General features: G+C 41.0%; 60 protein-coding genes, 2 pseudogenes and 1 riboswitch (1 of these 63 running past the window's edge). Of the genes and pseudogenes, 46 read left to right on the top strand and 16 right to left on the bottom strand.

From position 1 onward, the window contains the following. Positions 1-152 precede the first annotated feature (152 nt). The 10 genes from IEE86_RS14810 to liaR all read left to right on the top strand — a co-directional run bounded on the left by IEE86_RS14810 (position 153) and on the right by liaR (position 8827). Entirely contained in the window at positions 153-1103 is a 951-nt protein-coding gene (locus tag IEE86_RS14810) for an ABC transporter substrate-binding protein (RefSeq protein WP_191097892.1), read from the top strand. Further along, the gene (locus IEE86_RS14805; protein ID WP_191097891.1) at positions 1069-2127 is read left to right on the top strand and encodes a FecCD family ABC transporter permease; all 1059 of its coding nucleotides are present in this window, start codon (positions 1069-1071) and stop codon (positions 2125-2127) included. Before IEE86_RS14810 ends, IEE86_RS14805 begins: the two co-directional genes overlap by 35 nt. Next, complete coding sequence (locus tag IEE86_RS14800; protein ID WP_191097890.1) at positions 2124-3410, top strand: heme ABC transporter ATP-binding protein; 1287 nt, start codon at positions 2124-2126, stop codon at positions 3408-3410. The genes IEE86_RS14805 and IEE86_RS14800 overlap by 4 nt, the downstream gene beginning before the upstream one ends. Positions 3411-3545: 135 nt before the next feature. Next, complete coding sequence (locus tag IEE86_RS14795; RefSeq protein WP_191097889.1) at positions 3546-4115, top strand: cob(I)yrinic acid a,c-diamide adenosyltransferase; 570 nt, start codon at positions 3546-3548, stop codon at positions 4113-4115. A gap of 166 nt (positions 4116-4281) precedes the next feature. Next, positions 4282-4677: a hypothetical protein gene (locus IEE86_RS14790; protein ID WP_191097888.1), complete on the top strand. Its 396-nt coding sequence runs from the start codon at positions 4282-4284 to the stop codon at positions 4675-4677. A gap of 15 nt (positions 4678-4692) precedes the next feature. After that, on the top strand, positions 4693-5358 hold the full coding sequence (liaH, locus tag IEE86_RS14785) for a stress responsive protein LiaH (RefSeq protein WP_191097887.1): 666 nt from the start codon (positions 4693-4695) through the stop codon (positions 5356-5358). A 111-nt stretch (positions 5359-5469) separates the two neighbouring features. Further along, positions 5470-6339, top strand: a complete 870-nt coding sequence (gene liaG / locus IEE86_RS14780; RefSeq protein ID WP_191097886.1) for a LiaG family protein — start codon at positions 5470-5472, stop codon at positions 6337-6339. A gap of 30 nt (positions 6340-6369) precedes the next feature. Beyond that, entirely contained in the window at positions 6370-7134 is a 765-nt protein-coding gene (gene liaF / locus IEE86_RS14775; RefSeq protein ID WP_224741027.1) for a cell wall-active antibiotics response protein LiaF, read from the top strand. Further along, on the top strand, positions 7131-8195 hold the full coding sequence (gene liaS, locus IEE86_RS14770; RefSeq protein WP_191097884.1) for a two-component system sensor histidine kinase LiaS: 1065 nt from the start codon (positions 7131-7133) through the stop codon (positions 8193-8195). Before liaF ends, liaS begins: the two co-directional genes overlap by 4 nt. Continuing rightward, positions 8192-8827 (top strand): two-component system response regulator LiaR, encoded by a 636-nt coding sequence (gene liaR, locus IEE86_RS14765; RefSeq protein ID WP_073979036.1) that lies wholly within the window; start codon positions 8192-8194, stop codon positions 8825-8827. The genes liaS and liaR overlap by 4 nt, the downstream gene beginning before the upstream one ends. Before the next feature lie 42 nt (positions 8828-8869). Here the strand turns inward: liaR and IEE86_RS14760 are convergent, their stop codons facing one another. The 4 genes from IEE86_RS14760 to IEE86_RS14745 are packed head-to-tail and all read right to left on the bottom strand — an operon-like array spanning position 8870 to position 12900. Continuing rightward, the gene (locus IEE86_RS14760) at positions 8870-9238 is read right to left on the bottom strand and encodes a hypothetical protein (RefSeq protein ID WP_191097883.1); all 369 of its coding nucleotides are present in this window, start codon (positions 9236-9238) and stop codon (positions 8870-8872) included. A gap of 38 nt (positions 9239-9276) precedes the next feature. After that, the gene (locus tag IEE86_RS14755) at positions 9277-10398 is read right to left on the bottom strand and encodes a Ger(x)C family spore germination protein (RefSeq protein ID WP_191097882.1); all 1122 of its coding nucleotides are present in this window, start codon (positions 10396-10398) and stop codon (positions 9277-9279) included. Next, positions 10395-11489 (bottom strand): GerAB/ArcD/ProY family transporter, encoded by a 1095-nt coding sequence (locus IEE86_RS14750; protein WP_191097881.1) that lies wholly within the window; start codon positions 11487-11489, stop codon positions 10395-10397. Before IEE86_RS14750 ends, IEE86_RS14755 begins: the two co-directional genes overlap by 4 nt. Continuing rightward, on the bottom strand, positions 11476-12900 hold the full coding sequence (locus IEE86_RS14745; RefSeq protein WP_191097880.1) for a spore germination protein: 1425 nt from the start codon (positions 12898-12900) through the stop codon (positions 11476-11478). Before IEE86_RS14745 ends, IEE86_RS14750 begins: the two co-directional genes overlap by 14 nt. A 113-nt stretch (positions 12901-13013) precedes the next feature. On the opposite strand from IEE86_RS14745, the gene IEE86_RS14740 reads away from it, so the two are divergent. Then, complete coding sequence (locus IEE86_RS14740) at positions 13014-13181, top strand: YvzF family protein (protein ID WP_003213147.1); 168 nt, start codon at positions 13014-13016, stop codon at positions 13179-13181. A gap of 87 nt (positions 13182-13268) precedes the next feature. Then, entirely contained in the window at positions 13269-14663 is a 1395-nt protein-coding gene (fumC, locus tag IEE86_RS14735) for a class II fumarate hydratase (RefSeq protein WP_191097879.1), read from the top strand. Between the two features lie 84 nt (positions 14664-14747). Here the strand turns inward: fumC and IEE86_RS14730 are convergent, their stop codons facing one another. Beyond that, positions 14748-15626, bottom strand: coding sequence for a TetR/AcrR family transcriptional regulator (locus tag IEE86_RS14730; RefSeq protein WP_191097878.1), 879 nt, complete (start codon positions 15624-15626; stop codon positions 14748-14750). Positions 15627-15818: 192 nt separating this feature from the next. Here IEE86_RS14730 and spxO point away from each other — a divergent pair, with 192 nt between their 5' ends. Beyond that, on the top strand, positions 15819-15983 hold the full coding sequence (gene spxO, locus IEE86_RS14725) for an anti-adapter protein SpxO (protein ID WP_191097877.1): 165 nt from the start codon (positions 15819-15821) through the stop codon (positions 15981-15983). Positions 15984-16004: 21 nt separating this feature from the next. Here spxO and IEE86_RS14720 read toward each other — a convergent pair whose 3' ends face one another. Both IEE86_RS14720 and IEE86_RS14715 read right to left on the bottom strand, forming a co-directional pair. Next, positions 16005-17336, bottom strand: coding sequence for a HAMP domain-containing sensor histidine kinase (locus IEE86_RS14720; RefSeq protein WP_191097876.1), 1332 nt, complete (start codon positions 17334-17336; stop codon positions 16005-16007). Further along, positions 17333-18007 (bottom strand): response regulator transcription factor, encoded by a 675-nt coding sequence (locus IEE86_RS14715; RefSeq protein ID WP_191097875.1) that lies wholly within the window; start codon positions 18005-18007, stop codon positions 17333-17335. Before IEE86_RS14715 ends, IEE86_RS14720 begins: the two co-directional genes overlap by 4 nt. A gap of 325 nt (positions 18008-18332) precedes the next feature. Between IEE86_RS14715 and IEE86_RS14710 the strand changes: the two genes are divergently transcribed. Then, positions 18333-19703, top strand: a complete 1371-nt coding sequence (locus IEE86_RS14710; protein WP_191097874.1) for a S1C family serine protease — start codon at positions 18333-18335, stop codon at positions 19701-19703. A gap of 41 nt (positions 19704-19744) precedes the next feature. On the opposite strand, the gene IEE86_RS14705 is transcribed toward IEE86_RS14710, so the two are convergent. After that, entirely contained in the window at positions 19745-20587 is an 843-nt protein-coding gene (locus tag IEE86_RS14705) for an oxidoreductase (RefSeq protein ID WP_191097902.1), read from the bottom strand. Between the two features lie 113 nt (positions 20588-20700). Between IEE86_RS14705 and IEE86_RS14700 the strand changes: the two genes are divergently transcribed. The 3 genes from IEE86_RS14700 to IEE86_RS14690 all read left to right on the top strand — a co-directional run bounded on the left by IEE86_RS14700 (position 20701) and on the right by IEE86_RS14690 (position 22448). After that, a complete protein-coding gene (locus tag IEE86_RS14700; protein WP_191097901.1) occupies positions 20701-21147 on the top strand; it encodes a YusW family protein in 447 nt (148 codons plus the stop codon). 146 nt (positions 21148-21293) lie between these two features. Beyond that, positions 21294-22124, top strand: coding sequence for an ABC transporter ATP-binding protein (locus IEE86_RS14695; RefSeq protein ID WP_003213584.1), 831 nt, complete (start codon positions 21294-21296; stop codon positions 22122-22124). A 72-nt stretch (positions 22125-22196) separates the two neighbouring features. Then, entirely contained in the window at positions 22197-22448 is a 252-nt protein-coding gene (locus IEE86_RS14690; protein ID WP_191097873.1) for a YusU family protein, read from the top strand. A 33-nt stretch (positions 22449-22481) separates the two neighbouring features. Here the strand turns inward: IEE86_RS14690 and IEE86_RS14685 are convergent, their stop codons facing one another. From IEE86_RS14685 to IEE86_RS14675, 3 genes are read right to left on the bottom strand one after another with little or no spacing between them, the layout of a single operon-like run. Next, the gene (locus IEE86_RS14685; protein ID WP_191097872.1) at positions 22482-22829 is read right to left on the bottom strand and encodes a spore coat protein; all 348 of its coding nucleotides are present in this window, start codon (positions 22827-22829) and stop codon (positions 22482-22484) included. A 12-nt stretch (positions 22830-22841) separates the two neighbouring features. Further along, positions 22842-23093 carry a hypothetical protein gene (locus IEE86_RS14680; RefSeq protein ID WP_318010297.1) on the bottom strand — a complete coding sequence of 84 codons (252 nt, stop codon included), beginning with the start codon at positions 23091-23093 and terminating at the stop codon, positions 22842-22844. A gap of 26 nt (positions 23094-23119) precedes the next feature. After that, positions 23120-23257 (bottom strand): YuzL family protein, encoded by a 138-nt coding sequence (locus tag IEE86_RS14675; protein WP_003212904.1) that lies wholly within the window; start codon positions 23255-23257, stop codon positions 23120-23122. 199 nt (positions 23258-23456) lie between these two features. Here IEE86_RS14675 and IEE86_RS14670 point away from each other — a divergent pair, with 199 nt between their 5' ends. The 19 genes from IEE86_RS14670 to sufB all read left to right on the top strand — a co-directional run bounded on the left by IEE86_RS14670 (position 23457) and on the right by sufB (position 40388). Continuing rightward, the gene (locus tag IEE86_RS14670) at positions 23457-25844 is read left to right on the top strand and encodes a 3-hydroxyacyl-CoA dehydrogenase/enoyl-CoA hydratase family protein (RefSeq protein WP_191097870.1); all 2388 of its coding nucleotides are present in this window, start codon (positions 23457-23459) and stop codon (positions 25842-25844) included. 12 nt (positions 25845-25856) lie between these two features. Continuing rightward, complete coding sequence (locus IEE86_RS14665) at positions 25857-27032, top strand: acetyl-CoA C-acetyltransferase (protein WP_191097869.1); 1176 nt, start codon at positions 25857-25859, stop codon at positions 27030-27032. A gap of 14 nt (positions 27033-27046) precedes the next feature. Continuing rightward, positions 27047-28828, top strand: a complete 1782-nt coding sequence (locus IEE86_RS14660) for an acyl-CoA dehydrogenase family protein (protein WP_191097868.1) — start codon at positions 27047-27049, stop codon at positions 28826-28828. A gap of 108 nt (positions 28829-28936) precedes the next feature. After that, positions 28937-29296 carry an arsenate reductase family protein gene (locus IEE86_RS14655; protein WP_224741011.1) on the top strand — a complete coding sequence of 120 codons (360 nt, stop codon included), beginning with the start codon at positions 28937-28939 and terminating at the stop codon, positions 29294-29296. 66 nt (positions 29297-29362) lie between these two features. Beyond that, the gene (gene gcvH / locus IEE86_RS14650) at positions 29363-29746 is read left to right on the top strand and encodes a glycine cleavage system protein GcvH (protein WP_008347039.1); all 384 of its coding nucleotides are present in this window, start codon (positions 29363-29365) and stop codon (positions 29744-29746) included. A 44-nt stretch (positions 29747-29790) separates the two neighbouring features. Beyond that, the gene (locus tag IEE86_RS14645; RefSeq protein WP_034316955.1) at positions 29791-30027 is read left to right on the top strand and encodes a YusG family protein; all 237 of its coding nucleotides are present in this window, start codon (positions 29791-29793) and stop codon (positions 30025-30027) included. Between the two features lie 131 nt (positions 30028-30158). After that, the gene (locus IEE86_RS14640; RefSeq protein WP_191097900.1) at positions 30159-30503 is read left to right on the top strand and encodes a ribonuclease M5; all 345 of its coding nucleotides are present in this window, start codon (positions 30159-30161) and stop codon (positions 30501-30503) included. Positions 30504-30515: 12 nt separating this feature from the next. Next, a complete protein-coding gene (locus IEE86_RS14635) occupies positions 30516-30818 on the top strand; it encodes a thioredoxin family protein (protein ID WP_191097866.1) in 303 nt (100 codons plus the stop codon). Positions 30819-30938: 120 nt separating this feature from the next. Then, positions 30939-31280 carry an SCP2 sterol-binding domain-containing protein gene (locus IEE86_RS14630; protein WP_191097865.1) on the top strand — a complete coding sequence of 114 codons (342 nt, stop codon included), beginning with the start codon at positions 30939-30941 and terminating at the stop codon, positions 31278-31280. 102 nt (positions 31281-31382) lie between these two features. Further along, positions 31383-31491: riboswitch (SAM riboswitch) on the top strand. Positions 31492-31642: 151 nt separating this feature from the next. Beyond that, entirely contained in the window at positions 31643-32668 is a 1026-nt protein-coding gene (locus IEE86_RS14625) for a methionine ABC transporter ATP-binding protein (RefSeq protein ID WP_191097899.1), read from the top strand. Beyond that, positions 32661-33329 (top strand): methionine ABC transporter permease, encoded by a 669-nt coding sequence (locus tag IEE86_RS14620; protein WP_191097864.1) that lies wholly within the window; start codon positions 32661-32663, stop codon positions 33327-33329. Before IEE86_RS14625 ends, IEE86_RS14620 begins: the two co-directional genes overlap by 8 nt. Before the next feature lie 14 nt (positions 33330-33343). Next, the gene (gene metQ / locus IEE86_RS14615; protein ID WP_048237387.1) at positions 33344-34165 is read left to right on the top strand and encodes a methionine ABC transporter substrate-binding lipoprotein MetQ; all 822 of its coding nucleotides are present in this window, start codon (positions 33344-33346) and stop codon (positions 34163-34165) included. Positions 34166-34268: 103 nt separating this feature from the next. Then, positions 34269-34637, top strand: coding sequence for a carboxymuconolactone decarboxylase family protein (locus IEE86_RS14610; RefSeq protein WP_191097863.1), 369 nt, complete (start codon positions 34269-34271; stop codon positions 34635-34637). Between the two features lie 215 nt (positions 34638-34852). Continuing rightward, entirely contained in the window at positions 34853-34990 is a 138-nt protein-coding gene (locus IEE86_RS14605; RefSeq protein WP_162835676.1) for a YuzK family famiily protein, read from the top strand. Between the two features lie 209 nt (positions 34991-35199). Further along, positions 35200-35985, top strand: coding sequence for a Fe-S cluster assembly ATPase SufC (gene sufC, locus IEE86_RS14600; RefSeq protein ID WP_034280842.1), 786 nt, complete (start codon positions 35200-35202; stop codon positions 35983-35985). 18 nt (positions 35986-36003) lie between these two features. Next, positions 36004-37317: a Fe-S cluster assembly protein SufD gene (gene sufD / locus IEE86_RS14595; protein WP_191097862.1), complete on the top strand. Its 1314-nt coding sequence runs from the start codon at positions 36004-36006 to the stop codon at positions 37315-37317. After that, positions 37317-38537: a cysteine desulfurase gene (locus IEE86_RS14590; RefSeq protein ID WP_191097861.1), complete on the top strand. Its 1221-nt coding sequence runs from the start codon at positions 37317-37319 to the stop codon at positions 38535-38537. Before sufD ends, IEE86_RS14590 begins: the two co-directional genes overlap by 1 nt. After that, on the top strand, positions 38527-38973 hold the full coding sequence (sufU, locus tag IEE86_RS14585) for a Fe-S cluster assembly sulfur transfer protein SufU (RefSeq protein ID WP_003212941.1): 447 nt from the start codon (positions 38527-38529) through the stop codon (positions 38971-38973). Before IEE86_RS14590 ends, sufU begins: the two co-directional genes overlap by 11 nt. Positions 38974-38990: 17 nt before the next feature. After that, a complete protein-coding gene (sufB, locus tag IEE86_RS14580; RefSeq protein ID WP_191097860.1) occupies positions 38991-40388 on the top strand; it encodes a Fe-S cluster assembly protein SufB in 1398 nt (465 codons plus the stop codon). 78 nt (positions 40389-40466) lie between these two features. On the opposite strand, the pseudogene IEE86_RS19395 reads toward sufB, so the two are convergent. Further along, positions 40467-40733 (bottom strand): annotated as a pseudogene (locus IEE86_RS19395) (tyrosine-type recombinase/integrase); the annotation flags it as partial. Between the two features lie 18 nt (positions 40734-40751). Between IEE86_RS19395 and IEE86_RS14570 the strand changes: the two are divergent. After that, positions 40752-41145, top strand: a pseudogene (locus IEE86_RS14570) (peptidoglycan-binding domain-containing protein); the annotation flags it as partial. Positions 41146-41255: 110 nt separating this feature from the next. Beyond that, on the top strand, positions 41256-41432 hold the full coding sequence (locus tag IEE86_RS14565) for a hypothetical protein (protein WP_191097858.1): 177 nt from the start codon (positions 41256-41258) through the stop codon (positions 41430-41432). Between the two features lie 38 nt (positions 41433-41470). On the opposite strand, the gene IEE86_RS14560 is transcribed toward IEE86_RS14565, so the two are convergent. Beyond that, positions 41471-42205: a hypothetical protein gene (locus IEE86_RS14560; RefSeq protein ID WP_191097857.1), complete on the bottom strand. Its 735-nt coding sequence runs from the start codon at positions 42203-42205 to the stop codon at positions 41471-41473. A 188-nt stretch (positions 42206-42393) separates the two neighbouring features. On the opposite strand from IEE86_RS14560, the gene IEE86_RS14555 reads away from it, so the two are divergent. Continuing rightward, positions 42394-43497, top strand: coding sequence for a Rap family tetratricopeptide repeat protein (locus tag IEE86_RS14555; protein ID WP_191097856.1), 1104 nt, complete (start codon positions 42394-42396; stop codon positions 43495-43497). A 369-nt stretch (positions 43498-43866) separates the two neighbouring features. On the opposite strand, the gene IEE86_RS14550 is transcribed toward IEE86_RS14555, so the two are convergent. Next, positions 43867-44133 carry a hypothetical protein gene (locus IEE86_RS14550; protein WP_191097855.1) on the bottom strand — a complete coding sequence of 89 codons (267 nt, stop codon included), beginning with the start codon at positions 44131-44133 and terminating at the stop codon, positions 43867-43869. Between the two features lie 671 nt (positions 44134-44804). On the opposite strand from IEE86_RS14550, the gene IEE86_RS14545 reads away from it, so the two are divergent. Genes IEE86_RS14545 through IEE86_RS14530 form a run of 4 tightly spaced genes read left to right on the top strand, consistent with a single transcriptional unit; the run spans position 44805 to position 51365 of the window. Beyond that, a complete protein-coding gene (locus IEE86_RS14545; protein WP_191097854.1) occupies positions 44805-45383 on the top strand; it encodes a restriction endonuclease subunit S in 579 nt (192 codons plus the stop codon). Between the two features lie 4 nt (positions 45384-45387). Then, the gene (locus IEE86_RS14540) at positions 45388-48459 is read left to right on the top strand and encodes a type I restriction endonuclease subunit R (RefSeq protein ID WP_224741009.1); all 3072 of its coding nucleotides are present in this window, start codon (positions 45388-45390) and stop codon (positions 48457-48459) included. Between the two features lie 44 nt (positions 48460-48503). Next, positions 48504-49730, top strand: coding sequence for a restriction endonuclease subunit S (locus tag IEE86_RS14535; protein WP_191097853.1), 1227 nt, complete (start codon positions 48504-48506; stop codon positions 49728-49730). An 18-nt stretch (positions 49731-49748) separates the two neighbouring features. Further along, complete coding sequence (locus tag IEE86_RS14530) at positions 49749-51365, top strand: type I restriction-modification system subunit M (protein ID WP_191097852.1); 1617 nt, start codon at positions 49749-49751, stop codon at positions 51363-51365. 348 nt (positions 51366-51713) lie between these two features. On the opposite strand, the gene IEE86_RS14525 is transcribed toward IEE86_RS14530, so the two are convergent. Then, complete coding sequence (locus tag IEE86_RS14525; protein WP_191097851.1) at positions 51714-52364, bottom strand: FMN-dependent NADH-azoreductase; 651 nt, start codon at positions 52362-52364, stop codon at positions 51714-51716. Between the two features lie 83 nt (positions 52365-52447). Here IEE86_RS14525 and IEE86_RS14520 point away from each other — a divergent pair, with 83 nt between their 5' ends. Next, entirely contained in the window at positions 52448-53380 is a 933-nt protein-coding gene (locus IEE86_RS14520) for a helix-turn-helix transcriptional regulator (RefSeq protein WP_191097850.1), read from the top strand. A gap of 81 nt (positions 53381-53461) precedes the next feature. On the opposite strand, the gene IEE86_RS14515 is transcribed toward IEE86_RS14520, so the two are convergent. Beyond that, a complete protein-coding gene (locus tag IEE86_RS14515; protein WP_191097849.1) occupies positions 53462-54667 on the bottom strand; it encodes a DUF418 domain-containing protein in 1206 nt (401 codons plus the stop codon). 252 nt (positions 54668-54919) lie between these two features. Here IEE86_RS14515 and IEE86_RS14510 point away from each other — a divergent pair, with 252 nt between their 5' ends. Then, on the top strand, positions 54920-55615 hold the full coding sequence (locus tag IEE86_RS14510) for a response regulator transcription factor (protein WP_191097848.1): 696 nt from the start codon (positions 54920-54922) through the stop codon (positions 55613-55615). Continuing rightward, a protein-coding gene (locus IEE86_RS14505; RefSeq protein WP_191097847.1) for a HAMP domain-containing sensor histidine kinase crosses the window boundary here: on the top strand, positions 55602-56509 show its 5' portion. The gene runs 400 nt beyond the window's last position; only the first 908 of its 1308 coding nucleotides appear in the window; it begins with the start codon at positions 55602-55604; its stop codon lies off the right edge, out of view. Before IEE86_RS14510 ends, IEE86_RS14505 begins: the two co-directional genes overlap by 14 nt.

The following is a 56509-nucleotide window of genomic DNA, read 5'->3' as shown; positions in this document are numbered from 1 at the left end:
GTCAAAGGCTGTTTTTCTTTTATAAGGGCAGAAAAGACATATTGGGAATCACATATACAACCTATCTGCACTGTAGTATAATATTCCCGAAATTAGAAAAGAATTGACGAAAGAGATGACATCAAGCAGTACATAAAGCAGGGGGTTTATTGATGAAGAAGTTAACGGGTATTTGGCTATCATTGTTACTTGTGATCGGTGTTTTAGCAGGGTGTGCAGGTACGGAAACGGACCAAAAAACAAACAGTTCAAAGCCTAAAGAGACAGTGGCTGCGGCATTTCCTGTATCAATCAAAGATGCAGCTGGTAAAACAGTTGAAATCAAAGAACAGCCTAAACGAATTGTTTCGTTAATTCCAAGTAATACAGAGGTTGCCTATGCTCTTGGCCTTGGAGATAAAATCGTTGGAAGATCAGACTTTGACAACTATCCAAAGGAAGTAGAAAAGGTAGAGAAGATTGGCGGTCTTGACTTCAATGTCGAGAAGGTTATTTCCTTAAAGCCTGATCTTGTCTTAGCACATGCATCACAAATGAGCTCAAAAGATGGATTTAAACAGCTTGAAGATGCAGGGATTCAAGTGCTGACTGTCAATGATGCAGCCTCCTTCAAAGATGTGTATAAGTCTATCAATATGATTGGTGAAGCAGCCGGCGTAAAAGAAGCATCAACGAAGCTTGTAGACGAGATGAAATCAAAACTGAATGACATCAAAAAACAAGCAGAAGCCATCTCCAAAGACAAACAAAAAACAGTTTTTGTCGAAGTATCAGGTGCGCCTGAAATTTATACAACAGGTAAACAAACGTTTATGGACGAAATGCTGTCTGTCATTCATGCAAAAAATGCCGCTGGCGATCAAACGGGCTGGGTGCAAATGACGGAAGAATCAATGATTAAACGAAATCCTGATGCCATCGTTACGATTGATGGCGCCAGCTTAGCTGATCTGAAAAAAAGAGACGGCTGGAAAGCGATCAAAGCAGTCAAAGAAAAACAAGTCTTTCAATTGAATACGGATCTGGCATCACGACCGGGACCGCGATTGGTTGAAGGAGTGGAGGCTCTTGCGAAAAGCATCTATCCTGACACGTTCAAATAAAATCATCATCGCATATACATTAAGTGCTTTACTTCTTGTGGTGAGTATTGGAATGGGGATCTCATTTGGTAGTTTAGGGATTCCCATTCCTTCTATCCTTCGGATCTTTGTTCATGAAGTATTTGGAATCCAGGCCGGAACCATTGATACAATTGACCGCAATATTATGATGAATATCCGGCTGCCGAGAGTGATATTAGCGGCGTTAGTCGGAGCAGCTCTGGCGTTATCTGGTGCAGCCTTTCAAGGTTTATTAAAAAATCCCCTCGCTGATCCTTATACACTTGGGGTATCTCAAGGGGCATCTGTGGGGGCTGTAGCAACATTATTTTTCAGCTTGCAGTTTCCTTTGCTTGGCAGTTTTACACTGCCTTTTTTGAGTATGACAACAGCGCTTGTCACACTATGTCTCGTCCTCTTTTTTGCCCGTCTGGTTCACAGAGGAATGAGCATTTCTTCTTTAATTTTGACGGGGGTCATCTTCAGCTCTTTTTTAGGAGCGCTCATTTCATTAATGATTGCGTTAACAGGTGATGATTTAAAAGAGATTATTCATTGGCTTCTAGGCAGTGTGTCTATGAGAGGCTGGCGATATATTGCTCTTTTCCTTCCTTTTTTCCTCATTGGTACATTTGCACTGATCCTGATGGGAAGAGATTTAAATGTGATGACATATGGCGAAGAAAAGGCAAAGCTGTTAGGGGTTCATGTGAAACGGAGCAAATATGTGGTGCTGCTTGCAGGTTCTATTCTGACTGGCAGTGCAGTGGCTGTATCAGGAACGATCGGATTTGTAGGACTTGTGATCCCGCATTTTATCCGTCTTTTAGCCATCACGGATCACCGGCATCTGCTGCCTTTGTCTATGCTAAACGGCGCTTCCTTTCTCGTTTTAGCAGATGTGCTCTCCCGTACGATCATTGAACCGACTGAATTGCCTATTGGCATCATTACGGCGTTAATTGGTGCACCTGTCTTTGGCATCATCCTCATCCGCAGATATAGAGGAGGGACGCATCTATGATTCAAGTGAAGGAAGTTAGAGGGGGATATGGTGAAAAAGAGGTCATTCACGGCGTGAGTTTTGAAGTGGAGCGAGGAGAATTCCTCGGCATCCTTGGTCCGAATGGGAGCGGTAAGACGACGCTGCTTAAAATGATCGCAGGTATATTAGCACCTGAGAGCGGCCAAGTAAAACTGAGCGGCCATCCAGTTCAATCCTACCAGCCAAAGGCACTTGCGCAAAAACTGGCGGTTCTTCCCCAGAAGACCGATCAGGCCTTCTCATTTACAGTGGAAGAAACTGTTCAGTTTGGGCGTTATCCTTATCAGAAAGGGTGGCTACAATCTGTTACGAAAGAAGATATAGAGATTGTCAGCAAGGTGATGGATCAAACAGATATTGCTCAATTTAAGGATCAATCCATCCATGAGTTAAGCGGGGGCGAACAGCAACGGGTTTACTTAGCTCAAGCGCTGGCTCAGCGCCCTGACTATTTATTGCTGGATGAACCAACAAGCTTTCTTGATTTAGCCTATCAAAAAGAGTTACTCGATTTGATTAAACAAGAGACCGCTTCCTCTAACTTAACGGTTATCGGTGTGTTTCATGATGTAAATATCGCCAGTCTGTATTGTGATCGGCTGCTGCTGCTTCATGAAGGAAGGGCTGAAATGTTAGGACAACCACATCGCGTCTTGACGACCGAACGGATCAACCGTGTGTATGAAACGAATGTGACACCGCTTCAGCATCCACTAAGAGCCAATCCTCAGCTGATGATTGAGCCTGCGGCAAATTCTAAAGCACGAAGTGTAAATTTAGCGGATGGATGGAGAACGCATGGCTCAAATGGGATGACGTTTTCCATCAAACAGCCGCTTCGCATTCTGTCTTCACATAAGAAAAGCGGTGGTTTCTTTTGGAAAAGCTCGCTTGGAACGGGAACTGAGATGCTTCGTGAACAGCTAGAACCATCTGAAGATATGTTATTTTTCGACCAAGCGAATGGATTAAAGCAATACGCCGCAGAAGACAATGAAGACGATCTGATTCTTTACGGCATGCGTCATCAAAAAGAGCTGACCATTTGGCTTGTGCTAAAAAGGTCTTTATCAGACGGAGCGTTTGTTCAGCTCATGGGACAGCTTGTGCACATCATGAAACAAGAGACAAGCATCTCCATTCATCATCTTTGTATCGCTTGTGCCAACATGCAAGAAACTGAAGATGATGACCTTTTACATGAAAGATTAGGAGAGAAGGTGCATCGTCTTCTTCATACATTGAATGCCATTCAAAAGTGAACCAATGGGTTCGCTTTTTTGTTTATGATGCGAATCAATAGAACATTAAAATGACAGTCTGTTAGTAAAACAAATACATCCTATTGACTTCAGGGTATACTAAAAGGACAAAGCGAAAAACAGGGGTGAAAACAGGTGAAACTTTATACAAAAACCGGGGATCAAGGCCAAACAGGCTTAATTGGCGGGCGAGCTGATAAAGATGACATCAGAGTAGAAGCTTACGGTACGTTAGATGAGGCAAATAGCTTTATTGGACTTGCGCATGCAAACTTACGGCAGCATGGCGAATTGTTTCAAGATATTCTGTCTGAGCTGATGGTCATTCAGCATGAACTGTTTGACTGCGGCGGTGATTTGGCAACGGTGAAACCACCGAAAGAAGGCAAGTTAACAGAAGAATCTGTCACAATCCTTGAAAAGCGAATGGACGTGTATGTAGAAGAAGCCGCACCGCTGACTAAATTTATTTTACCTGGCGGCCAGGAAGGCGCTGCTTTCTTACATGTGGCACGGACAGTCGTCAGAAGAGCCGAGCGGCATATTGTGACACTTGCAAAGCAGGAGGAGATTCCAGCAGTGACGCTCACATATGTGAACCGTCTCTCTGACTATTTATTTGCTGCCGCCCGTATTGTGAATCATCGGCTCGGTGAAGCAGATGTTGAATATGAACGAAGTGCGCATGTGTTTCGGTCTAAATAAGGGAAAGCACTCTTCGAATGAGAGGAGTGCTTTTTTGTTGGGTGCTAACGCTTAGTCTGAGCAAAGTTACGACTCTGGTCGCAATCAAAGATCAATCTACGACACGTTTTGCCGGTCTTCTTTTTTGACTATAGTTAAAGCAAGGAGCAAGAAAGGAGGCATGAAGATGAAAATAACAAGTAAAACCATCATCGGTTCGATTCTGATGTTTGTCGGTTTATCCATCTTCTTCGGTGGTTCACTAGGAGGGCTGATCCCGACTGTGATAGGGGCGTGGCTCATCTATCTCGGTGTAAAGAAATATGAGAAAGGCAGTAAAACTTTAGGTGTTATTTTAGCAGTCATTGGTGTACTACTCGTCGTGCAATCTCTGCCATTTTTACTCGGAATTGCATTTGCTGGAGCACTTCTCTACTTTGGCTGGAAGATGATCAATGGTGAATCAGCAAAGGAATCATCAGGCAGAACATCATATATGGAGCCGGGTGCGGCACCGAACATGAAAGAACCCATGCACACGACATTTGATCAAGAATGGGAAGACTTTTTAAAGAAAAAATAAAGGGAGGAATATGAAATGGTATTAAGAAGAGTAAGAGATATGTTTGTCGCAACTGTCAATGAAGGCTTAGATAAAATGGAGAATCCACGTGTTATGTTGAATCAATACGTTCGTGATATGGAGGATGATGTTGCGAAAGCGAAACATGCCATCATCAAACAGCAAACGATTCAGCAAGGCTTCCTACACAAGGCAGAAGAGACGGAAGCATTTGCTGATAAGCGAAAGAAGCAGGCGGAGCTAGCATTTCATGCGGGAGAAGAAGAGCTTGCGCGAAAAGCACTTACTGAAATGAAGTATTTTGAAGAAAAACATAAGGAATATCAGGATGCTTACCAGCAATCTGTGAAACAATTGACAGAGCTGAAAGAGCAATTGCAGCATTTAGAAACGAAGCTACGTGATATTAAAGACAAAAAGCAAGCACTGATTGCTAGAGCAAATGCCGCACAGGCAAAGCAGCATATGAACGAATCTATCAATAAAGTAGATAGTGAAAGTGCGTATAAGGAATTTCTTCGAATGGAGAATCGTATAGAAGAAATGGAGACAATAGCAGGCAGCTATGCACAATTTACAGAACAAGGAGCCTATGCCCATCTAGATTATGCCGACGAAGTTGAAAAGGAATGGCAGAAGCTCAAGCTCGAGAAGAAACCTGAGGAGCAGCAAGCAAAATAAGGAATATGTGTCAAGTCGGGAGAAAAGCAGGTTTTTTCTTCCGATATTTGATTTCTTTCTGTTTCGCTTTTCCTTATAATAAAAAGGTCAAAAGATAAAGGGATGATATGAATGAAGCGGTTAATCGGTCTAATTTGTATACTTGTAGGCGTTCTTTTAATGATTGGGATGCTTTTCAAAAATGGAGATCTCTTTCATTTGAGTTTCTCTCGTGAAAAAGCGGTGTCAACAGCTTCGGCGAAAAAAGATGAGATTGATCATTTAGATATCTCTCTTTCTGGGTTTCGCGTGAAGGTAAAACCTGAAAATCGTTCCGATATTTCCGTGACTGTCGTCAGTGGAAAAGGGAAGATGTATGCGGAGCAAGCAGATGGTACATTCAAAGTCCGTGCAGAAAATAAAGGTTTCTTGTTTTTTTCTCCATTTGAAAAAGGAGAACTTTTAGTGAAGGTTCCAACAGATTATCATAAAAATGTGAAAATTACGGGTGGAAGTGGTGTGAGTGAGGTAAATGGCGAAGGGAAGCTGTCTCTTCAAGATGTGACGCTCAAGTCAACGAGTGGACGCTTGACAGCTGAGAATTTCTCAGCAAAGCGTGTTGAAATCAATACTACATCCGGCAGATTGGCAGTATCTCATATCGATGCTGAGGATAGTGACATCAGTACAACATCGGGTCGTGCTGATATTCAAAATGTAAAAGGGCGGCTACAATTGGGCATGACAAGCGGTAGATTGACTGCCAGCTTTGATACAATTGATGCACCTGTCTCCTTTCAAATGACATCAGGCAGTGCGAAGTTTAACTTACCAGATAAAGGGGACTTCAAGGTACAAACAAGGAAGACGACTGGAAGTGTTGATCATACTTACAACTTTGATCAGGTCGATAATGAAGGCCGAGGCTTTACGGGCACGAGAGGAAAAGGAACACACTTAGTCGATATTGAAATGACAAGTGGAAACCTAAAACTGCGGTAATGAACGTAAGAAAGGAAGGAGGCGAGTCAACTGCGTTTTTCAAGAAATCAAATTTTAGGCATCATCGTTGTGATTTTTGGTATTAATCTATTTCTCAAAATTATTGGGATCGGAGCAGACCTTTTTTGGCCTGTGTTTTTTGCGCTAGCAGGCTATTGGCTGCACTCACGATCCAAACGTTGGCTCGGTTCAGTTTCCTACATTTTTGCCGGCTTTCTCTTTTTAAAATTTCTGCTCAATATCACTTTTAGTTTAACAGGATATTTATTTGCGGCCTTTTTGATCTATGCTGGTTATCGCTTATTGAAGAATAAACCTGTTTTTGATGTCGATAAAAAGGAATCTTCAGACGAGGAAAAGCCTTCGCTTAAGGTCAATCTTGAAAAAGAGGGCGACCAAAAGAAAACAAAGAGCCAGACAAAGCCGCACAAAGAGCATGACTTTTTTATCGGTGAAGTCAGGCTGATGAAAAAACCGTTTCAATTAAGTGATTTGACGATTTCAGGATTTATTGGTGATGTCAAAATTGACTTATCAAAGGCCATCATCGCAGAAGAAGAAAGCACCATTGTGATTAGTGGACTCATTGGAGATGTAGATATTTACGTGCCGCAGGATATTGAAGTGTGTGTGAGTGCTTCCGCCGCGATTGGTGATATGAAAATCATTGATGAAAAAAGAAGCGGATTCGGCAGTAAAGTGTACGTGATGACCAATGATTACGATGAGAGCAAGCGAAAAGTGAAAATCTCCATCTCTCTACTGATCGGAGATGTGGATGTGAGGTACTTATGAGGAAACTGCATTTAGGCATCCAGTGGCAATCGGTTCGTCTCGCAGTAGGGGTCTCGCTCGGTGCTGTCATCATGACGACACTACCGATGTTTTTTTATTATCAGCTTGATCCAATGATCCTGCTCTCTACACGCTGGTTCGGCATTCCGTTTTTTTGTATTTTACTCATCATCAGTCTTGTCATTGGGGTTTCTGCTGGGCATGTGTTTGGCTATCAGCATAAGAAACGTCTCGATCAGCTTGTAGAGTCAATCTTGAAGTTTGAAAATGGGAACTTTGCGTACAGACTGCCGTCTCTTGGTGATGATGAAATTGGTTTAGCGGCCGATCAATTAAATGAAATGGCGAAACGGATCGAAGGGCAAGTAGCCTCCTTACAAAAGCTCTCAAATGAGCGGGCGGAATGGCAGGTTCAAATGAAGAAATCAGTCGTCTCAGAAGAGCGCCAGCGTCTAGCACGTGAGCTGCATGATGCGGTCAGCCAGCAGTTATTTGCGATTTCGATGATGACCTCTGCCATTCTTGAAAGAATCAAGGAAAAGGATGAAAAGATTTTAAAGCAAATGCGTCTTGTCGAACGAATGGCTGGCGATGCACAAAATGAGATGCGTGCCCTTTTGCTTCATCTAAGACCGATTACGCTTGAAGGAAAAGACTTGAAAAAAGGCTTAATCGAGCTGCTCAATGAATTCCAGGCAAAGCAGCCGATTGATATTGACTGGGAGATAGAAGATGATGTCCCGCTTTCTAAAGGGGTAGAGGACCACCTATTCCGAATTGTGCAAGAAGCCCTTTCAAATGTGTTTAGACATGCGAAGGCGACAAAGGTGACCGTGCGTCTCCTGATTAGAAATCGGCAGGTGCAGCTGAAGATCATCGACAATGGTATCGGTTTTCAAACGGATCATGTGAAGACGGCCTCCTACGGACTTGAATCAATTCGAGAAAGAACAAGTGAAGTGGGCGGTGTTGCAGAGATTATGTCATTTGAGGGAAAAGGAACACAAATTGATGTAAAGGTTCCGATTTTTGATGAAGGAAAAGGAGAGAACGTTCGATGATTCGAGTGCTTTTAATCGACGATCATGAAATGGTGAGAATGGGGCTTGCTGCCTTTTTAGAGGCACAGGCTGATATTGAAGTCATTGGTGAAGCGTCAGATGGACAAAAAGGTGTAGAGCTAGCAATTGAATTAAGACCAGATGTGATTTTAATGGATCTTGTGATGGAAGGCATGGATGGCATCGAAGCAACGAAAAGAATTTGTCAGGAAATCGAAGATGCCAAAATCATCGTCCTGACGAGCTTTATTGATGATGATAAAGTATATCCAGTGATTGAAGCAGGTGCTTTGAGCTACTTATTAAAGACATCCAAGGCAGGAGAAATTGCTGATGCCATTAGGTCTGCGAGTATCGGCGAACCAAGGCTTGAATCAAAGGTCGCTGGAAAGGTGATGAATAAACTTCGTCATTCATCAAATGGGTCAATCCTGCACGATTCATTAACCGCGAGAGAAATGGAAATATTGAAGCTGATTGCGGATGGGAAATCGAATAAAGTGATTGCTGAGGAATTATTTATTACAATTAAAACAGTGAAAACCCATATTACCAACATTCTGTCAAAACTTGATGTAGAAGATCGAACGCAAGCAGCTGTATATGCACATCGACATAAGCTGATTCAATAAAAAAACAGCTTTCATTTGAAAGCTGCTAGAACATGCGTAAATTTAGTCCTTCTGTCCTGTGATCGGACGTTCGGATAGTTGATGGAGCTCAGGAACTGGGAAAGCCTCAGGCTCCTCGGCCGATTTGTCTTCCAGGGTTTTCTTCATTTCGGATAGTAGCTTTACGCTCTCCTTTGCCACTGCCGCTTTTTTCTCCTGCAAATCAATGATCTGTGAAAGTCCGACGAATAATCCGCCTCCAATCAGAAGGAGCGCAGGGGTTTGTCCATAATAAATCACGATCAAAAATGTGCTCGAAAAGCTGTCGGCTTCAATGAAGAAATCCTCTTTTGATTGCATGAATACGACGATTAACAGAAGTATTCCTAGAATCAAAAATAGAATGCCGGCCGAAAGTAAAGCTCGTTTCATGATTGACACCCTTTTTTTTCTTACCATTTTAACATACTCTATAAGGATTGTGTTGCGCCCTTAGTCCCGAAGTCACGGATTTTCACATTTGCCTTGTAACGAATGTCCGATTCACTAAATATCTCATCCCAATGCTTCGCTTCTTTTCGAAATTCCTTCGGGTACGCAATACTCGCTTTTTGAGAAAACCCACAAATATCTGCTTTGATCTCGTGCTGTAGTTCCTCTATGAAATTTTTTACGTTATTCTCTAATCGTTGCTTTACAACACCTTCGATTTCTTGGAGATATTTTTCATTAAATGCGTTTTCGCGCTCATTCCAATCCTCTGACAATCTTCCATCAAGCTCCACGGACACATCAAATTGATATTTTCCGCTGGCTGTTTTATGCGTCTCGATGTTGTGCTTGAGTTTGAAAATCTCATAAGAATAGATGCTGTGATCATATTTAAATTCAATGACTCCGCCTTTTCCGTCCCCAGTCAGCAGGTTGTATGACTGCACTGCTAACGGAGAGATGTTGGTGAGAAAGCGTCTATTCTTAATAATAGAGGCACCGTCAAGCATTAATTTCCCCTGATTGACACTGACTTTTGGAAGCGCAAAGGATACGTTGTTTTGCATAGCAGAAGAAATATCTCCTAATGAGACGGGCTTGAACATACGTATGGTCGTTTTTGTATTCGCAGAAATATCATATAATGTAGAAGAAGCGGGCTGCCCATCGTCATTGATTTTCAGCAAGTCCCCAGGCTTCTCTGAGGTCATAAAGACGAGGCTTCCTCTCCGCGTTTCATTGTCACGAATAAATTGATTAATGACGAGGTCGAAATTATTCTCATTGATGAGCTCCTCAGAAAATAAATACACCCTCAGCTGCTGCGCAAAAATACGGTGACTTTTGAGAGTAGTTGTTCGGAATATTTGATGCACGGAATCCCCGTTTGTTTCAATTATTTTTGTTGGGTCTTTTACGCTGGATTCTTGCTCAATTTTTTGAGGAACAAGGACTTGCATAGATATTTTAAGCTTATGACCGTCATCTCCTTTATCTAAGCCATAACCAATCGCCATATTGAGCTCCTCAATATTGGTACTATCCCAGCATCCACTTAATAGAACAAGGGTCAGGAATGCAAAGGTCGCCTTCTTTTTCATGCTGCTTTCCGCCTCCTTTTAAAAAACACGATGATAAATAAGAGAAACGGGAGGATACCGAATAAAAGGAAAAATAAATGGTTCACATAGGTTAAATAATCACGCACTGTATCAACATCCTTTGGGAAAATGGCGGCAAAGTAGATGACAATTCCCATTAGCGTGAGCACGATCTTTTTAGGAAACTTGGTCAGCTTGGATAGGCCCATTGCAGCAAAAAACGTATATCCTACAAAGCTCGTATAAAGCTGGACCAGCCAAACGATGAGCAAAAAGGATTCAATTCGTTCAATAAAAATCCCTTGAATATCAAACGATTGAAATAAGGCAATGGTCGGCCAAGTTAACGTCGCCGTTTCTTTGACCGTCAGTGCTCCAACCACAAGAATATAAGTGAAAATATAAATGATTGCAGGAATCAAAAAGCCGACTGTGCCATAAGCAAAGGTATGCTTTTGCGTGTTCATATAGGCCGGCATAAACAGCATCATTTCAATGCCGACAAATGAAATGGCTGACGCATTAAAGGAATTGAAGACAGGGGAGAAGCCCTCTCCTAAAACTGGCCGAAGGTTATCTAATTTAAATTCTTGCAGACTGAGCCCGTAGGCGATAAACAAGATGATGAGGGTGACAATGAGAAAAAAAGGACATAGCCTGGCAAAATCACCAATCCCGCCGATCACAAGATAAAGACCGACCATAATAAAACTGATCATTGTCACCGCTACAGGCGTGTTTTGAAGCAAAAAGAACTTCACCATCTCCGACATAGCCCGTACTTCATAGCTGGCGACACCAAGAAAATAAATAATAATCAACAAGTTAGCAAGAGCACCAATCCACTTTCCAAGCCCCTCGTTTGTATAATCATAGTAAGAGGAAAAGGGGACTTTTTTCATCATAAGGACATTCACAAAAATAAACACAATGTAAATGACACTCATGAGTAAGAGTGCAATCCAGCCGTCAGGTGTAGGCGCAGCTTGAGCCATTGATCTTGGCAGAATCATCATACTTGCGCCTAGCGTGGTATTTGCGATAATGGCACTTGCCTGATAGCTTGTGATTGACTCTTTATGATTGACCATGTCGTTCCCCTTTCTTTTGATTTTTCAAAGGCAATCGAATAATGGAATTGTCTTCGTTTTTATAGCTGAACACAAAGTCTGGCGAGAAGTAAGGAGTCCCAAAGCTTTTTTGTCTCGTTAAATGAGTAAGGAGCACGAGCATGAAGAGCACTAGCCCATATAAACCAAATGTAGCCGCAGTAAACATAGACACAAAGCGGAGCACGCGAAACGACATACCCATTCCATATTGAGGAACGGTAAAGGAAGCGAGTGCAATAATACTGACGATAATCACCATGATTGAGCTGACAATGTGAGCCTGAACGGCTGCCTGTCCAATGACTACTCCGCCTACAAGTCCAATCGTTTGTCCAAGCGGGTTTGGCAGCCTTAAGCCAGCTTCCCGTAATAGCTCTATGGTCATTTCCATAATGAGTGCCTCCACAATCGGCGGAAAGGGAACATTCTCCCTAGTGCTTGAAATCGAAATGGCCAAAGTGGTTGGCAAAAGTCCTTGATGGAAGGACACAAGCGCAATATAAATCGCAGATAAAAACAGCGTAAGAAAGATAGAGGTAAACCGCAGTAAACGAATAAGTGAAGCGGCGATCCATCTTTCATAATAATCATCAGGTGATTGCATAATCGTCGAAAGGGAAGCAGGCACAATGAGTATAAAAGGCGAATGATCGACAAAGATGGCGACTCGCCCATTGTTCAAAGCAGATGCGACTTTATCAGGCCGTTCTGTGTTTTGAATTTGCGGAAAAGGAGAATATACATTGTCTTCAATGAGCTCCTCAAGAACACCAGAATCTTGTATATCATCAATCGTGACTTGCTTAAGCCGTTTTTTCACTTCTTTTAAAACAGAAGGATCCACAATATTGTCAATGTACATGATGGTCACTTGGGTGTATTTCTTTTGACCGATTTTCATATCAACGGTTTTAAGGTCAGGGTTTTTCAAGCGCTGTCTGACGAGAGCCAAATTCGTATCTAAATCTTCAATGAAACCAACTTTCGGTCCTCTCACCACTGTTTCAGATGTAGAATCCCCTAAACTACGTTTCTTCGTACCATGCGTTTCTAAAATATAAGCATGCTGAAATCCGTTAATCAGCACCACACAATGCCCTTCAAAAATCGCATCAATCAATTCTTCAGAGGTCTTCGCCGAACGGGTTGTCATCATCGATAAATTAGATTCCAGCTTCTCTTTTGTTAGAGACGTATGATCTTGGAGAAGCAGCTTTAAAAAGGTTTGAATCTCCATCTTTTCGTTCATTTCTTTAATGTATAAATAGTAAATAACTTGTCCGTGAGGTAGCGTTTTTTTCTCATGGATCAAATCGTCCATATCCTTTAATTCCGGGAGAATGACGGAGAGATTATCGTATAAGTGCTCTTTCAATGGAGTCTGTTTCACAAGGATCACCCGCCTCAACATCTTTTTCTTAGCATTACCTGCTTGAAAAAACAATATTCTGTGTTACATTATTTTGTGGCAAAAGAAAGAATGAGGGTTTTGGAGGACACAAGATGGCACAAATTCGTTTAGCAGGAACCAAAGAGGAGATCGACCGTATTCTACAGTCGTTTGACAAACATTATGAGGTGACGTATACATCAAAGGATTACGGGAAAACGAATCCAAAATACAAATATTCGAAAGATGTTCGCGTTTATATTGAACTAAAATTAAAATAAAGATAAAATTTTAATTGAAAACGCTTAAAGGATTTTCGTTTTTTGTATAGAATAGAGTTGAGTGATGAAGCTATGGAGGGATACATAATGACAGAATTTAGAATCGAAAAAGATACAATGGGCGAAATCAAGGTGCCAAAGGACAAGTTCTGGGGTGCACAAACACAACGAAGCAAAGAAAATTTCAAAATCGGTTCTGAGAAAATGCCAAAGGAAGTTGTGAATGCGTTTGCAATTTTGAAACGTAGCACAGCGATTGCCAACGAACGTCTTGGCAACTTAGAAAGTGAAAAAGCAGAAGCGATTGCTGCTGTATGTGATGACATCATCAGTGGAAAGTATGACGAGCATTTCCCGCTTGTTGTATGGCAAACAGGAAGTGGAACACAAAGTAACATGAACATGAACGAAGTCGTTGCAAATAGAGCAACAGCTTACTTGAAAGATAAAAATAGTGAGTTCAGCATTCATCCGAATGATGACGTTAACCGCAGCCAAAGTTCAAATGATACATTCCCAACGGCTATGCACGTGGCCGCTGTTTTAGCTGTGTACAAAAAATTATTGCCTGCTATTGACCAGTTAAGAGCCACTCTTGATGAGAAAGCGAAAGCGTATCAAGAGATCGTCAAAATCGGTCGTACGCATCTGCAAGATGCAACACCACTGACAGTTGGTCAAGAGATTAGCGGATGGGTGTACATGCTTGATCGTTCAAAAGAAATGATTTTAGAATCTACTGAGAAAATGAGAGAGCTTGCGATTGGCGGAACAGCTGTTGGTACAGGAATTAACGCACATCCTGAGTTCGGTCAATATGTCGCTGAGGAAATCAGCAAGCTGACTGGTCAAGCATTCAATTCTTCACCAAACAAATTCCATGCGCTGACAAGCCATGATGAAATTACGTATGCACACGGTGCCCTAAAAGCACTTGCGGCTGATTTAATGAAAATTGCCAATGATGTGAGATGGCTAGCAAGTGGTCCTCGCTGTGGAATTGGCGAATTGATCATTCCTGAAAATGAGCCAGGAAGCTCGATTATGCCAGGAAAAGTCAACCCAACCCAAAGTGAAGCTTTAACAATGATTGCAGCACAAATCATGGGGAATGATGCAACAATCGGTTTTGCAGCAAGTCAAGGAAACTTTGAGCTGAACGTATTCAAGCCGGTCATCATCTATAACTTCTTGCAATCAGTTGAATTACTTGCTGACGGCATGAACTCATTCCATGACAAATGTGCAATTGGAATCGAACCAAACCTAGAAACAATCGAGAAAAACCTGAATAATTCATTGATGCTTGTGACGGCACTTAACCCGCACATCGGATATGAAAATGCAGCGAAAATTGCTAAGCTTGCTCACAAAGAAGGATTAACATTAAAAGAAGCAGCACTTCAATTAGAGCTATTAACAGAAGAGCAGTTTGACCAGTTTGTGAAACCAGAAGAAATGGTCACACCGAAAGCAAAATAAGAAACCAGGGGCAGCTGCCCCTGGTTTTTTAAAATGGAAAGTGATGTGGAACAAAATGAAAACCCAGGGGGGCTGCCCTGGGCTTTACAAGTGATCCTCTTTCAAAATACGCAAAAGTGACTCGGAGATCGATTGGAGCGGGTCGTATAATTTCAGTTGATAGAGCATGCCTTTGACGATGACTTGTCTTGGCTTTTGTTTGTTCAACTCATTTTCTAAAATGCCGAGCGCTTCAAATAAATCCGTCTCTTCTTTCACTTCATAGTGTGCATCCGCAAGCTCTCTTAATTCTTTTAACAAAGATTCTGTCAGCGGGTCGAATGACCGTTCATAAATAGGACCAAACCAATCACTCGCTTGATCGACGGAAATGAGGGGAAGATCGTTTCGCTTCATCATGCCGCCCATCAAATCATCGATACGGTGAATCATGGTTTTCGCAAGCTCTTCAGCCTCTAGCTGGAAATCATATAAAATCGCAAGCTCAAAATAAACATGACTCATGCCCTCGATCGTCAAACAAAGATCAGCCATATAAGGAATAGCAGCGTCTCCATATACCTGTTTAATGTTATCAATGTGAAGCTGGATGGTTGCAAGCCGAATTTGTTTTGCGAGCTGCTGCGTTTCTTCATTCAGCGGGAGCGCCCTGTCGCTCAGCTGCATTTTAATAAAATCCTTTTGCTGCAAAATATTATCGTAATAGACAGTGAGCTGTTTTCGGTAGGCTTCTTTTGGTGTGCCGCCCTCTGTTTGAACCTCATGAATCCGGGTAAATACCTTATCGTAATAGTAATGCAAGATCGAAATGAGCAGTGCTTCCTTTGATTTGAAATAAAGATAAAAAGCACCCTTTGACATTTGGCATTCATCCGCAATTTCCTGAACAGACGTTGTATTGTAGCCTTTGCTGGCAAATAATTTCATACCCGCCTCAATGATCATTTTTTCTTTCTTTTTCAATATGAATGTCATCCTTTCTTACCGAGAGACAAATGTCTTAGGAAACGTGCACAAAGAGATGTGACTTATCGGTCATAAACGACAAAAGTTTTCAAAAATTAATCAGATTGTAACTTGTTTTTTACAGTGTAATTCTTTATATTATAAAGTAAGGTGACCAACTGGTCAAAATATGTGAAAGGATGATGTTCCATGAGAGAAATCGATGATATGATTAGACGCCTGCGGACAAAAGGGATTCAAGTAGAAAAAGTCAAAATGCCGAAGGAAACCACAATTGAAAAGAAATGGATGTATCAAGCTGGCAAGAAGATGAAAGCCACATACCGTGATTTCAACGGGTATTCATTCATTTAAAAAAAGACTGCGGTCAAAAACCTACAGTCTCTTCTTTGGAACCGTGATCGTATAACGTACACCTAGATCATCATTTTCAATAGATATGGACGCTTGATGCATGGAAAGAATTCTTTTGACAATGCTTAATCCAATACCGAATTCGCCCTTTTTTCCCTTACTAAAAGGTTCGTATAGGTTGGATAGCATATGGTCTTCAATTGGAGGACCGTCGTTACGAATGACAATGCGGATTTGATCCTCTTCTTGCTTCATATGAATATCAATTTTACTTTTCGCGTAGCGAAGTTGGTTTTCTAGTACATTTTCAAATAATTTGCTCCATTGTTCTGGATCGCCTTCAAGTGTAGCCTCATCATCTAAGTCCACGTTCCACTGCAATTCATTTTTCGACCAGCGTATTCGGTCGACCACTTCCAGCATCGTATTACTCACGAGGAAGGAAGAATGTGCGGGGTGTTGTTTTGACAAATAATCAAGCTTAGTTAAGTACAGCAAATCCTTGATTTTCTTCTCAAGCTTTTCCGCTTCACCTTCGATGACTTCTACCGTTTGTTCAAGATCTCCCTTAGGAAAAATACCATCTTTAATGGACTGCGTATAGCCGCGGATGACCATGACAGGTGTTTTTAAGTCGTGTGATATATTTTGCAAAAGGGTTCGTTCCGTTTCATCCTTTTGAATGAGTTTTTGTCGCATTTCTTCAATGGTGTGACCGAGCTTGCCGATCTCATCTTGCCGGTCAACGATGACAGGATCGTCCCAGTCCTCTTGTGCAATCCGCTTCACGTGCTTTTCAAACGCAACGATTGGACGTGATAAGTAGCGAGCAAGCCAAATCGATGGAATCCAGCTTAATAAAATGACAGTGCCCAAGATGAATATCAGCTGTTTAAACAGCGTAAAGGACAGGTCGTCTCGATAAGAGTCTGGTGCATAGGACAGAAGAATATATTGTGTATTGCCTGTCGATACCTTTTTGATAACAAAAAAGATGTGCTGGCCATTCACCTCTTCAGAATAGCGTTTTGTTGCGCTTTTTTGCTTTTTTACAAAGGATTGAACCTTCTCAATAAACGCATGCGGGAAAAACTGTGCCATTTGATTTAATTCATCTGATGGGATCAGAATGTGCTGAACCGAGCGATTTTCTGGTGTCGACTTTGGCGAGCTGTCTCGGTTCAACGGGTATTCTGTAAGCACCTGTTGCTCATTTTCGATATTTTTATAAATTTCATTTGTGAAGAAGTTGCGTAATGTGTTTGAAAATAAAATGATCAGGACAATTGAAATCGTAAGCAAAATGCCAGAGATGACGACCCAAATTTGAAAAGCGAGTGGTTTGTTTTTCATCCCTTTAGCATCCTATAGCCAAATCCATAGATGGTCTCGACCTTTAAGTCGGGCATTTTTTTGCGCAGCCGTCTGACAAGGTCATCGACGACACGATCTGTCCCGAAGTAATCGTGTCCCCATATTTTGACGAGGATATCTTCACGAGAAAAAGCATGTCCCTGGTGATGTGTAAATAAGAGCAGTAAGTCAAATTCCTTAGAAGTTAGGTTAATGAGCTGATCTCCTTCATACACCTCTCTTACATCCTCATGAATGACATAGGAGGAAACGGGTGTGACGCTTTGCTGCGGGGTATCGCTGTTTTTATACACAAGCTCCAGCAGCTTTTGCACACGAATGATCAGCTCCCGCGGAAGAAATGGTTTCGCAATATAATCACTGCTTCCGAGCTCTAAGCCGAGGACACGATCAATATCTGCATCACGTGCTGAAATGAAAATGACCGGTACGTCAGGTGATGCGGCTTTGATTTCTTTAATCAGTGTGTAGCCGTCCGTATCAGGCAGCATGATATCTAAGATCCATAGATGAGGCGGCTTGTTCATTGCCTCACGTGCTGCTTGTCCGGTTAAAAAAGAGGAGACATTCCAATTCTCACTCTCTAAATATTTGGTTAAAAGTTCATTTAAGTTTTGTTCATCTTCAACTAAGTAAATGGTGTACGACAAAGTCTTCCACATCCTCTCAACGTCATTATAACGGGATACAAAGGCGGCATGTCAACAATCACACGCTTTTTTCACAATTTCACATATTCTTCTCATCATTATCCCATAATGTTTGATTATGATAAGCTCAAGGGAAAAAAGGGCATAGACAAAAGGCTGATGAATAGGTGCTTTTCACCAATGTGTGCACCTTGCTTTTTTTCTATCAATAAGTATTATATAATTTGACATATTGCCATAAAGCTTTTTTCAATGATGTTGCCATTAAGAGGACATGAGTCCTATCTACACATATGTATGAAGATGATGCAAAGGAGTGCAAGCGATGGATTTCCGAAGAGAAGATGAAGAGAAAAAGATCAATCAACAAGAAGATGTGCATCAAGAGAATGAGAATCAAATAGATGAACCAGAAAAAGAGAAGGAACTCGTTTTTCATCATCATGAAAACGAAGCATCTGCCACTCAGGAGAGTGTGACAAATCGATCTCCTCAAATAGTGGATGATCGTGCTTCTAAAAAGGAGAAAAAACGGAAGGCTGCTTGGCTGAGTCCGATTCTTGGAGGGATTATTGGCGGAGGTCTTGTGCTTGGCATTACGCCGCTTTTGCCGCAGTCACAGGATACAGCCGCAAATACTCAAACCCAAACAGCGTCAAGTGAACCAGCAACCTCTGATAATTTCTCAACAAAACAAATCACCAATGCCACAAATGTAGCTGATATGGTAGAAGATTTAGAGCCGACCATTGTGGGAGTCTCAAACTATCAATCTACACAAAATTCGTTTGGTCTTAGCGGTGATTCAACTGAAGCTGAAGCTGGGACGGGTTCAGGTGTCATCTTCAAAAAGGACGGCAAGAAGGCATACATTATTACAAATAACCACGTAGTCGAAGGGGCCAATAAATTAAAGGTCACGCTTTATGATGGGAAAACAAAGGACGCAAAGCTAGTCGGCAACGATGTCATGACAGATTTAGCCGTTGTTGAAATCAATGCAGATGGTATTGATAAAGTGGCAAGCTTTGGTGATTCTTCTAAGCTTCGTGCTGGAGATAAAGTCATTGCCATCGGGAACCCGCTCGGTGCACAGTTCTCAGGTACTGTGACAGAAGGGATTATTAGCGGTGTTGACCGTACCGTTGAAGCGAATACGTCATCTGGTACTGTTGAAATGAATGTGCTGCAAACAGATGCAGCGATCAACCCAGGGAACAGTGGAGGTCCACTGATCAATACGAATGGTCAAGTCATTGGTATCAACAGCTTGAAAATTAGTGAAAGCGGTGTGGAATCACTTGGCTTCGCGATCCCAAGTAACGATGTGAAACCGATTGTAGATGAGTTGTTGAAAAATGGAAAAGTCGAACGTCCTTACCTTGGCGTACAAATGATTGACCTTGAGCAAGTGCCTGAAACGTATCAAGAAAATACGCTCGGTTTGTTTGATAAACAAATTGGTAAAGGCATTTATGTAAAGGATGTGTCAAAAGGGTCACCTGCACAAAAAGCAGGCTTGAAGTCTGGAGATGTGATCATCAAGTTTAAAGGAAAAGACGTAGCAAACAGCTCACAGCTGAAAGAAATTCTATACAAAGAAACAAAGATTGGCGATAAGACCACAATGACCGTCATCCGTGAAGGAAAGAACAAAAATCTAGATATTACCCTTGGACAGTCTGATAACGAATAAATGAAAACAGGTGGATGAAAGGTCCACCTGTTTTTTTGTGCTTATTTTTTGGATGAAATTGTCCGTAAAATGATGCTTTCCCATACATTCCAAGGCAGGAGCTGCTTTGCTATGAATGAAAGCCGAACACCTTTCCCCACAAGATATCTTAGCTTCTTTAGCCGCTTCTTCTCTGCAAGCGAAACCACAAGCTCTGCAACTTCGCCTGGATCTCCATAGTTGTTTTTTTGCGCCTTTATATAGGACATCATCTTTTGATAAATAGCTGTGTATTTAGAACCTTCTGCGGGTGGTGTCATTTGCTCGTTCATGGAGGTGTTCCAAATGTTCGTTTGGAAAGAACCCGGCTCAATTAAAGCGGCCTGAATGCCAAACGTAGCCAGCTCAATTCGCAAACTCTCTGTATAGCCCTCTAGCGCAAACTTTGACGATACATATGGAGAGAGTGCGGGCATTCCCATGAGTCCGCTGATACTGCTCATATTGAATATTTTTGCACCGCTCGTCATAAACGGAAGGACTGCTTGTGTCATTTCCATCACACCAAAGACATTGACTTCGAATTGCTCGCGGTACTTATCAACAGGCACTTCTTCAGCAAAACCAGCATAGGCCGTTCCCGCATTGTTCACAAGCAGGTGAATTGGAGCATAGGCATTAAGCCTTTTCTGAAATGCTTGAATGGACTGTGTATCTGTCACATCTAATGCTTCAATATGTATCGATTCGGATAAAGCGGCGTTCTTTACTTCTTCGGCAAGCTTTTTCGCATTGGCCTCTTGTCTTACGCCAGCAATCACAGTGTACCCTTGCTGAGCGAGACGCAGTGTGATGAGCTTTCCGAAACCGCTGTTGGCACCAGTCACAATGGCTGTTTTATTCATCATCTGGTTCTCCTTTTTGTTTTAATCTACCATAGTCTGCTGTTTTATTGAATAACGAAAAGAAGCTTGGAGAAGAATAAAAAACGATGCTATGAAATAGGAGGAAACACATGATGTGCTGGAAGAAGGCGGGACTGCTAGGAGTGCTGTTCTTTATGCTGTCTGGCTGTCGTTCAATCGAACCAATACAACATCCACATGAAGCAGAAGCTGAAAGTCTGTCAGCTGTTCAAATGAAGGAATTGCCATTTCAGCATTTGCAATTGCACGTTCAATATGGACAAAAAAATGAATTATATGAAGCCACCTATCGTCAAGCTGGTGGAAGAGAAGAAGCACTGATTCGAGATCATATGAATGGTGTCCGCTATGAAGGGGAAGAAGCTTTACGTGAAATGAAAATGAAGCTAAATGATATGTCTATACCAAGTGCAAAGCTGAATGAAACATATGTCAATGAATTATTATCTGCTTTTAATTTAGATGATGATTATCAGCGGATACGAGTCGATATCAAGCTCGAAGATGGGACCAAACGTACATTCCAAATGAAGAAGTAAACGAGACTTTCTCATTTTTTAATTGAAAATGATTTTCAAGATCACTTAAATCTGATACACTAAATTGAGATAAGTGATCTTTTACGTCTATACATAGGCGTTATTCAATATAAAAATTTGGATGAGAAAAGGAGCGTTTGAGCGGAATGAGTGCCATTTCTACTGAAGGTTTAAGCTTAGGCTACGGAGAAACAATGATCATAGACGAACTAAATGTATCAATCCCTAAGGGTGAAATCACAGTATTTATTGGCAGCAATGGATGCGGTAAATCCACGCTACTTCGCTCTTTGGCCCGTCTCATGAAGCCAATGGGTGGTTCTGTCCTGCTTGAAGGTCATTCCATTGCCAAATTACCAACAAAGGAAGTAGCGAAACAGCTCGCTATTCTTCCGCAAGGACCAGAAGCGCCAGAAGGATTAACCGTGCATCAGCTAGTGAAGCAAGGGAGATATCCTTATCAAAATTGGCTGAAGCAGTGGTCAAAGCAAGACGAAGAAGCAGTGAATCGTGCACTAAAGTCAACGAAGATGGAAGACCTCGCTGATCGAACGGTAGATTCATTATCAGGTGGACAAAGGCAGCGTGCATGGATTGCGATGACGTTAGCACAAGAGACAGATATTATCTTGTTGGATGAGCCGACGACGTATTTGGACATGACGCACCAAATTGAAATCCTTGATCTTCTGTTTGACTTAAATGAAAAAGAGCAGCGCACGATTGTCATGGTCCTTCATGACCTCAATCTCGCATGCAGATATGCGCATCACCTTGTAGCGATTAAAGACAAAACGATTTATGCAGAAGGAAGACCGGAAACAGTCATCAATTGTGATCTTGTGAAGAATGTCTTTGATATGAACTGCCAAGTGACAACAGATCCTTTATTCGGAACACCATTATGTATTCCGCACGGCAGAGGACGCTGTATTGTGCAGCAAGCGCAAGCTGAGACATTTCTTGCTGCAAGATAATCGTATGTGAAAAGCCTGACATCTGTTACACGCAGAGTCAGGCTTTTTTCTGAAAAAAGGAGCGGAAGATCAATGGGAAATGAACTAGATAAAAAGCTGGAAGGCTTGCTTGAGAAATATACTGAGCTGATGCTTGGCGAATCAACAGACGCACTGAAACAAGATGTGAAACAGTGGATAATCTATTCTCATATTGCAAAAAGTATGCCGCCTCTAGCAAAGCACTTTAATGAAACGTATCCAGAGGCTAAGGAAGAAATCAAAGAAACCATTCAGCGGATCAAACAAATGAACGAAGCTCATCGATCCAATCAAGACCGTTAAAAAAACTGCCAGTATAGTGCTGGCAGTTTTTCTTTATGACATCTGTGATGATCCATATGGTGATTGATCTGTCAGTGTTTGCTGGAATTTCTGGTGTGCCTGCTGGAGCTTTTGCTGGTCAGCCGCTTCAACAGAATACCAGCCATATTTGAACATGACATCATATAAATGTCTTTGTGTTTTCTGTGTTTCAAGCGCAATTCGCTGAATATCTTGGTAAAGTGATTCATGACTGAATTCATTGAGCGCTGTGTTGTATCCACTTGTCATATATTTTTCAGTCGACAAGAGATCTGTGACAAAATCACGATCATTCATGTTTGTTGTCGCGGGAACCGGGGTTTGTGGATTCCCGATTTTTTGTTGGTTTTGCTGTTCCATGTCTGTTACCTCCTATTGCATAAAGCCAGTAGACTGGCCTTGCCCTGAGCTGCCTAAATGCTGAAGAATTTGTGTGTAATGCTGATGATGCATTTGGCCAACTTGATCTAATTCTTGCTTCAATGCTTGGTCCTGGCAATGCTCAGCCATAAAGTGAGCCTTTTTCATGGCGATCAAATTCCAGTTCAGCATATCCTCTAAGTACAAGGAATCCTTTACTGAAATGACTTGCGGGGGCATATTCATTTGCTGATTGTTCAAGATGTGTTCCTCCTTACGATTTTGTTTCCTTACTGATTCTTTTTATATTGCTGATTTTGACTGGTTTTTTTCCCGCCTAGGTCAGCTTCCTGTGATGGACCTGCGTTCCCTTTTACACTTGCAGCACTGACGCCTGCTTTCGATGGGTTTTTCTTCAAACGAGACATATGGACATCACCTCCATTCTTACAATTCCCTCTCATCTTTAATTCATACGCTGCTAAGGAAGGCACATAAGAATGTGTAAATTTTTGAAATCTGCTATTGAACTGTTTCGGAAAATCTTTTAAGATAAAGGAAGAGGTATTGCTTTTTTTTGGACAAAAAATGAATGACTATTCATTCAAAATGTTTAGGGGGATATTTATGGGCAAACATATTCGCAAGGCGGCTGTCATTGGTTCAGGTGTCATGGGCTCAGGCATTGCTGCGCATTTAGCCAATATTGGGATACCAGTGACATTGCTAGATATTGTGCCAAATGAACTGACAAAGGAAGAAACGGCGAAAAAGAGAACGCTTGATCACCCTAGTGTTCGGAATAGATTAAGTCAAGAAGCGATGAAAAAATTGTTAAAGCAAAAGCCAGCACCTCTTACTTCAGCAAAAAACCTATCATACATCACACCTGGAAATCTCACAGATCACCTTTCCTTATTACACGATGCTGACTGGATTATAGAAGTCGTCACTGAAAAGCTCAGCATCAAACAACACGTATTCTCTCTTATCGACGAACACCGCAAAGAAGGCAGCATCGTATCAAGCAATACATCCGGTATTTCTGTTGAAAAAATGGCAGAAGGCCGATCAGCTGATTTTAAACGCCACTTTTTAGGTACACATTTCTTTAACCCGGCTCGTTATTTAAAGCTCTTAGAAGTGATTCCTATTCAAGAAACAGATCCAGAAGTACTCACATTTATGAAAAGGTTTGGCGAGGATGTACTCGGTAAGGGTGTTGTTGAAGCAAAAGATACACCGAACTTTATTGCGAACCGTATCGGTACTTATGGACTCCTTGTCACAGTACGTGAAATGCTTGAGAACAAATACACGATCGGAGAAGTGGATTCTGTCACAGGGCCACTCATTGGCAGACCGAAAAGTGCGACCTTCCGTACACTTGATGTAGTAGGGCTCGACACGTTTTCTCATGTAGCCCGAAACGTATATGAACAGGTAGAAGGGAAGGAGAAAGATATTTTCCAGCTACCTGAGTTTATTGAAAGAATGCTTGAAAAAGGGTGGATTGGCAGTAAGGCAGGACAAGGGTTTTATCAAAAGAATGGAAAGACCATTTTAGAGCTTGATCCTGTGACGCTCACATATGGAGAACGAACGAAGCTGAAGGACCCGGGCATTGAGATGGCAAAGCAACAAAAGGGGACAAAAGCAAAATTGAAAGCGCTTATTTACCAAGATGGCCGTGCAGGGCAATTGCTCTGGAATATGACAGCGCCTGTGCTTCTTTATTCAGCTCAGTTAAAAGGCGACATTGCGGATGATATTCAGTCCATTGATAACGCAATGAAATGGGGATTTGGCTGGCAGCACGGCCCGTTCGAACTATGGGATGCAATTGGTGTCAAAAAAGCCGCCGAGCGCATGGAAGCAGAAGGTCACAGCATCCCAGCGTGGGTGCAAGATATGCTGTCAGATGGACATGACACATTCTATCAAGAGAATGCCGATGGAGAGCGCGCCTTTTATCAGAATGGGGTTTATGAACAGGAAAAAGGAAACGAAAAGAATATATCTTTAGCGAAATTGAAGAAGAAACAAGGTGTTATTTTTAAAAATTCTGGTGCGAGCCTCATTGATATTGGTGATGATGTCGCCTTGCTTGAATTCCACTCTAAAAGCAATGCCATTGGACTTGATGTCATTGATATGGTCAATCGCGCAGTAGATGAAACGGAAAAAAATTATAAAGGGCTTGTGATCGGAAACCAAGGGAAGAACTTCTGTGTTGGCGCCAATCTTGCTCTGATTTTAATGGAAGCGCAGGACGATAATTTCTTTGAAATTGACTTTGTGATCCGCCGTTTCCAGCAGGCGATGATGAAGGTGAAATATAGCGAGCGTCCAGTCGTTGCTGCACCGTTTGGCATGACATTAGGAGGCGGAACAGAACTTTGTCTCCCTGCAGCGGCTATACAGGCTTCCAGTGAATCGTACATGGGACTTGTGGAAGCAGGAGTTGGACTGATTCCGGGCGGCGGCGGAAACAAAGAATTATATCTTCGCCACCTGCAAGGAGCATCTAAGCCGTCGCAGACCGCTATACAAGATGCCACGCTGAAAACCTTCGAAACGATTGCGATGGCAAAAGTATCAACTTCAGCTGAGGAAGCGCGGGATATGAACATTCTCCGCGTGAGTGACCGAATCAGTATGAACGGGGATCATCTCATTTATGATGCGAAACAACTGGTGCTCTCGCTTGATGAAGCGGGCTATCGTGCGCCGCTCAAGCAAAAGGTACCCGTCATGGGAGAAACAGGCTATGCCGCGATGATACTGGCTGCTGAAAATATGAGGCTGTCTGGATACATTTCAGAGCATGACATGACCATTGCGAAAAAGTTAGCACATGTTATTTCCGGGGGGAAACTGCCATTTGGTACAGAGGTGGATGAACAATACTTATTAGAGCTTGAAAGGGAAGCCTTTTTAAGTCTTGTAGGAGAAGTGAAATCACAGGCACGCATGCAGCACATGCTCGTCAAAGGAAAACCTTTACGTAACTAAGGGGGAGTCAAAATGAGAGAAGCAGTGATTGTCGCTGGCGCAAGAACACCAGTAGGGAAAGCGAAAAAAGGATCATTAAAACATGTCAGACCTGATGATATGGGCGCATTGTGTGTAAAAGAAACGCTAAAGCGTGCCGGTGATTATGACGGACAGATAGATGATTTGATTATCGGATGTGCGACACCAGAAGCAGAGCAGGGGTTAAATGTGGCCCGGAATATTGGGGCGTTAGCAGGACTTCCGTATACCGTACCTGCCATCACCATTAACCGGTACTGCTCGTCTGGTCTTCAATCTATCGCTTATGCGGGTGAGCGAATTATGCTCGGTCAGGCAGACACGATTTTAGCCGGAGGCGTTGAATCGATGTCGCAGGTGCCGATGATGGGGCATTCCATTCGTCCGAATGCTCTATTAGCAGAGCAAGCGCCTGAATACTACATGAGCATGGGGCACACAGCAGAGCAAGTGGCGCAAAAGTATCAGGTCACACGTCAGGATCAAGATGCCTTTGCGGTGAGAAGTCATCAAAAGGCAGCAAAGGCATTGCAGGAGGGGAAATTTTCAGATGAAATTGTGCCCGTGGATGTAACGGAAAAACGGGTAGGAGAGCAATATCAAGTAGAAGAACATCAATTTACATTCTCGCAGGATGAAGGTGTGAGAGCTGGCACAACAGAGGAGATTCTTTCAACCTTACGACCTGCTTTCCAAACAAAAGGCACAGTGACCGCAGGGAACTCCTCGCAAACAAGTGACGGCGCTGCATGCGTGATGATGATGGATCGCGCGAAAGCATCCTCTCTCTCACTTCAGCCGCTCGCAAAGTTTCGAGCATTTGCTGTTGGCGGTGTACCACCTGAAGTCATGGGAATTGGACCGGTTGAAGCCATTCCGCGTGCGCTGAAAATTGCTGGCTTAGAGCTGAAGGATATTGGGCTGTTTGAATTAAACGAAGCCTTTGCATCTCAGGCCATTCAAGTCATTCGTCATTTAGGGATTGATGAAGAGAAGGTGAATGTCAATGGCGGGGCAATTGCGCTTGGACATCCGCTTGGCTGTACAGGAACGAAACTCACGCTGTCACTCATTCATGAAATGAAACGGCGAAACGAGCAATTTGGCATTGTGACAATGTGTATCGGCGGCGGCATGGGAGCAGCAGGCATTTTTGAATTGATCTAAAGGGGGAAATCAGGATGAAAGCAATGGAAGATGTAAAAAAGGGTGGCAGTTTCTTAATTGATGAGACGAATTATGAGCATATCTTTACACCAGAGGATTTCTCTGATGAGCATCAGATGATTGGGAAGACAACAGAGGATTACATTTTACAAGACGTAGTTCCGCATATAGATCAAATTGAAAATCATGAATTCGAGCATTCGGTCAGACTGCTCAAAAAGGCTGGAGAGCTTGGCCTGCTTGGAGCTGACGTGCCAGAGGAATTTGGCGGACTTGGACTAGATAAAATCAGTTCAGCCATCATTACTGAAAAATTTGCTAGAGCAGGGAGCTTCTCACTTTCCTATGGCGCCCATGTCGGCATCGGTTCTCTGCCGATTGTGCTGTTCGGAAATCAAGCGCAAAAGGAAACGTACCTGCCTGGGCTTGCCTCTGGAGAAACCATTGCGGCGTACGCCCTAACAGAGCCAGGATCAGGCTCAGACGCTCTTGGGGCAAAAACAACTGCGGTCCTGAATGAAGCTGGCACGCATTATGTCCTCAATGGAGAAAAGCAGTGGATCACGAACTCCGCATTTGCAGATGTCTTTGTTGTCTATGCGAAGATTGATGGTGAACACTTCTCTGCTTTTATCGTAGAAAAGGATTTTCCAGGCGTCAAAACAGGACCTGAGGAGAAAAAAATGGGCATTAAAGGATCATCGACGAGAACGTTAATTCTAGAAGATGCCGAAGTGCCAAAAGAGAATTTACTTGGTGAAGCAGGCAGAGGTCATGTTATTGCCTTTAACATTTTGAATATTGGACGCTATAAGTTGGCCGTTGGTACAATCGGTGCGTCAAAACGGGTCATCCAATTATCAGCAGAATACGCGAACCAGCGTAAACAGTTCAATACACCAATTTCTCAATTTAGCTTAATTGGAGAAAAAGCAGCCAACATGTCGGCAAAGCTCTATGCCATGGAAAGTGCTGTATACCGCACAGTGGGGCTATTTGAACAGCGCATGGGTCTACTAAGTGAAGAAGAGCAAAAGGACGGCAAACAAATTGCCCAGTCCATTGCAGAATATGCAATTGAATGCTCTCTCTGTAAAGTGCTTGGCTCTGAAACCTTAGATTATATCGTAGATGAGGGCGTGCAAATTCACGGCGGCTACGGATTCATGCAAGAATACGAGGTCGAAAGAGCCTATCGTGACTCACGGATTAACCGTATTTTTGAAGGGACAAATGAAATCAACCGTTTGCTTGTACCAGGCACATTTTTGAAGAAAGCGATGAAAGGAGAGCTTCCGCTTCTTCAGAAAGCACAGACCTTGCAGGAAGAGCTCATGATGATGATGCCAGAGGAACCAGGTGATCAGCCGCTCGATCAAGAAAAATACTTGCTCGCCCATGCGAAAAAAATCGCCTTAATGGTAGCAGGTATGGCAGCAATGAAATATGGAAAAGCATTAGACAAAGAGCAAGAAATTCTTGTAAACATAGCGGATATTGTCAACGACATTTTCGCTGCTGAATCAGCGATCCTGCGTACCGAAAAAGCCATCGCAGCATCAGGCGCAGAAAAGAACGCGCAAAAGCTTGCCTACACGCAAATTTTCACGCAGGAAGCCTTCTTAAAGATTGAAGCCCATGCGAAAGAATCCTTGATTGCGATGGAAGAAGGAGATGCACTTCGCATGAGCCTGTCAGCCCTTCGCAAACTGACAAGATTCACGCCGATCAATGTCATCGCCAAAAAGCGCGAGGTGGCAAAACGAATCTTTGAAGCAGAGAAATATATCGTGTAAAAACGGTTCGAAAGGTGCGGAGTGGGCTCCGCACCTTTTTGTAAGCATACATTTAGGTTTTTAAAATATTTTGTGATAAAATGTTGTCACAATTTGCAGGAGGTGAAAATGGTGGCTTTAGATGTTTACGAATACCCATCTTGCGGTACATGCCGAAAAGCAAAAAAGTGGCTGGAAGAACACAATAAAGACATCAACAGCATACATATCGTCGAAGAGACGCCTGATAAAGAAACCCTAAAAGCCCTTTACGAAAAAAGCGGTTTAGAGCTGAAAAAATTCTTTAATACAAGCGGACAGAAATACCGGGAGCTGCAGCTAAAAGATAAACTTCCTGCAATGTCAGAGGACGAGCAGCTAGAATTACTCGCGTCTAACGGAATGCTAATCAAGCGTCCGATTACAACAGACGGCAAACGAGTGACAGTTGGATTTAATGAAGATACATTTAAAAGCGTCTGGAAATGATGTAACTTTCATTCAGATTGTGGTATCTTCAATATAGACGGAATGAAAAGACTGGAGGGGTATTGAATGAGCACACCAAAAGATTTACGTTATTCAGAAGAACATGAATGGGTCAAAGTAGAAGGAGATAAGGTGCGTATCGGTATTACGCATTTTGCTCAATCTGAGCTAGGCGATATCGTGTTCGTTGAGCTTCCTGAAGTAGGAGACAAAATCACAGCGGACGAGCCATTCGGAAGTGTAGAATCAGTCAAAACAGTTTCTGAACTTTATGCACCGATCAATGGCACAATCGTTGAAGTAAACGATGAGCTGGATGACAGCCCAGAGTTCGTCAACGACTCTCCATATGAAAAAGCTTGGATGATCGTAGTAGAGCCAGCTGATGCGTCTGAAATCGAGAACTTAATGACAGCTGAGCAATATGAAGAAATGACAAAAGAAGACTAATTCTTGTGAAATTGGACACTCTACCTTTATGGGGGGTGTCCAATTTGTCTTTTCAAAAAGAACAGGTGGATATAACAGAGCATGTCACTGGGCGATTCAAAGAAAGCGGCATGGTGCTTTATCATCAAAATGAAGAGATTGGTACGATGATTAGTGAAAACCAATATGAATTAAAATCGGGTTATTCCTATGATCAAAATCGTTTTTATCGTCTGTCTGATACATTGACCCACGGGACAGAACAATATGTAGACTGTGACGATGAAAATGGCTGGTGCTAATCACAGATAAGGCTGCAGTGAGCATAAGCTGCAGTCTTTTTGGTGACGAGGTGCCCATTCTTTACAACCTGAATGAAAGATTGTAATCTAAGGAAGAAGTGAATCAACGTCAAAAGGGCCGGGTGATCGTGATGAACGTCGAGATAGAAAAGGTCATCATTGTAGAAGGTAAATCAGACAAACAAAAGCTAAAAGAAGTGATTAGTGAACCTGTTACCATCATTTGCACCAATGGCACGATTAGTACATCGAAGCTGGATCAGCTCGTGGACGATTTATTGGGGAAAGACGTTTACATATTAGCAGACAGTGACGATGCTGGCGAAAAACTGCGGAAGCAATTTCGAAAAGAATTTCCTGAAGCACTTCATTTGTTTGTCGACAGAACGTACCGCGAAGTGGCCGCTTCACCGTCAGCCCATATTGCATCTATTCTATTAGCTGCAAACATTGATGTTCATTCGAAATATTTATGAGGGTGGACGTATATGAAAGAGATTGAAGAACATGAATTCAAGGAGATAGAGGACGATTTATTTCTTTTGTACTTATATACACCGTTTTGCGGAACATGCCAGCTAGCAAAGAAAATGCTGACAGTGGTAGATGCCATGCAGCCGGATGTGCCATTTTACGAGAATAATTTAAACTACTCACCGGGCTTTGCGAAAGCATTTGAAATCGAAAGTGTTCCTTGCTTTCTACTGTTTAAAAAGGGTGAGATTGTGCAAAAAGGCTATGCCTTTCACTCAGTTCCATATCTTCATGAAATGATTGAAACCGCTAAATAAAGCGGTTTTTTGTCATATTTCAAGCAATTCATTTGAAAATTTGTCGAGTTATTTATAAAGGACAAGCCGATGTTTGCAGAGAAATGTTATGTATAACCAAATGACAGGGAGGTTATATATGTGAAAAAAGTGAAAGCTCATGGAAACACAGGGCAGCGATTATTGCTAAAGCCGCTGCTTTCCTCATCATCCTTGAAGATTACATTTGAGGCGGAAACGGACTCTTGTACATTGCTTGTGGATGAACGTGGTGAAGTGAAGAGGCTACCTGCAATTGAGTTATCGGATCTTATCTTTTATGGTGAGAGGAAAGAAATTCTGCAATTATTAGATGGTGACATGTCCTTGCAGCAGCTCATTAGCAGAGGACATGTGAAGGTGAAAGGCTCATTCCGCGCACTTCTTAGACTAGAGGCTGTGCTTTGGCTGACGAACGGTTTTTTTCGAAAAATGATAACGTAGTCGTTTACTTGGAAATTAGCGATTTACAGCGTTGACATATCTCGGGTAGCATGATATTCTACGTTAGTAAAAACATGAACATCACATAAAACAACATATTTTCTCTTATTAAGAGAGGTGGAGGGACGTGCCCTATGAAACCCGGCAACCGTCAGCATAGCTGAAATTGGTGCCAATTCACTCAAAGCCGCAACGCTTTGAAAGATGAGAGAAAGGCGTATTTGATATAAAAGGCCTTTCTGCTTGCGTTGCAGTTAGGTCTTTTTTACTGACCTGGAAACAGGATAACGTGATACGATAAGAATAAATGAACGTATGTGATGGCAACCTATAGATTCAGCAAGAAAGCAGGTGATCAGACTGTGATCCATTTACAGAATGTATCAAAAACGTACTACTCAAAAAGCGGAAATGTTGACGCAGTGAAAGACGTCAACTTGGATATTGATAAAGGTGAAATATTCGGAATTATCGGGTATAGCGGTGCAGGAAAAAGCTCGCTTATTCGCCTATTAAACGGTCTGGAGCTACCAACAGAAGGAATTGTTGAAGTGGCAGGCAACCGGATCAATGAAGTATCAAATGCGAAACTTCGGAAAGCAAGACAGGAAATCAGCATGATCTTCCAGCACTTTAACTTGCTTTGGTCAAGAACAGTGCGACAAAACATTATGTTTCCGCTGGAGATCGCAGGCGTACCGACATCCAAACGGAGAGAGCGTGCAAATGAACTGATTAAATTGGTCGGTTTAGAAGGAAAAGAAAATGCGTATCCATCTCAGCTAAGCGGCGGACAAAAGCAGCGTGTAGGGATTGCGAGAGCATTAGCGAATGATCCAAAGGTTCTTTTATGTGACGAAGCAACATCTGCACTTGATCCGCAAACAACCGATTCCATCCTTGATCTTTTAGCGGATATCAATAAACGGTTAGGGCTGACGATTGTGCTGATTACACACGAAATGCACGTCATTCGCAAAATTTGTCATCGTGTGGCGGTGATGGAGAATGGCCGTATTGTCGAAGAAGGCGAAGTATTACGTGTCTTCAGACAGCCGAAGGAAGAAATGACGAAGCGATTCGTGAAACAGCTTGCTGAACCAGAAGAAGCGAAAGAAACAATCGAGCACGTCCTAAAGAGAGTAAAAGAAGGTCAGGTCGTCCGGTTGTCCTTTATCGGAGATTCTGCCGAACAGCCGCTGATCACGGAAATCATTCGATCCTTCAAGGTCGATGTGAACATCCTTCAAGGAAAGATTTCTCAAACGCAGGAAGGTGCGTTTGGAACACTCTTTATCCATATTAATGGAGAAGAGACCGAGGTTGAAAAAGCCATCGCCTATATCCAAAGCAAACAGGTTGAAATTGAGGTGATGACACATGTTTGAGAAATGGTTTCCGAACGTTGATTTAGAAGTCATTTGGAATGCAACGGGTGAAACGGTGTATATGACACTCATTTCATTGGCATTTGCTTTTATTATTGGGATCATCCTTGGACTATTGCTCTTTTTGACTAGTAAAGGCGGTCTTTGGGAAAATAAACCGATTAGCACTGTCATCGGAGCAGTCGTTAACATTTTTAGATCGATTCCTTTTATCATTTTAATCATTCTATTATTAGGGTTTACAAAACTCATTATGGGTACTATTTTAGGCCCCAATGCAGCACTTCCAGCCCTGGTCATTGGGTCAGCTCCGTTCTATGCACGCCTTGTTGAAATTGCACTGCGTGAAGTAGACAAAGGAGTCATTGAAGCAGCACGATCCATGGGAGCGAAAACGTCGACAATTATTTTCAAAGTATTGCTACCAGAATCACTGCCAGCCCTTATTTCAGGCATTACCGTAACAGCTATTGCTCTAATTGGCTCTACTGCGATTGCAGGAGCAATTGGGGCAGGCGGACTTGGTGACCTTGCTTATGTAGAAGGATACCAATCTGGTAATACAGATGTCACACTTGTAGCCACTGTGTTTATTCTTATCATCGTCTTTATTATTCAAATAATCGGTGATTTGATTACAAATAAAATTGATAAACGTTAAGGGAGGATTTATTCATGAAGAAATTGATTTTAAGTGCACTATTTCTAGCATTTGCAGGTATTCTAGCTGCATGCGGTTCATCTAATAACGCAAGCGAAAGCAAAACCATTACGGTTGCGGCTTCAAAAACACCACATGCCGAAATTCTTGAAGAAGCAAAACCACTTCTAAAAGAAAAAGGCTACGATCTAAAAGTAAAAGTGCTTAGCGATTATAAAATGTACAACAAAGCGTTAGCTGAAAAAGAAGTGGATGCGAACTTTTTCCAGCATATCCCTTACTTAAACGAAGAAAATAAATCAAACAAAGATTACAACCTAGTGAGTGCTGGTGCGGTTCACCTTGAGCCTTTCGGTATCTACTCTAAGAAATACAAATCAGTAAAAGATATTCCAAACGGCGGCACCATCATCATGACAAACAACGTGGCTGAGCAAGGCCGTATGCTTGCCCTATTGCAAAATGCAGGTGTCATCAAGCTTGATCCAAAGGTTGATACAATCAACGCAACAGTCAAGAACATTAAAGAAAACCCAAAGAACCTAAAATTCAAAAAAATCGCGCCTGAACTAACGGCAAAAGCGTATGAAAACAGTGAAGGCGATGCAGTGTTTATCAACGTCAACTATGCGATCCAAAACAAATTGAATCCGAAAAAAGATTCAATCGAACTTGAAAAAACAAAGAACAACCCATATGCAAACATCGTTGCGGTTCGCAAAGGTGACGAAAAATCAGATAAGATCAAGACATTAATGGAAGTTCTTCACTCTGATAAAATCAAAGAATTCATCGACAAAAAATATGACGGCGCAGTATTGCCTGTATCTGAATAACAACTTTTTCACCTCGCTTTCAGCAAAGCGAGGTTTTTTGTGTATTTTTTTAAATCTAGCTCATAATAAAAACGTACAAATGACCTGAAGGGATGGAAACAAGATGAACGAACAGCATACGAGCGGGTCCATGCAGCAATCATTGACTGATTATAAAGCCGCAATGGGCGAATTTCAGAAGAAAATGCCGGTGTTTGGGAAGAAATTCAATGAATTTACGGAGCAATGCTTCCAAAGTGATTCATTAACGCAAAAAGAAAAACAAATGATTGCCCTTGGTATTAGCATTCATGCCCAAGATGAATACTGCATGATTTATCATACAAAGGGAGCGCTGGATCAAGGGGCGACAGAAGAGAATTTACTAGAGGTCGTTAGTGTGGCGGCAGCGTTTGGAGGCGGAGCAGCACTGAGCCAAGGAATCACTGTCGTTCAGCAATGTATTGATGAATTTGGAGGACAGACGCATTAAGAGAAGAAAAACATGGTATTTTTCCATCTCAGAGAGTTGAGCACTTCTCATCGGAGTGTGTGAGAAAATATGCCAGCATAGCGCGTCATATCCCTTTTGAGTGAAGCCGCATGTCTTTGATACAATAAAGCTACACTCAAGGAAGGGAATGGTTTATTATTTGTTCGGACCATAGTACACTGGGATTGGATTATACCGCCGAGATGGAAAAGGCCATGCATAAAGCTCATGGCATGAGCTATGCAGAGTATGAAAGAGACCATGACTTACGGATGAAAGTGGAATATAAACGAGAGCAGTCCTATCGAGATGAGAAAAGGCAGCTCGCAAAAATGAATATACAAGGCTATTGATAGCGAAGGGGCGGGAGAATAGTTTCCCGTCTTTTCTTTATGGAAACAGTCTTTTCGACATAAATCCTTTTATCTACCTGCTTTTTTTGTTAATATTTTGAGAGCATCCTCTCACGCTTATCGTGAATGTGTTGTATTCAGTTTTAATTTGTTATAAAATTAGAATGAGAATAAATTGAGAATAATGATTATTTTGGAGGTATCGATATATGACTGCTTCGACATTAACAATTAAGGACTTGCACGTTGAGATTGAAGGGAAAGAAATCTTAAAGGGTGTAAACCTCGAGATAAAAGGTGGAGAATTCCACGCAGTAATGGGACCAAACGGAACAGGTAAATCGACTTTATCTGCTGCAATTATGGGTCACCCAAAATATGAAGTAACACAAGGTAGCATCTTGCTTGATGGCGAAGATGTCCTTGAAATGGAAGTAGATGAGCGCGCTCAAGCGGGTCTATTCCTTGCTATGCAATACCCATCTGAAATCAGTGGTGTGACAAATGCGGACTTCCTTCGTTCTGCCATTAACGCACGCAGAGAAGAAGGCGATGAAATCTCTCTGATGAAGTTCATCCGCAAAATGGACGAAAACATGGAGTTCCTTGAAATGGACCCAGACATGGCACAGCGCTACCTAAATGAAGGATTCTCAGGCGGTGAGAAAAAACGCAACGAAATTCTTCAATTGATGATGATTGAACCAAAGATCGCCATCCTTGACGAAATTGATTCTGGTCTTGATATCGATGCCCTGAAAGTGGTTTCTAAAGGAATTAATAAAATGCGCGGCGAAAGCTTCGGCTGCTTAATGATCACTCACTATCAGCGTCTACTGAACTACATCACACCGGATCATGTTCATGTCATGATGCAAGGTCGTATCGTGAAATCTGGCGGACCAGAACTCGCGCAGCGTCTAGAAGCAGAAGGCTATGATTGGATTAAAAAAGAGTTAGGAATTGAAGACGAAACTGTTGGTCAAGAAGCGTAAGCGTTAGGAGGATTATTGATGACATTAGAAACGAAATTATCAGTAGATCAAGATTATGTCAAAAGCTTCTCCGAGAAGCATCAGGAACCGGCATGGATGAGCTCCCTTCGCTTACAGGCTCTTGAAAAAGCAGAAGATCTCCCAATGCCAAAGCCTGACAAAACGAATATCTCAAAATGGAATTTAACCAATTTCAAACAGCATACAGTCGAAAGTGCGCCATTTGGATCATTAGAAGAGCTTCCAGACGAAGTGAAATCTCTCATTGATTTAGAGGACACGGATAAGACGGTCTACATTCAGCGTGATCAAACGCCAGCATACTTGTCTCTTTCTACTGAAGCAAAAGACAAAGGCGTGATCTTCACTGATCTTCATACAGCGATCCGCGAACACGGAGAGCTAGTGCAGAAATACTTCATGACAGATGCAGTGAAAGTGGATGAGCATAAATTAACAGCTTTACATGCTGCTTTAGTCAATGGCGGAGCTTTCCTCTATGTACCAAAAAATGTGGAGCTTGAAGCACCAATTCAAGCCGTCTATCTTCATGAAAATGACGAAACGACGTTGTTCAACCATGTTATCGTCGTAGCAGACGATCATAGTGCTGTCACATATGTAGAAAACTACATCAGTACGGCAAAGCCGGAAGAAGCGATCTTCAACATCATTTCTGAAGTGTTCACAGGAGCAAACGCCCGCGTCACTTACGGTGCAGTAGATAACCTTTCAGAAGGTGTCACAGTGTATGTGAACAGACGCGGTATGGCAAATGGCCGTGACAGTAAAATCGAATGGGCACTTGGCCTGATGAATGATGGAGACGTCGTGTCTGAAAACATCACAAAGCTCATGGGCGACGGCACATACGGTGATACAAAATCGGTTGTTGTCGGCCGGGGCAATCAAACGGAAAACTTTACAACAAGCATCATCCACTTCGGTAAAAACTCTGAAGGGTATATCTTGAAGCATGGTGTGATGAAGGATCAAGCATCATCCATCTTTAACGGAATCGGTAAAATCGAGCATGGCGCAACGAAGTCAAATGCAGAGCAGGAATCACGTGTTCTCATGCTGAGTGAGAAAGCACGCGGTGACGCCAACCCAATTCTTTTAATTGATGAAGATGATGTCACAGCAGGGCATGCTGCTTCTGTTGGACGCGTTGATCCAATTCAACTCTATTACCTCATGAGCCGCGGGATTTCCAAAGAAGATGCAGAAAGACTTGTGATTTATGGCTTCTTAAATCCAGTTGTCAAAGAACTGCCGATTGAAGGAGTTAAAAAGCAGCTTGTTTCTGTGATTGAAAGGAAAGTAAAATAATGAATATCAAAGACGTTCGTGAGCAGTTTCCAATCCTTCATCAGCAAGTGAACGGACATGATTTGGTGTATTTGGACAGTGCAGCAACTTCTCAAAAACCAAGAGTCGTCATTGATGCAATGAATGAGTATTACCGGTCTTACAACTCGAACGTCCACCGGGGGGTTCATACCCTTGGCACAAGAGCAACGGACGCATACGAGGGTGCAAGAGAGAAGGTTCGTGCATTCATTCGTGCTTCATCTGTCCAGGAGATTATTTTTACTAGAGGTACAACAACCGCACTGAACACAGTGGCGATCAGCTATGCAAGAGCAAACCTCAAAGAAGGCGATGAGATTGTTATTACGCACATGGAGCATCATGCGAATATCATCCCTTGGCAGCAAGCAGCGAAAGCAACTGGCGCCACATTGAAATATATTCCGTTACAGGAAGATGGCACGCTATCGCTTGAAGATGTGAAGCAAACCATCACACATCAAACGAAAATCGTTGCTGTCACACATGTCTCAAACGTATTAGGAACCATCAACCCAATTAAAGACATCGCAAAGATTGCCCACGATCACGGGGCAATTATCGTCGTCGATGGTGCCCAGAGCACCCCGCACATGCAAATTGATGTTCAGGATCTAGATTGTGACTTTTTCGCTTTCTCTGGGCATAAAATGTGTGGACCGACTGGTATCGGTGTGCTTTACGGGAAGAAGGATCTTTTGAATAATATGGAGCCTGCTGAGTTTGGCGGTGAAATGATCGACTTTGTGGATCTGTATGACTCCACTTGGAAAGAGCTACCGTGGAAATTTGAAGCGGGAACACCGATTATTGCAGGAGCAGTTGGACTAGGAAAAGCGATTGATTTCTTAAATGACATCGGTATGGAGGAAGTCAGCCGTTACGAGCATCAGCTTGCGACTTACGCGCTTGAGCGCTTTAAGGAGCTTGAAGGTGCGACTGTTTATGGACCGCAGCACCGAGCTGGACTTGTGACGTTTAACTTAGATGACGTCCATCCGCATGATGCATCAACTGTTCTAGATACAGAAGGTGTCGCCATTCGTGCTGGACATCACTGTGCACAGCCGCTCATGAAGTGGCTTGGTGTATCAGCGACTGCAAGAGCAAGCTTCTATCTGTACAATACAGAAGAAGAGATTGACGAGCTCATTGCAGCGCTCCGTAAGACAAAGGAGTATTTTACGAATGTCTTTTAATGTAAACTTAGACACACTGTACAGACAAGTGATTATGGATCATTATAAAAATCCGAGAAACAAAGGTGTGCTAAACGACAGTATTGTCGTCGATATGAACAACCCAACGTGCGGTGACCGCATTCGTCTCACGATGAAAATCGAAGACGAAAAAGTCATGGATGCGAAATTTGAAGGAGAAGGATGCTCGATTTCGATGGCATCTGCCTCGATGATGACGCAGGCGATTAAAGGGAAAGATATTGAAACAGCTTTGAAAATGTCTCAGATTTTCTCCGATATGATGTTAGGAAAAGAATACGACGATTCCATTGATCTTGGGGACATTGAGGCGCTGCAGGGAGTGGCAAAATTCCCTGCCCGCATCAAATGTGCAACATTATCCTGGAAGGCGCTTGAAAAAGGCGCATCTGCCGAAGATAACGGCAAATCATAAGATTGGAGTGAAAATGGATGGCTAAAAAAATGCCAGATGTTGGTGAATATAAATACGGCTTTTCTGATAAAGACGTTTCCATTTTCCGTTCAGAGCGCGGACTGACAAAAGAAATCGTTGAAGAAATTTCTCGTATGAAAGATGAGCCCGAGTGGATGCTCGACTTCCGTTTGAAATCTCTTGAGCACTTTTACAACATGCCGATGCCACAATGGGGCGGAGATCTAAATGCATTAAACTTTGATGAAATTACGTACTACGTCAAGCCATCAGAGCGCTCTGAGCGTTCTTGGGATGAAGTACCAGAAGAAATTAAACAAACCTTTGATAAGCTTGGAATCCCAGAAGCAGAGCAAAAGTACTTAGCAGGTGTATCTGCTCAGTATGAATCTGAAGTTGTGTATCACAACATGAAGCAAGATCTTGAAGATCTAGGCATTGTGTTTAAAGATACAGACAGCGCATTAAAAGAGAACGAAGACATCTTCCGTGAGCACTGGGCAAAAGTCATTCCTCCGACTGACAACAAATTTGCTGCTCTGAACTCGGCTGTATGGTCTGGTGGTTCATTTATCTACGTACCAAAGGGCGTAAAAGTAGATACACCACTTCAAGCATACTTCCGTATCAACTCTGAAAACATGGGCCAGTTCGAGCGTACACTGATCATCGTTGACGAAGGCGCACATGTGCATTACGTAGAAGGCTGTACAGCTCCAGTTTATACAACAAACTCACTTCACAGTGCGGTTGTTGAAATCATCGTCAAAAAAGGTGGCTACTGCCGTTATACGACGATTCAAAACTGGGCAAACAACGTCTTCAACCTTGTCACAAAACGTACGGTATGTGAAGAGAATGCGACAATGGAATGGATTGATGGAAACATCGGTTCTAAGCTGACAATGAAATACCCAGCGGTCATCCTAAAAGGTGAAGGCGCACGTGGTATGACATTAAGTATTGCCCTAGCAGGTAAAGGTCAGCACCAAGATGCAGGGGCAAAAATGATTCACCTTGCACCAAACACATCTTCAACCATCGTATCGAAATCAATTTCGAAACAAGGCGGTAAAGTCACATATCGCGGAATCGTTCACTTCGGACGCAAAGCAGAGGGTGCACGCTCAAACATCGAGTGTGACACACTCATCATGGATAACAAATCAACATCTGATACGATTCCTTACAATGAAATCTTAAACGACAACATTTCATTAGAGCACGAAGCAAAGGTATCAAAAGTATCAGAAGAACAGCTATTCTACTTGATGAGCCGCGGAATTTCTGAAGAAGAAGCAACAGAAATGATCGTCATGGGCTTCATCGAGCCATTCACAAAAGAACTACCAATGGAATACGCCGTTGAAATGAACCGTTTGATTAAGTTTGAGATGGAAGGTAGTATCGGTTAACCGTTGATTTACCGGGGATTAAAGGTGTTTAGGCAATAGATTTTTATTAAGCACCCACAAAACACCCACAAAATTTAATTATTGAACATACCGCAGATACATTTCCATTGCTTGGTCCTCAATTTTTTGGGCGACATGGAGATACTTATCTGCGGTTGTTTTTATACAAGAATGACCTAACCGTTCCCATACATATTTAATATTCACGCCTGCTTCTAAAAGGTGTACAGCATCGCTATGTCTTAAAGCATGTGGAGACAGAACGGGAAGATTTGCCCTTTTACAGACTTCTTTGAATTACATTCTCACAACATTTGTTTTTAACCATTTACCCTCATGCTGAAAGAGATAATTGTTGTGGGAAAGAGTGCCCTGAATCGTTGGGACCGCTTCAAGGCGGGTATTGCAACCGCTCATACGAGTAAAAAGGCAACAGCAAAGTCAAAAAGGCAACAGCAAAGCCGGCGAATGCGACACCTATCAAAAATACACCATCCAAGCCAAAAGCGAGTAAACCTAAAAAATCATTTAACTTGCCATCTGGCATCATTAAAGTTTGACTAAGGGCGATGGAGTAAAAGCATTGCAGGAAGCTCTGGCTGCTGTATATTCCTATCCTGAAAAGGGAGCTAAGAACAACGGGATTTATGGCTATTCTGGACCGAAAACTGCGAATGCGGTCAAGCGGCTCCAGCTTATGCACGATGGTATCTATGGTCCAAAGACTAAAGCAGCTTTAGAAAAATCATTGAAATGAGTAAAACCCCTGTCCTTAATGGATGGGGGCTTTTTTTGTGTTTTAATAGGGGAAAAGTTGGTTATAAGGTTAGGTAAAACGTGATATGATTGTAAAAAGGAGGTAATATGATGACATTTAAAAAAGCGTTCAATATAGGTTATCTTGTTTTGCTTTTATCTTTTATTGTCGTATATTTCTTGCTTCCAGTCGATCAAATATTTATTGCAATTATGATCCTAACCGTGCTATTTGGAGTATATCAATTTGTGATTTTCAAAAAGCTAAAAGAGCAAAAGCAGCAATAAAAACAGCCCTAGTCTGCATTAGACTGGGGCTGTTTTATTCAACCAGTTCCACACATATAAACTTTTCCTGCCGATCCTACTTCGTCCAGTTTTTTATTTTTACGTTTACTGTCCGAGAACATTTTCAAGTGTCTCTTTCTCCACAAATAACAAATATCAGTGTCGGCTCGTGTTCCCCAACGTGCGGAGAAGTAACCTGTTTTCATTTTCAATTGAATCATTATTTGAGCAGCGGCAGTAGCAATCCACCCAACATAAGGAATACGGTTTAAAATGGCTGCTACAACTACTCCTACAATTGCCTTACCTTCTACTGTAATACGGTAATGATCATATTTGGACCACGCCCATTTTCCCTTTTGTTTCTGTGTTGTGAAATCATCATTTGCTAATTGTTCAAGTGAATTAGTGATCATTGGATTCGTTTGATTTTCTAATACAATGCTATTCGCTATTTTATTTACTTGTTCTTCAATTGCTACTATTTCGTCGGATTTTAGATAGTTACTAGAAACAGAGATATGCCCAGTTTCTTTGTTAGATGTATAGGTGATAGTACCAAGTTCAGTTTTAAAAGTGGTCACATGTTGAGAAGTGTTTTCCATTGTTTTTATATTCGTTTTCAATCCGTCAATTTCTTCGGTGAATTCTTCGTGATTTTTAAAATCATTTTCTTCTTTTGAGGTGTTTTTCTCGGCTGCAAAACTTGGGGGAACAGAGGTCAAAACTAGGGACAAAGACAACAAAATAATAAACAACGCCCGGTTTTTCATGTAATTCCTCCTATGGAAAATATAGTCTTGCGACACTATCTTATCTTTTTCAACAAATTTAGAACAGAGACTAAAATACCATTTTATTCTATGGAAAATTGCGGTTTGTTTTCGGTGTGGAATTATTCAGGAAATGATAATATATGTCATTATAGGGGAAATAAAGTGAGGGATAGGGGGAGGTTTGTTTGACGGAAAAAGTAGCAAGCCCATTTGTTGCTAAAATGATCGGTGATTGGTACGGATTTATAAAAAAACAAGATATCCTAAAAGCTGAAACAATGAGAAACGAGATAGTGCAAGCTTTCGAAAATATGGAAGAAGACCAAAATGTCTTATTATACTTTAACTTGATTGATGCCAGATACAAAATGTTGGCGCAGGAGTTTGAGGGATCAAAAACTTTATTGAAGCAAATAGACATTGAAGAGAAGCAGAAAACGGATGACATGATTCAGTATTATTATTTCTTCTTCAATGGCATGTATGAGTTTTATAAAAAGCGCTTTTCAGACGCTATCAACTACTATCATATTGCAGAGACCCGCCTTCGAAACGTCCCTGACGATTTAGAACGTGCTGAATTTAATTATCAGCTTTCGATTGCATACTACGAAATCGCACAAAATCATTTCTCCATTAACCATGCCAAAAAAGCTTTAGAAAGCTTTAAATCAGCAGATTTACAAGAAAGTCGGGTTGCTACTACTCTATTGGTGATCGCCTCAAATAAGATGGATTTAACCCAATTTGAACAAGCTGAATCAACCTTTAAGGATGCTATCAATTTAGCAGCAGAAACTAACATTGATTTGCCACAAGCGCTAGGGTATTTCAATCTTGGGATATGTTATGAGCGCCAAGGAAAGCTTACTGAAGCTTTCGACTCTTTCCAGAACGCCTTGTCTATTAAACTAAAAAAACCACACAAAACACTGAATATGAGAACAAAGTACATGTTAGCACGTGTACTCTTCCAGTTAGATAAAACAGCTGAAGGGCTAGAGGCACACAATGAGTCATTCATGTTAGCGAATGAATTATCTGACAATGCGTATATTGCTAAGTTAAACATCATACATTCAATTTATATAACAGGTGATGAAGATCAACTAGATGCAGCTATAAATGACCTGAAAAATCAAAATCTTTGGACAGATGCAGCAGAATTGTCAATCATGGCTGCAAGATTTTATAAAAAGCAGGATAATCACAAGTTGGCATCTAAATACTTTGATGATGGTTTGGAATCACAAGCCAAAAAATTATCATGGATGGAGGAAATTGAATGAAGCAACTGAAAGTAATAATCTTGAGCCTTACTTTATTAATGGGGATCACAGCCACAGTATATATAAATTCCTCGAATGATTTTCAAACCGCAGAAAACGGCTACTTTGGTTAAGCATTAGGAGAAGTAGACTATTAATAAAAGAAAAAGCCCTTTTCGGGGGCTTCTTTTTTATTTGAATATCTTTTTCATTAGCTTGCCGGATGCTTTACCCGCAGCACGTCGCATGATACGTTTGCCTATAGTGCCCTTTGTGAACGGCGTTGACGTCTCCCAAGTATTTTGATGTTTTATAAAGGAATGATCTTAATTTATTTATGTTCATTATCTTACCTCAAATGTTTATTTTGCGTCTGTCCACGCTTTTTATTTACCATTCTTCCATAATCTGTTTCATCACTTCTTTTGATTCTTTATAAAACCAAAAGCGTTTCCCTCTTTCCTTGCGTCTTTCAAGAAGTTTCATTCTTGGATCTTGTAAAAATTCATTTTCCAAAAACCGTTTACTCATACAAGTCATCTTAGACATTCGGTCCATATCCCAAACAAAAAGGTCTCTATTTAAAGCTTCATCTAATTTTTGTTCAATAGTTTTATGTAATAGTTGACTGTCTACATCAAAAGTTACTTCTATCATTAAGCGTATTCACCTCCTTGAAATACCTATAACAATATGTACTATTATTATAGGAAGAATCCTGCAATTAATTATTCAATGATGGTTGGGCACGCACCCACAAACTTATGATTGCTTATTATTTTATATGACGCAAAACAAATATAAAACGAAGGAATCACTATCACAATAGAATGTATGTTTGTGTGTGATTCCCAAAAATAATTAAGTTTGAAATGGAAGGTTCTATTGGTTAAAATTTAAAAACCTTTATTTACAATGGTTTGAATAGTGTAGAAGGCGAACTTTTGAAGTTCGTCTTCTTTTATTTTTCAGTAATATCTAGATAAATGTCCTCTGTTGTTCTAATCGATTTATGGCCCACAACCTCATTAAAGTAGCAGTACTGCACGTGTGTAGATTAAATCATGTGTGCCTTTATATCTGTATATATTATTTTGTCTGGTGATGATTTCTTAAGCACACCAGTCACAAACATATGATAAAAATAGAAAATTATAGAAATGTTAAAATCGCTAATGGTATGGTTTTCAAGATGCTTTTTCAAAAAACGATAATATGAAATATTTCTATATTACATATTATCGTTGACGAAACAACCTCTGTGTGTTTTAATTTGTAATATAAAGATATTTCAAAAAATCATATATGTGATTAGGGGCGATTTTTAATTGGAGAAAAGAAAATTAAATGAATTCGTAACATTCGTTCCCGGTATTAATCCAACAAGAACACAAAAGCAATTTGAAACTCAAGAAATAAAGTATTATGACCAAGCGTCTTTTGAAGCTGATTATCATCGTGAGGCCGTAGCTGTTGAAGAGAAGGTTAAACCTTTATTTCAGAGTAACCTATCGTTAAATGAAGGTGATGTTGTTATCAGTAACTCATTGCAGCTAGCCACAATTGTCGGTGAAAATAATGTTGGTAAAGTGTTGTCCCTCAACTTTACGAAAATAGAGTTTGATAGCGAACAACTTGATAAGAGATATTTTCTTTTTTTGTTTAATGCTCATAAAGATGTGAAGCAGCAAAAAGAAAGGGGGTCACAAGGTAGTGGCCCTATTCTAAGAATTCCGCTTCGTGTCCTTGGGGAAATGATCATTCCAGTTGTTCCGATCGAGGAACAGAAGAAAATAGGCACTATATACGTAGAAACAATGAAGCTACAAAATAAGTTAAGCCAATACGCAGAATTGATAGGGCAGTTTACGAGCTCGGTAATAGAAGAAACATTAAAGGGGGAGTAATGAAATGAAGAGTAATGAAATGAAAAGTCAATCGGAATTAGCATTTGAAAATGAAGTGATCGATTATTTGACCAAAATCGGTGGAGTAAAACAATGGGAATACAAAAAAAACATTAAAACAACTGAACAACTTTGGGATAACTTTAAAATAATCTTAGAACAAAACAATAGCGCTCGATTAGATGAACCCTTGTCTGTTACTGAATTTAATCAGGTAAAGAAAATCATCACGAGTATTGAATCACCTTATCAGGCCGGACAGTTTTTGTATGGCGTTAATGGTGTTTCTGAAATTGAAGTTGACCTTGATAATGGTAGACATGTGTTTTTGACAGTATTCGACCAAGCCCAAGTCGGTGGCGGGAATACCGTTTATCAAGTAGTAAATCAAATTAAACGGCCAAAAGTTGTTGATGGTAAAACGACTCGCAGATTTGATGTGACTTTGCTCATTAATGGTTTGCCGATTATTCAAATTGAATTAAAGAAAGCACTTCATAGCGCTACGGAATCTTTAAATCAGATGGAACAGTATATAGCTGAAAAACAATTCAGCGGTATCTTTTCAACTTTGCAGATTTTAATCGCGATGACACCGTTTGATATTCGTTATATGGCAAATACCCCACTCGAAAACTTTAACCGAGCTTTTGCTTTCAACTGGCAAAACGAAGATGATGCTCGCCCTATTCGATCATGGAAGACGTTTGCGGATAAAGTGTTGTCCATTCCAATGGCCCATGATTTGGCAACACGTTACATGGTACTAGATGGTACAAAAAACAAAGAAAGTATCAAAGTCATGCGTCCATATCAAGTCTATGCCACAAAGCGTGTGCTTGATAAAGTTAGAAAGTTTGACTTTAAATATGATGGTGGTAAATTAGGATACATTTGGCACACAACAGGCTCAGGTAAAACAATCACAAGTTTTAAGACAGCGTGGCTGGTAAGCCGTCTACCAAATGTAGATAAAGTGATCTTCTTGGTTGACCGGATTGCACTCACCAACCAAACAGCAGATGCTTATAAAGCCTATGATCCTGTTGCTGGTTTTGAAGGGAAAACTGGTGTGGTGGGTGACACAGCCAATATCTCAGACCTTCATCGCAAACTAACGAAGAAAAGCGATAAGAACATCATAGTAACAAGTATCCAAAAAATGTCGCGTTATGTAGTGCGGGACAGCTTCAAGCCACTTAATGAAAATATTCTTTTTATCGTGGATGAAGCCCACCGTTCAACTGGGAATGGTACTGAAAATGAAGGGATGCTTGAAACGATTCGAAAAGCAATTCCTAATTCTGCTTGGATTGGTTATACTGGTACACCAAAATTCCCCGAAACACGAGAAATCTTTGGAGAACTATTACATGCATATACCATTAAAGAAGCGATTGCGGATAAAAATGTGTTAGGGTTTAACGTTGAATTTAAGGAAACAATCCAGGCTCCCGAAGACCCTACCGAAGATGATATTGATGATAATATTCGTGGTAGTGTTTATGACTATAGTCCAGAACATGTGAACTTAGTAGTGAAAGACATCTTCGATAACTGGAAGAAACGTTCAAATGAGCGTAAATATAATGCCTTGTTTACAGTTCACGTTGGTGGTAATAAAGCAAGTACACCAAGAGCGATGGAATATTTCGATAAGTTTGCAGAAGAGAATGCGAGTCGTCCAGTAGATCAACGATTAAAAGTTGCGGTGAGTTTCTCGGCAGATACATCCAATAGTGTTCATCAACTGAAAACGAACGAGAACTTGCATAGAGCTATCAAAGCCTATAACGCAACGTTTGGCACAGCTTTTGATATGACGACAGTGAAAGCCTATACAGAAGACTTAGCGCGGCGTCTTAACAAGACAGCTGATGATGGTAACTATTTAGATTTGGTTATCGTTGTGGATCAACTTTTGACCGGTTTTGATGCTCCTGAGATGAATACGCTCTATATTGACCGAACACTTAAAGGTGGGAACTTGATTCAGGCATACTCACGTACAAATAGAATACATAACGTTGTCGATAAGCCTTGGGGAAATGTTGTGAATTATCGTTGGCCGGAGCAAAACGAGTATGAAATGAATAAGGCTTTTGCTATTTATTCAAATCGTGCATCTGCCGACGAACAACTTTCACTTGAAGAATTGAAGAAAGGCAACGAAGAGTCTGGTATCACTTCCAAACCATTTAGCAAGGTCCAAGCTGAGATGCAAGAAGTCATCAAGAAGCTTTCCACGCTCACAGACGATTTTATACAATTACCACCAAGTGAAAAAGCACAGGATGAAGTCTTTGAGAATCTGAAAGAGTATAATCGTTTGTTAAGTCAGTTGAAACAATATACCGAAGACGATGACAAAAACCCTATATCCGCCTATGATAATCCTGAAGAGTTCTATGAACGTCTAGGTATTACTGAAGAGCAGGAAGTTATTTTAACAACTGTCATTGCTGGTGAGTTGAAAGAACGACGTGCAAAGCGAGAAGACATTGATATTTCGCAAGTCAATCTCTCGATGGTTCATATTCACGATGTGACCATCAACTATGATTATTTAATTGATTTGATCGCCCGAATGGCTGACGAAGTTCACGCGAACGAAATGTCAAAAGCGGAAAGTACACGTGATGAAATCCAAGTTGAAATCGCCAAGTCTGACAATGAAAAAGAAAAATCTAAGGTGAGTCATTTTGTATCTAAGATTTTTTCAAAAGAGTTTGAGTTTGATCATTATCCAGCACCTCGAAGTGTTGAAAAAATGAACCAAGCAATGGATCAAGCACAAAAGGATACGAATATCCAACTTGTAACGAACTTCATCCGGACTTGGGGACTAGATAACAGTACTAAGCCTAAGGAACTTGAAAACATGATTAAAAAACACAGATTAGGTCAAGAGGATATGGATAAACAAGGGGAGTTAACCGCTATCATGAATGACGCAAGAGCTGATTATAAAGAAATCGCCGTTGAAGAGATTGCAGCGTTAAGCTGGGTTCGGTATCGTATTGAATTTCGTAAAGCATTTTACGAAATGGCTGACGAAATTAAGAAGGGGGAATAGTCAAGCGATCACATTATGCAAACTAGGAAAAAAGGAGAACGGTAATGAGCCATAAAATAACAAAGTCACCTCAAATTAGATTTGCAGGATTTACTGATGCTTGGGAACAGCGAAGTGTTTCGGACTTTGCTGAAGAGGCGTATGGTGGAGGGACTCCAAAGACTTCTGTCGATGAATATTGGGGAGGTAACTTGCCGTGGATACAGTCATCCGATTTGGCTGAACATCAGGTATCAGAAATTCAGGCAAAAAAGAAAATTACTAAAATAGGCTTAAAAAATTCTGCTGCAAAATTAGTACCAGCAAATTCTATCGCGATTGTTACACGGGTAGGTGTTGGAAAACTAGCATTTATGCAGTTTGAATACGCTACTAGCCAAGATTTTCTTTCGATCACTAAAATGAAAGTGAATGAATGGTTTGGAGTTTATTCGCTGTATAAGAAATTACAAAGCGAGTTACACGCAGTTCAAGGTACATCAATCAAAGGAATTACAAAAGAAGAATTGGTGAACAAGAAAATAATGGTTCCTGTTGAATTAGACGAACAACAAAAAATCGGTTCATTTTTCAAACAACTTGACGAAACTATCACCCTTCATCAGCGTAAGTTGGAACTGCTGAAGGATTTGAAAAAGAGTCTACTGCAAAAAATGTTTCCGAAAGATGGAGCCAATGTTCCTGAAATTCGCTTTGCAGGATTTGCGGATGCTTGGGAACAGCATTCTTTGTCAAAGGTTGGTGATTTTGTAAGAACAAGTGTTGATCCACAAGCAACTCCCCATGCTATATTTGTTGAATATAGTATGCCTTCATATGACAACGGACGAAGCCCTGAAACTGTTTTTGGCGACTCTATGCAGAGTATGCGTCTCAAAATTTCAGGAGATGTGTTGCTAATTAATAAGCTTAATGTTCGTCAGAAACGAATTTGGTTTGTGGAGGATGCTCCTAGAAATGCTGTTGCATCAAGTGAATTCATGCCATTTACTTCAACTGAAATCGACTTGGCATTTTTGGAACAGCTAATGCTATTGGATAAGACAACAAGAGATTTAGAATCAATTTCATCTGGTACATCAAACAGTCAAAAGCGTATTACACCATCTGATGTATTGAAGTATATAATCAAGTTTCCAGTTGACAGAGCAGAGCAAGAGAAAATTGGTTCTTTCTTTAAGAACATAGACAACCTTATCATTTTTCATCAGCTTGAGTTAAATTCGCTTAAAAATTTGAAAAAATCACTACTTCAACAAATGTTTATATAAGAAAAGGAGATGACACAAATGAGCAATGCAGCAGATATTACATCAAAGCTATGGAGAATGGCTAACAAATTGCGTGGGACAATGGATGCAAGTGAGTACAAGAACTATATTTTGCCGTTTATGTTCTATCGATACTTATCAGAAAATCAAGATGAATACTTAAAAATCAATGGTTTGGAAGAGTTCTACGAAGTGACAGATGAAACTGAAAAAGAAGATTATCTTGAGGAAATTAGTAAAGGTATCGGATATGCGATTGATCCTGCCTACACTTGGGACAAAATCGTATCAAAAATTGAAAATCATAAAATCAAAGCTAGTGACTTCCAAGATATGTTTGACTCATTCAATACAAATGCAAAACGTAACGCGATTGCAGAAGCTGACTTTGCTAATGTATTTTCAGATGTTAACCTTGGGGATACACGTCTAGGTTCAAGTACAAACGAACGTGCAAAGGCTTTGAATGATATCGTGTTGATGATTAACGAGTTCACTTTCAAAGACGATTCAGGGCACGACATTTTGGGTGACGTTTATGAATATTTGATTGGACAATTTGCTGCAAATGCTGGTAAAAAAGGAGGGGAATTTTATACACCTCATGAAGTTAGTCAAATTCTAGCAAAAATTGTCACAAATGATGCAGATGGTACTGGCGGTCAATTCCGTGTTTATGACCCTACAATGGGATCAGGTTCACTTCTTCTAACAGTCCAAAAAGAATTACCAAATGGTGATGAAGAAGGAAGCGTTGAGTTTTACGGGCAAGAGTTGAATACGACGACTTATAACTTAGCTCGTATGAACTTGATGATGCATGGGGTAAATTATCGCAATATGGAGTTGAAACGAGCAGACACACTGGATGCTGACTGGCCATTTGCTGAAAAAGATGGCACACAAATTCCTTTGAAGTTCGACGCCGTCGTATCAAACCCACCATATTCTCATAAATGGGATACAAAAGACGTGGATCGAGAAAAAGATACACGTTTCAAGGGTTATGGTGTAGCACCTGCATCTAAGGCAGATTATGCTTTTGTACTGCATGGACTTTATCATTTAGACAAAACTGGAACAATGGCTATCGTATTGCCGCATGGGGTACTCTTCCGTGGTGCATCAGAAGGTAAAATCCGCAAAAATATCATAGACAATAATCTATTAGATACTGTTATTGGATTGCCAGCTAACTTGTTTTATGGCACAAGTATCCCAACCTGTGTTCTGGTGTTCAAAGGTCGTGAAGCTCGTAAGAATAAAGATATTTTGTTTATCGATGCTTCAAATGAGTTTGTAAAAGGAAAGAACCAAAACAAACTCTCTCCTGAAAACATAAACAAAATTATCGAAACTTACCGTAACCGTAAAGACGTTGAAAAATATGCTCATGTGGCATCTTTGGATGAAATCAAAGAAAATGATTACAATTTGAACATTCCACGTTATGTCGACACGTTTGAAGAAGAAGAAGTTATTCCACTTTCACAAGTGGCTCAAGAGTTGGCAGAAGTTAAAGCGGAAATTGCTAGTTCATATGATAATTTGTTTGGGTTAATGAATGAGCTGGAAGGGACAACAGATGAAGCCAAAGAAGAACTAAGTAAATTTATCAGTCTTTTAGGTAAATAATAGTCTTAAAAAAGAGCAAAGGATTTAATTCGTGGCTCTTTTTGGCTTTTAAAAATTTCTTTATTTCCGTTTTCTTTAGTTTATATATAAAAGTGCGTTTTAATTAGCACTATTTTATGCGGCATCTGCATATGCAAATTCGTATGTCAAAAGCGTTACAAGTCATATTTAAATATTTTAAAAAATGGATATATCAAAGGTTAGACCAGTTTGATTGTTATATTAGTTCATGCCATTTCGAACAATATTAATCAAGTTTGATAATGAAAGGTTCAATCGGTTAATAATAAAAGACCAAAAACGTGATATCAAACGTTTTTGGTCTTTTTGTTTTTGAAAAAATTCAATTCACATCCCGCTAGGCGAGTAAAACGCATCAAAGGCTTTAGACAAATCATCAGCTGCAGATGTCAAGATCGTTTCTTCTTCTAAAATCGCCGTTCCTTGTGCTCGGACGATATGAAATTGTTGAAAGCCCATCAAGTTTTGGAATATTTCTTTTAGGTAATGATGTGAAAATTCCAGAGGTGTGTATCGATCGTCATTTGTGAAGATCGAGCCACTTGCTTGAAGCAAAAGTATACGATAATCGTCAGTCATCAAACCAACTGAACCAGCTTCTGTATATTTGAATGTTTCTCGCGCAATAAAGATATTATCTATATAATCCTTCATACGGGAAGTCACATTGAAATTATGAACAGGTGACACAATCACAATTCGATGATGTGCTTTGAATTGAGCCAATAAAGCAGCAGAAGAAGCGGCGATTTTTTCCTCCGCAAGTGTTAATGTTTGTTCAGATGCTTGCTTTTCCCAAATACCTAGTAGCTGGTCTTTTTCGATACGAGGAATTTCAGTTCCATATAAATGTAAAATGGTTGGCTCCTCATAAGGAAACCTTTCTTTAAACTGCTTTAAAAATAGTGTTTGCAGTTTGTTTGAATAACTTTCTCGATGAGTGAAATCAGGGTGCGCGTTAATGATGAATGTTTGCATATACATGCTCCTTTTCTTTTGATAAACTGAGTATAAAATAAAAAGGTGACAAAACATGTCACCTTTTTCAAAAGGAAAATCAAATGAAAAAATCAGAACGATTAAACCAAGAGCTCATTTTTTTAAGTGATAAGTATTCATTTCAATTAAAAGATTTAGAAACTGAATTTGGCATTTCTAAACGTACGGCTTTAAGAGATATGGAAGAGCTAGAGTCAATGGGCTTAGCTTTTTACGTTGAAAATGGCAGACATGGAGGATATCGACTCGTGAATCAATCTCCATTGGTTCCAATTTATTTTAATATAGATGAAGTGCAAGCTATTTTTTTCGCCCTAAAAGCCCTAGACTTGCTGTCAGCAACACCGTTTAAAAAATCTTACTCACAGATTCGCCAAAAACTGTTTGCTACAATGTCTGATGAGAGAAAACAAATGATCACGGAGACGTTGGATGTGATTCATTACCATAATGTCGCACCAGTCAGTGAACAAAATAACTTAGAATTGATTTTGCAGGCGATGATGAAAGATCAAATAGTGAAGATGACTTACATTCAATATGAAAGTAAATGGATCAGGCTGCAATTTCTTGAGTTGTTTTACCGGAATGGGATTTGGTTCACCAAAGCATATGATGTTCAAAATAAAAAGTGGGGCATCTACAGATGTGATTGTATGACTGAAATAATGATCGAAGAAGATACGAGAGACACATTGACTAAGGAAGAGTTAAAAGAACTGCAACTCGAGTACGAAAAAACCTATCATGATATCTTATTTAAATGTCGTTTAACGGAACAAGGTAAAGAAAAGTTTTTGAAGAATCATTACCCGAATATGAGATTGGAGATCATTGATGATACTCCTTATCTTGTGGGTGGATACAACCAAGAAGAATTATCGTATATGACGCACTATTTGATCTCATTTGGGAAACATGTGAAAATTGAATACCCAGATGAATTAAAAGAAAGTTATTTGAATCAATTGCAAGAAATGATTGATCAGTATTAAAGTGTTGAACTGATAGTATCTGAAGACTAAAACTGAACATATTACAAAAAAGGCGAACTGCAGGAATTCGCCTTTTTTCTATTATTTTGCCGCATGGAATGGTTTTGTTTTCGGTTGATCATCAACTTTCCCATACGTCAGCTGACGCCAGATAAACTCCATCGGTCCATATTTAAATCGCTTTAACCATAATGTACTGAAGAGCACAAGGAAGAGATAGACACCGAGTCCAATCATGAACGTACCCGCAGGTTGAAGATGATCGACAAGTCCGGCTCCGTATTTCAGAAATAGTATTGTTCCAATGATGGAATGTAGCAAATAGCAGGTCAGTGACATCCGTCCGACTTTGGTAAAGACCATCAAAGCACCTCGCAGCTGAGGCACGTGCAGAAACAGCATCGCAAGTGTACTCATATAGAACATACTTCCAGTTAATCCCCCGTTTTGTTCAAGGGCAGAGATAATGTTCATCCATGGCGCATTTTCAAAAGGGTTGATCGCCGTCATAATCGTACTGCTTTGTGTGATGAGAAAAGCGATTGTACAAATGATCCAAATGCGATTCCAAATCGCTTTTTTCGCCTCCATGTTTTTGAAAAACTTCATTTTCACGAAATACACACCAAGCAAAAACATGAAGAACATGGAATAGACGGTAGAAAAGGAACTAGAAGCCATTATGACCATATCTGTCCACCGATCACCAATAGATGCTAGATAAGTCAGGCTGTTGTGGCTAGTCAGCTCGAAATCGGCAAAGTCAGGCTTTCCTGATGATCTCGAACTGATGGTATTGATCAGCATTGTGAAAAAAGGCGTGAGCAACTGAATGACAAAGAGTATGATCAGCCAGTACAGGATGGTTTTGGCTGTGCGTTTGTAAAAGAGAAGTAACAAAAAGCCAGCGACAGCATAATAGGTCAAAATATCACCAATCCAAACAAAGGTGACATGCAGAAGGCCAATCCCTAAGAGAATCGTTAATCTCCGGGCAAACAGCTTGTTTGGACTGCTCACCTTCTGAGCGGCTCGATCCATAAAAATCATAAATCCAACCCCGAATAGGAAGGAAAATAACGTAATGAATTTCCCTGAAGCAAACCAATTCACCAAGTTGTGAAATACATCATTTGACCCCATATCGAAGCCCTTGGCAGAATCCACGATTAAAAAGTAATTGACCAGAATAATTCCCATTAAGGCGAATCCTCTTACGATGTCCAAGAAATGAACTCGATCTCGAAGATTCATTGGTTGTCCGTGTTCTACTTTGTTTGCGTTCATATCAATGCCCCTTTTCCTGTTATGATGAATGTGATTTGGATCTAATCATTGATCCCTACAATGAATGAATATATAGACCAATTCTTAACAAATTATGAAGAAGCAATATTTTAGGAAAAAATGTGACGATTTAGTGGCAGATTCTTAATTTCATAAACTGTTAAGATTTATACCGTATCTTTTCACATAACTAGATGATATATAGTAAAGACATAGGAGAATGAACATCATGAAGCATGAGGTGAACGAGACATGACCCATCGAATACTAATCGTAGAGGATGACCAGGATATTGGGGATCTTTTGCAGGAATCCCTTATGCGTGCAGGATATGAGGTGCTAAGAGCCATGAATGGCAAGCAAGCATTGGAGCTTGTGAACGATTCACTGGATTTGGTGATTTTGGATGTGATGATGCCAGGCATCTCAGGCATCGAAACGTGCCAGCACATGAGAGCCTCCTCTAACGTCCCGATTCTATTTTTGACAGCCAGATCGAGTACATTTGATAAAACCGAAGGATTGCTCGCCGGCGGAGATGATTATATGACAAAGCCCTTTTCAGAAGAGGAGCTTCACGCTAGAGTGATTGCACAATTACGCAGATATACCGTCTATCAGGAAAAGAAGGAGCAGGAAGAGACCTTTCTTGTTGGGGGAAAGCTGAGGGTGAGCGAAGAATTTAACGAAGTGTGGAAAGAAAGTCAGCAAATCAAGCTATCTGATCTAGAATATCGGATGTTAAAGATACTCATGAGCAGGCGAAATAAAATATTTTCTGCGCAAAATATTTATGAGAGCGTGTGGGGACAGCCATATTTCTATTGTTCCAACAATACGGTGATGGTCCATATTCGAAAGCTGCGTGCTAAAATTGAAGATGACCCGGCTCGTCCTGTGTATATCAAAACGGAGTGGGGAAGAGGATACCGGTTTGGCACATCGTAAATATACGCTAACCAAAAAGCTGGCACTGCTCATTTTGGTGGCTGCCATTGTGAGTGGAACTGTTTTTTTGACGCTACAAAAGATTACCGATCACCTGATCGAAGAATATTTGAGTTCGGATGAGTACTATAAGGAAGAGTCAGCCAGATACATTCAAACATTCAGCCGCTACGTGTCAGAGAATGAGCTGTCTTCAATGGATCGAAAAGCGTTTGGCGAGTGGGTGAAAAAAGAGAATTACATTAATCTGACTATCTTCAAGGATCAAGTGCTGCAATATGATTCTATTTATTCCGCAGCCGATGAATCAGCATATGGAAAAGATAAAGTGACGCAGTACGCTCAGCATCATTCGTATCCGGTTCAGTTCAGCGACGGTGAAGGCCTTGTCATGGTGGATGGCTTTTACTCATCTCGTTATCACGATCTTGCCTTTACACTTGAGCTGCTCGGGGCGACGCTTATTTTTCTCATCATTGTTCTTCTGGGCATTCGCAAAAGTCTACGCTACCTGCAAACGATTCATCAAGAGATTCATATTCTTGAAGGCGGTGAGCTGGACTATGAGATGACGGTAAAAGGGCATGATGAATTAGCTATGATTGCAAAAAGTATTGAGGATCTGCGAAAAGCCTTTCTAGACAAGCTTCAAGCCATTGATGAGCTTCAAGAAGAGAGCCGCAGCTTAGTGACCGAAATGTCCCATGATATGAGGACACCGCTGACGTCGCTCATCATGAATCTGGAGTTTGCAAAAAAGGAGGGGGCTGGAGCGGATACCCGCAAAGATCAATATATCGCGAGTACCTATGGAAAAGCACTGCAATTAAAGCATTTGTCTGACAATCTGTTTGCCTATTTTCTGCTTGATAAAGAGCATGAATCTGAGCTTGA

Origin of the sequence: Bacillus crepusculi, assembly GCF_014764715.1 — a bacterium.
Classification (GTDB): domain Bacteria; phylum Bacillota; class Bacilli; order Bacillales; family Bacillaceae; genus Bacillus.
The sequence above is the reverse complement of the archived record's forward strand: the minus strand, read 5'-3'. Positions and strand labels throughout refer to the sequence as shown.

Excerpts from the sequence above, each read along its gene's own strand:
- liaH (WP_191097887.1), top strand. The coding sequence starts at position 4,693 with ATGGTATTAAGAAGAGTAAGAGATATGTTTGTCGCAACTGTCAATGAA.
- IEE86_RS14790 (WP_191097888.1), top strand. The coding sequence starts at position 4,282 with ATGAAAATAACAAGTAAAACCATCATCGGTTCGATTCTGATGTTTGTC.
- IEE86_RS14515 (WP_191097849.1), bottom strand. The coding sequence starts at position 54,667 with ATGAACGCAAACAAAGTAGAACACGGACAACCAATGAATCTTCGAGAT.
- metQ (WP_048237387.1), top strand. The coding sequence starts at position 33,344 with ATGAAGAAATTGATTTTAAGTGCACTATTTCTAGCATTTGCAGGTATT.
- liaR (WP_073979036.1), top strand. The coding sequence starts at position 8,192 with ATGATTCGAGTGCTTTTAATCGACGATCATGAAATGGTGAGAATGGGG.
- IEE86_RS14720 (WP_191097876.1), bottom strand. The coding sequence starts at position 17,336 with ATGAAAAACAAACCACTCGCTTTTCAAATTTGGGTCGTCATCTCTGGC.
- IEE86_RS14565 (WP_191097858.1), top strand. The coding sequence starts at position 41,256 with ATGACATTTAAAAAAGCGTTCAATATAGGTTATCTTGTTTTGCTTTTA.
- IEE86_RS14510 (WP_191097848.1), top strand. The coding sequence starts at position 54,920 with ATGACCCATCGAATACTAATCGTAGAGGATGACCAGGATATTGGGGAT.
- IEE86_RS14640 (WP_191097900.1), top strand. The coding sequence starts at position 30,159 with ATGAACGTCGAGATAGAAAAGGTCATCATTGTAGAAGGTAAATCAGAC.
- IEE86_RS14760 (WP_191097883.1), bottom strand. The coding sequence starts at position 9,238 with ATGAAACGAGCTTTACTTTCGGCCGGCATTCTATTTTTGATTCTAGGA.
- IEE86_RS14750 (WP_191097881.1), bottom strand. The coding sequence starts at position 11,489 with ATGGTCAATCATAAAGAGTCAATCACAAGCTATCAGGCAAGTGCCATT.
- IEE86_RS14560 (WP_191097857.1), bottom strand. The coding sequence starts at position 42,205 with ATGAAAAACCGGGCGTTGTTTATTATTTTGTTGTCTTTGTCCCTAGTT.
- IEE86_RS14710 (WP_191097874.1), top strand. The coding sequence starts at position 18,333 with ATGGATTTCCGAAGAGAAGATGAAGAGAAAAAGATCAATCAACAAGAA.
- IEE86_RS14705 (WP_191097902.1), bottom strand. The coding sequence starts at position 20,587 with ATGAATAAAACAGCCATTGTGACTGGTGCCAACAGCGGTTTCGGAAAG.
- liaS (WP_191097884.1), top strand. The coding sequence starts at position 7,131 with ATGAGGAAACTGCATTTAGGCATCCAGTGGCAATCGGTTCGTCTCGCA.
- IEE86_RS14800 (WP_191097890.1), top strand. The coding sequence starts at position 2,124 with ATGATTCAAGTGAAGGAAGTTAGAGGGGGATATGGTGAAAAAGAGGTC.
- IEE86_RS14540 (WP_224741009.1), top strand. The coding sequence starts at position 45,388 with ATGAAGAGTAATGAAATGAAAAGTCAATCGGAATTAGCATTTGAAAAT.
- IEE86_RS14670 (WP_191097870.1), top strand. The coding sequence starts at position 23,457 with ATGGGCAAACATATTCGCAAGGCGGCTGTCATTGGTTCAGGTGTCATG.
- sufC (WP_034280842.1), top strand. The coding sequence starts at position 35,200 with ATGACTGCTTCGACATTAACAATTAAGGACTTGCACGTTGAGATTGAA.
- IEE86_RS14660 (WP_191097868.1), top strand. The coding sequence starts at position 27,047 with ATGAAAGCAATGGAAGATGTAAAAAAGGGTGGCAGTTTCTTAATTGAT.
- gcvH (WP_008347039.1), top strand. The coding sequence starts at position 29,363 with ATGAGCACACCAAAAGATTTACGTTATTCAGAAGAACATGAATGGGTC.
- sufU (WP_003212941.1), top strand. The coding sequence starts at position 38,527 with ATGTCTTTTAATGTAAACTTAGACACACTGTACAGACAAGTGATTATG.
- IEE86_RS14635 (WP_191097866.1), top strand. The coding sequence starts at position 30,516 with ATGAAAGAGATTGAAGAACATGAATTCAAGGAGATAGAGGACGATTTA.
- IEE86_RS14655 (WP_224741011.1), top strand. The coding sequence starts at position 28,937 with ATGGTGGCTTTAGATGTTTACGAATACCCATCTTGCGGTACATGCCGA.
- sufD (WP_191097862.1), top strand. The coding sequence starts at position 36,004 with ATGACATTAGAAACGAAATTATCAGTAGATCAAGATTATGTCAAAAGC.
- IEE86_RS14520 (WP_191097850.1), top strand. The coding sequence starts at position 52,448 with ATGAAAAAATCAGAACGATTAAACCAAGAGCTCATTTTTTTAAGTGAT.
- IEE86_RS14685 (WP_191097872.1), bottom strand. The coding sequence starts at position 22,829 with ATGGAACAGCAAAACCAACAAAAAATCGGGAATCCACAAACCCCGGTT.
- IEE86_RS14620 (WP_191097864.1), top strand. The coding sequence starts at position 32,661 with ATGTTTGAGAAATGGTTTCCGAACGTTGATTTAGAAGTCATTTGGAAT.
- IEE86_RS14740 (WP_003213147.1), top strand. The coding sequence starts at position 13,014 with ATGGCACAAATTCGTTTAGCAGGAACCAAAGAGGAGATCGACCGTATT.
- IEE86_RS14525 (WP_191097851.1), bottom strand. The coding sequence starts at position 52,364 with ATGCAAACATTCATCATTAACGCGCACCCTGATTTCACTCATCGAGAA.
- IEE86_RS14550 (WP_191097855.1), bottom strand. The coding sequence starts at position 44,133 with ATGATAGAAGTAACTTTTGATGTAGACAGTCAACTATTACATAAAACT.
- IEE86_RS14695 (WP_003213584.1), top strand. The coding sequence starts at position 21,294 with ATGAGTGCCATTTCTACTGAAGGTTTAAGCTTAGGCTACGGAGAAACA.
- spxO (WP_191097877.1), top strand. The coding sequence starts at position 15,819 with ATGAGAGAAATCGATGATATGATTAGACGCCTGCGGACAAAAGGGATT.
- IEE86_RS14700 (WP_191097901.1), top strand. The coding sequence starts at position 20,701 with ATGTGCTGGAAGAAGGCGGGACTGCTAGGAGTGCTGTTCTTTATGCTG.
- IEE86_RS14810 (WP_191097892.1), top strand. The coding sequence starts at position 153 with ATGAAGAAGTTAACGGGTATTTGGCTATCATTGTTACTTGTGATCGGT.
- IEE86_RS14590 (WP_191097861.1), top strand. The coding sequence starts at position 37,317 with ATGAATATCAAAGACGTTCGTGAGCAGTTTCCAATCCTTCATCAGCAA.
- IEE86_RS14605 (WP_162835676.1), top strand. The coding sequence starts at position 34,853 with ATGCATAAAGCTCATGGCATGAGCTATGCAGAGTATGAAAGAGACCAT.
- IEE86_RS14535 (WP_191097853.1), top strand. The coding sequence starts at position 48,504 with ATGAGCCATAAAATAACAAAGTCACCTCAAATTAGATTTGCAGGATTT.
- IEE86_RS14530 (WP_191097852.1), top strand. The coding sequence starts at position 49,749 with ATGAGCAATGCAGCAGATATTACATCAAAGCTATGGAGAATGGCTAAC.
- IEE86_RS14665 (WP_191097869.1), top strand. The coding sequence starts at position 25,857 with ATGAGAGAAGCAGTGATTGTCGCTGGCGCAAGAACACCAGTAGGGAAA.
- IEE86_RS14675 (WP_003212904.1), bottom strand. The coding sequence starts at position 23,257 with ATGTCTCGTTTGAAGAAAAACCCATCGAAAGCAGGCGTCAGTGCTGCA.
- sufB (WP_191097860.1), top strand. The coding sequence starts at position 38,991 with ATGGCTAAAAAAATGCCAGATGTTGGTGAATATAAATACGGCTTTTCT.
- IEE86_RS14610 (WP_191097863.1), top strand. The coding sequence starts at position 34,269 with ATGAACGAACAGCATACGAGCGGGTCCATGCAGCAATCATTGACTGAT.
- fumC (WP_191097879.1), top strand. The coding sequence starts at position 13,269 with ATGACAGAATTTAGAATCGAAAAAGATACAATGGGCGAAATCAAGGTG.
- IEE86_RS14690 (WP_191097873.1), top strand. The coding sequence starts at position 22,197 with ATGGGAAATGAACTAGATAAAAAGCTGGAAGGCTTGCTTGAGAAATAT.
- liaG (WP_191097886.1), top strand. The coding sequence starts at position 5,470 with ATGAAGCGGTTAATCGGTCTAATTTGTATACTTGTAGGCGTTCTTTTA.
- IEE86_RS14755 (WP_191097882.1), bottom strand. The coding sequence starts at position 10,398 with ATGAAAAAGAAGGCGACCTTTGCATTCCTGACCCTTGTTCTATTAAGT.